This window comes from Asticcacaulis sp. (assembly GCF_051954415.1).
Taxonomy (GTDB): domain Bacteria; phylum Pseudomonadota; class Alphaproteobacteria; order Caulobacterales; family Caulobacteraceae; genus Asticcacaulis.
The window spans coordinates 1-57,671 of sequence record NZ_JBQCHT010000012.1 but is presented as its reverse complement, the minus strand read 5'-3'; the positions used below and the strand labels follow the sequence as shown (position 1 = coordinate 57,671).

Annotated in this window: 46 protein-coding genes (1 of these 46 running past the window's edge); 19 read left to right on the top strand and 27 right to left on the bottom strand. The window is 61.2% G+C overall.

Features of this window, described 5'->3' with window-relative positions:
* Positions 1-155, bottom strand: partial view of a glycine betaine ABC transporter substrate-binding protein gene (locus ACTHND_RS04095; RefSeq protein ID WP_440176042.1) — the 5' portion only. The gene continues 1,717 nt to the left of window position 1, outside the view; 155 of the gene's 1,872 nt are visible here — the first part of the coding sequence; its start codon is at positions 153-155; the stop codon falls past the left edge of the window.
* Positions 156-973: 818 nt separating this feature from the next.
* Here ACTHND_RS04095 and ACTHND_RS04090 point away from each other — a divergent pair.
* From ACTHND_RS04090 to ACTHND_RS04065, 6 genes are all read left to right on the top strand, one after another.
* A complete protein-coding gene (locus ACTHND_RS04090; protein WP_440176041.1) occupies positions 974-1,714 on the top strand; it encodes a sigma-70 family RNA polymerase sigma factor in 741 nt (246 codons plus the stop codon).
* A gap of 4 nt (positions 1,715-1,718) precedes the next feature.
* Positions 1,719-3,113, top strand: coding sequence for a coiled-coil domain-containing protein (locus ACTHND_RS04085; protein ID WP_440176040.1), 1,395 nt, complete (start codon positions 1,719-1,721; stop codon positions 3,111-3,113).
* Between the two features lie 189 nt (positions 3,114-3,302).
* On the top strand, positions 3,303-4,262 hold the full coding sequence (locus ACTHND_RS04080; RefSeq protein ID WP_440176039.1) for a hypothetical protein: 960 nt from the start codon (positions 3,303-3,305) through the stop codon (positions 4,260-4,262).
* An 82-nt stretch (positions 4,263-4,344) separates the two neighbouring features.
* On the top strand, positions 4,345-4,737 hold the full coding sequence (locus tag ACTHND_RS04075; protein ID WP_440176038.1) for a hypothetical protein: 393 nt from the start codon (positions 4,345-4,347) through the stop codon (positions 4,735-4,737).
* A gap of 14 nt (positions 4,738-4,751) precedes the next feature.
* The gene (locus ACTHND_RS04070) at positions 4,752-5,474 is read left to right on the top strand and encodes a C39 family peptidase (RefSeq protein WP_440176037.1); all 723 of its coding nucleotides are present in this window, start codon (positions 4,752-4,754) and stop codon (positions 5,472-5,474) included.
* 8 nt (positions 5,475-5,482) lie between these two features.
* Positions 5,483-6,043 (top strand): hypothetical protein, encoded by a 561-nt coding sequence (locus tag ACTHND_RS04065; RefSeq protein ID WP_440176036.1) that lies wholly within the window; start codon positions 5,483-5,485, stop codon positions 6,041-6,043.
* Here the strand turns inward: ACTHND_RS04065 and ACTHND_RS04060 are convergent.
* Both ACTHND_RS04060 and ACTHND_RS04055 read right to left on the bottom strand, forming a co-directional pair.
* Complete coding sequence (locus ACTHND_RS04060) at positions 6,037-7,155, bottom strand: M14 family metallopeptidase (protein WP_440176035.1); 1,119 nt, start codon at positions 7,153-7,155, stop codon at positions 6,037-6,039. The genes ACTHND_RS04065 and ACTHND_RS04060 overlap by 7 nt on opposite strands.
* Positions 7,156-7,235: 80 nt before the next feature.
* Positions 7,236-9,503: an alpha/beta hydrolase family protein gene (locus tag ACTHND_RS04055; RefSeq protein ID WP_440176033.1), complete on the bottom strand. Its 2,268-nt coding sequence runs from the start codon at positions 9,501-9,503 to the stop codon at positions 7,236-7,238.
* A gap of 205 nt (positions 9,504-9,708) precedes the next feature.
* On the opposite strand from ACTHND_RS04055, the gene ACTHND_RS04050 reads away from it, so the two are divergent.
* From ACTHND_RS04050 to ACTHND_RS04030, 5 genes are all read left to right on the top strand, one after another.
* A complete protein-coding gene (locus ACTHND_RS04050; protein ID WP_440176032.1) occupies positions 9,709-10,713 on the top strand; it encodes a LacI family DNA-binding transcriptional regulator in 1,005 nt (334 codons plus the stop codon).
* 134 nt (positions 10,714-10,847) lie between these two features.
* Positions 10,848-11,252 (top strand): c-type cytochrome, encoded by a 405-nt coding sequence (locus ACTHND_RS04045; protein ID WP_440176031.1) that lies wholly within the window; start codon positions 10,848-10,850, stop codon positions 11,250-11,252.
* A 47-nt stretch (positions 11,253-11,299) separates the two neighbouring features.
* Positions 11,300-12,106 (top strand): 3-keto-disaccharide hydrolase, encoded by an 807-nt coding sequence (locus ACTHND_RS04040; RefSeq protein ID WP_440176029.1) that lies wholly within the window; start codon positions 11,300-11,302, stop codon positions 12,104-12,106.
* Between the two features lie 12 nt (positions 12,107-12,118).
* Complete coding sequence (locus ACTHND_RS04035) at positions 12,119-12,691, top strand: gluconate 2-dehydrogenase subunit 3 family protein (protein ID WP_440176027.1); 573 nt, start codon at positions 12,119-12,121, stop codon at positions 12,689-12,691.
* 9 nt (positions 12,692-12,700) lie between these two features.
* Positions 12,701-14,392, top strand: a complete 1,692-nt coding sequence (locus tag ACTHND_RS04030; protein ID WP_440176025.1) for a GMC oxidoreductase — start codon at positions 12,701-12,703, stop codon at positions 14,390-14,392.
* Positions 14,393-14,768: 376 nt separating this feature from the next.
* Here the strand turns inward: ACTHND_RS04030 and ACTHND_RS04025 are convergent, their stop codons facing one another.
* From ACTHND_RS04025 to ACTHND_RS03995, 7 genes are all read right to left on the bottom strand, one after another.
* A complete protein-coding gene (locus ACTHND_RS04025; protein ID WP_440176024.1) occupies positions 14,769-15,755 on the bottom strand; it encodes an alpha/beta hydrolase in 987 nt (328 codons plus the stop codon).
* A gap of 1 nt (position 15,756) precedes the next feature.
* On the bottom strand, positions 15,757-16,809 hold the full coding sequence (locus ACTHND_RS04020) for a sugar phosphate isomerase/epimerase family protein (RefSeq protein WP_440176023.1): 1,053 nt from the start codon (positions 16,807-16,809) through the stop codon (positions 15,757-15,759).
* Positions 16,806-17,894 (bottom strand): Gfo/Idh/MocA family protein, encoded by a 1,089-nt coding sequence (locus ACTHND_RS04015; RefSeq protein WP_440176022.1) that lies wholly within the window; start codon positions 17,892-17,894, stop codon positions 16,806-16,808. The genes ACTHND_RS04020 and ACTHND_RS04015 overlap by 4 nt, the downstream gene beginning before the upstream one ends.
* Positions 17,895-17,944: 50 nt before the next feature.
* Complete coding sequence (locus ACTHND_RS04010; protein WP_440176021.1) at positions 17,945-19,459, bottom strand: MFS transporter; 1,515 nt, start codon at positions 19,457-19,459, stop codon at positions 17,945-17,947.
* Between the two features lie 135 nt (positions 19,460-19,594).
* Positions 19,595-21,832 (bottom strand): TonB-dependent receptor domain-containing protein, encoded by a 2,238-nt coding sequence (locus ACTHND_RS04005; protein ID WP_440176020.1) that lies wholly within the window; start codon positions 21,830-21,832, stop codon positions 19,595-19,597.
* Between the two features lie 172 nt (positions 21,833-22,004).
* Entirely contained in the window at positions 22,005-23,579 is a 1,575-nt protein-coding gene (locus tag ACTHND_RS04000) for a carboxylesterase/lipase family protein (protein ID WP_440176019.1), read from the bottom strand.
* 59 nt (positions 23,580-23,638) lie between these two features.
* Positions 23,639-24,085 (bottom strand): MarR family winged helix-turn-helix transcriptional regulator, encoded by a 447-nt coding sequence (locus ACTHND_RS03995; RefSeq protein WP_440176018.1) that lies wholly within the window; start codon positions 24,083-24,085, stop codon positions 23,639-23,641.
* Between the two features lie 93 nt (positions 24,086-24,178).
* Here ACTHND_RS03995 and ACTHND_RS03990 point away from each other — a divergent pair, with 93 nt between their 5' ends.
* The gene (locus ACTHND_RS03990) at positions 24,179-24,583 is read left to right on the top strand and encodes a nuclear transport factor 2 family protein (RefSeq protein ID WP_440176287.1); all 405 of its coding nucleotides are present in this window, start codon (positions 24,179-24,181) and stop codon (positions 24,581-24,583) included.
* Positions 24,584-24,794: 211 nt separating this feature from the next.
* Here the strand turns inward: ACTHND_RS03990 and ACTHND_RS03985 are convergent, their stop codons facing one another.
* From ACTHND_RS03985 to ppc, 11 genes are all read right to left on the bottom strand, one after another.
* Positions 24,795-26,459 (bottom strand): sodium:solute symporter family transporter, encoded by a 1,665-nt coding sequence (locus tag ACTHND_RS03985; protein ID WP_440176017.1) that lies wholly within the window; start codon positions 26,457-26,459, stop codon positions 24,795-24,797.
* A 226-nt stretch (positions 26,460-26,685) separates the two neighbouring features.
* Complete coding sequence (locus ACTHND_RS03980) at positions 26,686-29,262, bottom strand: glycoside hydrolase family 3 protein (protein ID WP_440176285.1); 2,577 nt, start codon at positions 29,260-29,262, stop codon at positions 26,686-26,688.
* A gap of 677 nt (positions 29,263-29,939) precedes the next feature.
* The gene (locus tag ACTHND_RS03975) at positions 29,940-31,001 is read right to left on the bottom strand and encodes a LacI family DNA-binding transcriptional regulator (RefSeq protein ID WP_440176282.1); all 1,062 of its coding nucleotides are present in this window, start codon (positions 30,999-31,001) and stop codon (positions 29,940-29,942) included.
* Between the two features lie 240 nt (positions 31,002-31,241).
* A complete protein-coding gene (locus ACTHND_RS03970; protein ID WP_440176016.1) occupies positions 31,242-31,874 on the bottom strand; it encodes a bifunctional 4-hydroxy-2-oxoglutarate aldolase/2-dehydro-3-deoxy-phosphogluconate aldolase in 633 nt (210 codons plus the stop codon).
* Positions 31,875-32,048: 174 nt separating this feature from the next.
* Positions 32,049-33,065, bottom strand: coding sequence for a glucokinase (locus tag ACTHND_RS03965; protein WP_440176014.1), 1,017 nt, complete (start codon positions 33,063-33,065; stop codon positions 32,049-32,051).
* A gap of 4 nt (positions 33,066-33,069) precedes the next feature.
* The gene (gene edd / locus ACTHND_RS03960; protein ID WP_440176012.1) at positions 33,070-34,884 is read right to left on the bottom strand and encodes a phosphogluconate dehydratase; all 1,815 of its coding nucleotides are present in this window, start codon (positions 34,882-34,884) and stop codon (positions 33,070-33,072) included.
* A gap of 12 nt (positions 34,885-34,896) precedes the next feature.
* A complete protein-coding gene (gene pgl / locus ACTHND_RS03955; protein WP_440176010.1) occupies positions 34,897-35,688 on the bottom strand; it encodes a 6-phosphogluconolactonase in 792 nt (263 codons plus the stop codon).
* Positions 35,681-37,171, bottom strand: a complete 1,491-nt coding sequence (zwf, locus tag ACTHND_RS03950; protein ID WP_440176008.1) for a glucose-6-phosphate dehydrogenase — start codon at positions 37,169-37,171, stop codon at positions 35,681-35,683. Before zwf ends, pgl begins: the two co-directional genes overlap by 8 nt.
* A gap of 186 nt (positions 37,172-37,357) precedes the next feature.
* Positions 37,358-37,696, bottom strand: a complete 339-nt coding sequence (mazF, locus tag ACTHND_RS03945; protein ID WP_440176006.1) for an endoribonuclease MazF — start codon at positions 37,694-37,696, stop codon at positions 37,358-37,360.
* Positions 37,693-37,938 (bottom strand): AbrB/MazE/SpoVT family DNA-binding domain-containing protein, encoded by a 246-nt coding sequence (locus ACTHND_RS03940; protein ID WP_440176005.1) that lies wholly within the window; start codon positions 37,936-37,938, stop codon positions 37,693-37,695. Before ACTHND_RS03940 ends, mazF begins: the two co-directional genes overlap by 4 nt.
* A gap of 155 nt (positions 37,939-38,093) precedes the next feature.
* Complete coding sequence (gene ppc / locus ACTHND_RS03935; RefSeq protein ID WP_440176004.1) at positions 38,094-40,787, bottom strand: phosphoenolpyruvate carboxylase; 2,694 nt, start codon at positions 40,785-40,787, stop codon at positions 38,094-38,096.
* Positions 40,788-41,197: 410 nt separating this feature from the next.
* Here ppc and ACTHND_RS03930 point away from each other — a divergent pair, with 410 nt between their 5' ends.
* From ACTHND_RS03930 to greA, 6 genes are all read left to right on the top strand, one after another.
* A complete protein-coding gene (locus ACTHND_RS03930; RefSeq protein ID WP_440176002.1) occupies positions 41,198-41,761 on the top strand; it encodes a hypothetical protein in 564 nt (187 codons plus the stop codon).
* A 96-nt stretch (positions 41,762-41,857) separates the two neighbouring features.
* Entirely contained in the window at positions 41,858-44,488 is a 2,631-nt protein-coding gene (gene pepN / locus ACTHND_RS03925; protein WP_440176001.1) for an aminopeptidase N, read from the top strand.
* Between the two features lie 109 nt (positions 44,489-44,597).
* A complete protein-coding gene (locus ACTHND_RS03920) occupies positions 44,598-45,170 on the top strand; it encodes a response regulator (protein ID WP_440176000.1) in 573 nt (190 codons plus the stop codon).
* A gap of 153 nt (positions 45,171-45,323) precedes the next feature.
* Positions 45,324-47,957, top strand: a complete 2,634-nt coding sequence (locus ACTHND_RS03915; RefSeq protein ID WP_440175999.1) for a PAS domain-containing sensor histidine kinase — start codon at positions 45,324-45,326, stop codon at positions 47,955-47,957.
* 39 nt (positions 47,958-47,996) lie between these two features.
* Entirely contained in the window at positions 47,997-48,383 is a 387-nt protein-coding gene (locus ACTHND_RS03910) for a hypothetical protein (RefSeq protein ID WP_440175998.1), read from the top strand.
* 4 nt (positions 48,384-48,387) lie between these two features.
* A complete protein-coding gene (gene greA / locus ACTHND_RS03905; RefSeq protein ID WP_440175997.1) occupies positions 48,388-48,867 on the top strand; it encodes a transcription elongation factor GreA in 480 nt (159 codons plus the stop codon).
* Between the two features lie 5 nt (positions 48,868-48,872).
* Here the strand turns inward: greA and ACTHND_RS03900 are convergent, their stop codons facing one another.
* The 4 genes from ACTHND_RS03900 to ACTHND_RS03885 all read right to left on the bottom strand — a co-directional run bounded on the left by ACTHND_RS03900 (position 48,873) and on the right by ACTHND_RS03885 (position 53,587).
* Positions 48,873-49,397: a periplasmic heavy metal sensor gene (locus tag ACTHND_RS03900; protein WP_440175996.1), complete on the bottom strand. Its 525-nt coding sequence runs from the start codon at positions 49,395-49,397 to the stop codon at positions 48,873-48,875.
* A gap of 2 nt (positions 49,398-49,399) precedes the next feature.
* Positions 49,400-49,855, bottom strand: coding sequence for a hypothetical protein (locus tag ACTHND_RS03895; protein WP_440175994.1), 456 nt, complete (start codon positions 49,853-49,855; stop codon positions 49,400-49,402).
* Positions 49,852-50,541: an RNA polymerase sigma factor gene (locus ACTHND_RS03890; RefSeq protein WP_440175993.1), complete on the bottom strand. Its 690-nt coding sequence runs from the start codon at positions 50,539-50,541 to the stop codon at positions 49,852-49,854. Before ACTHND_RS03890 ends, ACTHND_RS03895 begins: the two co-directional genes overlap by 4 nt.
* Before the next feature lie 94 nt (positions 50,542-50,635).
* A complete protein-coding gene (locus tag ACTHND_RS03885) occupies positions 50,636-53,587 on the bottom strand; it encodes a bifunctional [glutamine synthetase] adenylyltransferase/[glutamine synthetase]-adenylyl-L-tyrosine phosphorylase (protein WP_440175992.1) in 2,952 nt (983 codons plus the stop codon).
* 424 nt (positions 53,588-54,011) lie between these two features.
* On the opposite strand from ACTHND_RS03885, the gene ACTHND_RS03880 reads away from it, so the two are divergent.
* Positions 54,012-54,866: a PhzF family phenazine biosynthesis protein gene (locus ACTHND_RS03880; protein WP_440175991.1), complete on the top strand. Its 855-nt coding sequence runs from the start codon at positions 54,012-54,014 to the stop codon at positions 54,864-54,866.
* A 230-nt stretch (positions 54,867-55,096) separates the two neighbouring features.
* Here ACTHND_RS03880 and ACTHND_RS03875 read toward each other — a convergent pair whose 3' ends face one another.
* Together ACTHND_RS03875 and ACTHND_RS03870 are read right to left on the bottom strand one after the other, a co-directional pair.
* Complete coding sequence (locus tag ACTHND_RS03875) at positions 55,097-56,614, bottom strand: sensor histidine kinase (protein ID WP_440175990.1); 1,518 nt, start codon at positions 56,612-56,614, stop codon at positions 55,097-55,099.
* A gap of 159 nt (positions 56,615-56,773) precedes the next feature.
* Positions 56,774-57,445: a response regulator transcription factor gene (locus ACTHND_RS03870; protein ID WP_440175988.1), complete on the bottom strand. Its 672-nt coding sequence runs from the start codon at positions 57,443-57,445 to the stop codon at positions 56,774-56,776.
* Between the last annotated feature and the right edge of the window lie 226 nt (positions 57,446-57,671).

The following is a 57,671-nucleotide window of genomic DNA, read 5'->3' as shown; positions in this document are numbered from 1 at the left end:
CGCTCGATGATCTCCTGCATGACGGCAGTAATGAACTCGCCGCTTTCCCAGTTTACCCCGGCGAATCGCACGCGGTCGGTAACGGGGCACTCCGCTTTCGCCAGGGCCGGACCTGACAGGCCGGTAAAAAGCAAGACCAGGACACATGCCCACATATGGGCCGCCGCTGTTGCATTCCGGGACACAAAACGTCTCAAGACCCGCTCCTGCCTGCCACGCGGACGCAAATTTACCGCCAAAACACTCAATCAGAGGCGTTATATATGCGCAATCACGTTTTTGTTTTTTCCCGACTTCCCCAGAATGGCGACTATTTTTTGACGCCGCCCCATTGTGATCACGATTTCAGCTTCCCGCGGTATCAACCACATCGATGTAGACGCAAGGCCGGCGACCAGCGCCCCTGAACGCCGAAACAATCGCGGCAACAAGCATATATAATCAAAAAAAGTGATATTGTATTTGAAATATATTTTATTATAAATTTATAATACTTTAGCACATTATTTTTTTATGCCATTTTAATTATTTTTATTTGGAAATAATTTTAATTTATAATAACAACTATCAAAATGAAATTAAACGCACCCTGTGGGATATGCCGCTAAAAGGAAGCCCTTCCCAACCAAAATCCCGCCTTGGCACAAAATACCCCATTTGATTGAATTTGTGATAAAATAAAGTGACTTCCGCTTGTAAAGAAACTGCGTTATATTAAGGTGTGTTAACTTATTCCGAGGCGGCGCCCTCCTCTTTGACCGCCGCGGAGCATACCGGACTCACAGTCGCGTCACGTTATACTTAGTAAAACAGTATCGCATACATGAAGTTTACCCAATTTAAGTAAATATTCGACCCAGCTTAAATCCATTTGTATGGGCTGAACCGAATATAATCACCCGGCGATCGACATCCTGGGCAGGTATTTTGTGCGCGTAATAATCCCAAAAAGCAGGAAGACGCGGGAAGAACAATGAGAGTCGATGTTAATGACTGGCGCCAGAACAGGGACCAGGCCGATAAGCCGACGCGTGACGCGGCATCCATCGCCCTTTCAGGCAACGCGCCGCAAATGACGACACATGACTCGCCCGGCAGCCAGACTTCACCAGATAGCTTCCGTGACGCAATGATCGCCCTGATCCCGGCCCTGCGCATCCAGGCCGCCACGCGCGTCAGATCACGCAGCGAAGCCGACGACCTGGTACAGGAGACGCTCACGCGCGCCTGGTGTTACCGCGCCAGCTTCCAGGAAGGCAGCAATCTCAAGGCGTGGCTCTACAAGATCATGCAGAACTGCTTCTACCACGATTTGTCGCGGCAGCGCGATACGGTGGCGGATGTAGAGGGGCGCTGGGCCGCCATGTTGAGCGTCGCCCCCTCGCAGGAATGGCGCCTGCAATATAACGACATGCTGTCCGCGCTCGATCATCTGCCACCCGACGCCCGTGCCGCGCTCGTGCTGATCGGCGCCTCGGGATGTTCGTATGAAGAGGCTGCCGAACTGGCAAATTGCCCCGTCGGCACCTTAAAAAGCCGCGTCAACCGGGCGCGGGAAAAGCTGGCCAGCCTGATCGATAACGGTGTCGATACCCATCAGACACGGCTTGCCGGAACGCCGCCCACACCCCCAGCGCCCACACCTCCGCCCCCCATGCACAGGCCATTTCGGGCGCAGGCAGTCGACCCGAATCTGCAGCCTTCCGGGGAGTAGGCACATGCGACACGCCCAAAGACACGCGCCGCCCTTAAACGTCGGTTTGCTTGCCCTGATGGCCGGCGCCGGCCTGCTCGTTATGGCCCGCCCGGCCCTGGCCGCCGACCAGGCCACAGACCAGCGCCTGGCTGAGATCAAACAGGCTCTGCAAGTTCAGGAAAGCCGACTGAACACACAAGAACAACAGTTGGCCGACCAGCAGAAAACGCTGGCCACCCAACAGGCGGAAATCGACAGGCTGCGGACGGAGCGCGATGGCTTGCTGGCCGATATCCGGGCCGGCCGCAGCGATGCCCCGGCGGGGAGCGATACGGCCGTGCCCTATGCCAGCCTTTCGCCAAATCCCAGTTCCACTCCCGGCGCCCTCTCCGGTTCGGATGCCTCCACATCCGGCGCGCCAGCCATGACCGTGTCCCAGGTCGAACCCATGCGGCCTGATCCCTTGCCGCAACAGCCGGTCGGGGCCGCACCGCCGCCCAAAAAGGTCGAGGAGGTCGCCGCCCTGCCGGAACATGTCGGGGTTCTCACCCCGAAAGGCAAACTCGTCTTCACGCCGTCGCTGGATTATGTCCGGTCCAGTTCCAACCGCCTGGTCTTCCGCGGTGTCGAAATCGTCCCTGGCATCCAGGTGGGTGTGATCGAAGCCAATGACGCCGACCGTGATTCGGCGGTCGCCACCGTTGCCATGCGCTATGGCCTGACCAGCCGGCTGGAGGTGGAAGCACGCATCCCCTATGTTTATCGCCATGACCGCGTCACCACGCTGGCGCAGCGTGACGAAACCATCAACCGCACCACCGAACTCGATGGCCAGCAGATCGGCGATGTCGAATTCTCAGCGCGCTACCAGCTTAATGAGGTCCGCCCCGGCCGCGCCATATTCGTCGCCAATGCGCGCATCAAGCCCCCTACCGGCCTCAGCCCCTACGATGTCGGCTATGATCAGTTCGGCGTCGCCACCAGCCTGGCCACCGGGTCCGGGTTCTGGGCGATCGAGGGCGGCATCACCATGCTTTACCCCAGCGATCCGGGCGTCATTTTCGGCAGCCTGAGCTACCTGCACAATGTACCGCGCGACATCAACAAGGAAATCGGCGGCGCCATGGTTGGCCGCGTCGAGCCAGGTGACGCCATCAGCGCCAGCCTGGGTTTCGGCCTCGCACTCAATCCGCGCTTCTCCGTGTCGTTCGGCTACAGCCACAGCTTCATCTTCCCGACGAAAACCCAGATTGGCACCACCATTCAGCAGTCCAACAGTCTTCAGGTCGGCTCCCTTCTGATGGGCTGGTCCTACCGCGTGAATGATCGGATGACCCTGACCAATAATTTTGAGTTCGGGGTCACCAGCGATGCGCCCGATATGCGCATGGTCGTCGCAGCACCCATGAGTTTTTAAGGGCGCTAATACTGATTTGAGCCAAAAGGCAAATCAATATTTTGCGATTATTGGACACACCTATGTATCTGGTTAATAAGGAAAAATAAATACGCAAAGCGGTACTTTTCGAGGGAACTTTTCCGGCTCGGCCCGATTTAATGACCTGAAGGACGGTCCTTCAGAATTCATGAATTCGAGGTTCACCAAATGACCAGCAAAAGCATCAAATTACTTGCGTCCGCTTCCGCCATGGCCCTTGGCCTGATGATGGCCGGCGCTGCTTACGCGCAAATCCACAATGAAGCAGACGACGGCTCGACGGGCACGCTCAATGCCTATAACGACAACTCGCTCGATAATGTCGGCAATGCCACTGCCACCGATTCCGGCAACACGACCACCAACACCGACGCTTCCAATCAGGGCAATGACAACTCGACCAACTCTGCCACACTTGGTGTGTCGGTTGCCGATTCGGGCAATACGACCACCAACACGGACAATTCCAACAATGCCGTAACCGACAATTCCAATAACTCGGTTACTGATAATTCGAACAATTCGACCAACACGGCCGATTCCGGCAACGACAATTCAATCAATACGAATGTCGCCGACTCCGGCAACGACAACTCGAACAACTCGGTCAATACGGCCGATTCCGGAAATGACAATTCCAACAGCTCGACCAATACGGCCGATTCCGGCAATACCACGAACAATACCGATAACTCGAACAACTCGACCAATACCAGCCTTGCCGACTCGGGCAACGACAATTCGAATAACTCGACGAATACGGCCGACTCCGGCAATGATAATTCCAATAATTCGACAAACACCAGCGTTGCCGATTCCTACAACGCGGACAGCTCGGGCTCTGGCAATGTCACCGATTCGAACAACACGGACAGCTCTACAAATGTCGCCTATATCAGCCTGACCAATCAGGATCTGTCGGCCAGCGTGACCGGCTCCAGCGTCAGCCTGAGTGCGGCCGATCAGGACCAGGAGGGTAACCTCACAACCGGTAATATCGTGGCACGCGGCGGTTCATACGCCAACTTCTCAGGCGTCCAGACTGCCAGCTCGAATACCGGCATCGGCTCCATCAACCAGGCCGCCACGGCCCTGTCAGCGAACGCCAATATCAGCTTCGGTCAATAGGCTGAGCGCCGGGCACGACAACACCGTGCCCGGCTCTACTTTCCGCGTGTCTCAAAGTCCGCTTTCAGAAAGTGTACCAGCCATGTCCGCCAAATATCTGCTTCCCACCTGCCTTGCCATGCTTGTCCTGACGGCGGCCCTGCCACCGACTGCGGCGCTTGCCCAGGCGGCGCCGGTTACCCCCCTGTTGGTTAGCCCGCCGGACGCCGATACCCCCACACCGCTCGCGCCTGATGAGCTGGACGGCATCAGCGCCGAAGGGGCCGTCACCAATGTCATCACCAACCAGGATCTGAGTGCCACCAACAGCGGCAACACCATTGTCGCCGGCACGGTCCAGAACGGCGACATCAATTTCTCCGGCAATGCGCTGACCGGCTTCAGCGGTGTCGGCAACTTTGTTACCAACACCGGCAATAACAACAATCTGCAAGGCAGTATCAGCGTTGTCGTGACCGGCGCACCGCTCCCCTAGTAAAGTCTTTCACCATGAAGCCCCTGCCCCTCATCACCACCTGCCTTGCCCTGGTTTCGGGTGCGCCGCATCTCGCGCACGCCCAGGCCATGCTGACCGATGGCGGCATGATGTTCTCGGTGCCCGTCACCAGCATGAAGGACATTCCCTTCCGCACCGTTGTGCGCCAGCAATATGACTATAGCTGCGGCTCGGCCGCCCTGGCCACCCTGCTGCACTATCATTACAACATGCCGGTGACCGAGGCCGAGGTCTTCAAGGCCATGTATGCCAAAGGTGATCAGGAAAAAATTCGCAAGGTCGGCTTCTCCCTGCTCGATATCAAAAACTATCTCGCCGCGCGTGGCTTCGAAGCCGATGGCTACAAGCTGACCTTCGACCAGCTCGTGAAGATCAACCGGCCCGCCATTGCCGTGGTGACCGCCGGCGCCTACCGCCATTTCGTCGTCGTCAAGGGCGCGCGCAACGGCAAGGTTCTGATCGGCGATCCGGCCGGCGGCCTGCGCACCTACAGCAATGCCGAATTTTCACAGATATGGAATGGCGTCATCTTCGCCATCCATGCCTCATCCGCCGCCAAGGTGCCCTATAACCGTGATGAGGAATGGAGCCCCTGGGCGCTGGCGCCGCTGGGCCAACCACTGGGCGACGCCTCCCTGTCAAGTTTCACCCGCGAACTGCCGCCGATCTATCAGATATCGACCATGATTAACGGCAACTCGCCCACCACACCCTGAGCAGAGTCATGACCCGCGTTCTTCTTCTCAGTCTCGTCTTCGTCCTTCTGGCCGCGCCCGCCGTGGCGCAGGAAACCGTCGTGCCGGCACAAGACCTGACCGCCAGCGTGGCGCCTTTAAGCCCGGAAGAACTGAAAGAACAGGTCGGCGGCCTGCGCACCCCCACAGGCATCGAATTCGGCCTGGGCGCCATCATCACCACCTATGTCGATGGCCAGCAGGCCCTGCAATCGCACCTGACCTGGACGGACCAGGGGGTAGTCGAGACCACGGATGGCGGCGGGTCACTCGCCGGCGCCGCCGGCGCAGGCATCAATCTCGGCGGCTCCGTACCAGGGCTCTATCTGCCCGGCGAAAATGGCGGCACCGTCGTTCTGCATGATCTGGGCGACGGTCGCATCGGCAGCGTCGTCCTCAATACCGCCGACAACCGCGACATCCGCCAGGAAACGGTCATCAATCTCGATATTCCGCAGTTACAACAACTCCAGCAGGACTATGCCGGCCAGAAGTTCCAGATGAACCTTCAGGATGCCGTGTCGCGGGCGCTGGAAAACGCTAATCACTGAAACTGGTCAATCATATCGGCCAGCGCCCTGAGGCAGGTTTCGCCCAGCGCCCGTGACCGGTCGATTGACCACGCCCGCACCGGCTCCGGCGCATCGTCGTGATCCTTGAACGGCATTTCCAGCGTCATGGCGATGGCCTTGAAGCGCTCGGCCACGGCATTGGTCGAAATCGCCAGGTTGGCGGCGCCCGGCGCCTGAATATCGTAGCCGAACCTGGTCTGGAAGTCCGGCGTGCGCGCCAGCAGGCGATCGAGATAGGCCTGATATAGCGCGCCTCGTGCGTCAGTCCATGACGGCGTGCCCTCGAAACCGGCCATAAAGACATGCGGAATTGCCTCATCGCCATGCACATCGATGGCGAAATCGACGCCGCTCTCCGTCATGGCCTGCAAAACGTACAGGATCTCCGGGCTGCGTTCCATCGTCGGCCCGGCCCATTCGCGGTTGAGATCGACGCCCGCGGCATTGGTGCGCAGATGCCCGCGCGCGCTGCCATCCGGATTCATATTGAGCACGATGTAAAAGGTGGCCGCTTCGCGCAAGCTCATCGCCGCCGGATCATTACCGGTCAGGAAGGCGACGGCGCCCTCCATCCACCACTCAGCCATGGTTTCGCCGGGATGCTGGCGTGCATAGAGCCAGACCTTGGCCGCGCCATTGCCGAGCGTAAAGAGATCGAGGTCGCGGCCATCAAGCGTCTGGCCCAGTACACGATGCGTCATGCCCGGCAGGGCCTTCGTCTTTTCTACGAAGGCGTGATGGCGCTGGCTGTCGAAGGGCGCGAAATAGGCAAACCACACCGTATCACCGGCGGGTTTGTGCCGGATCGTCAGGACGCCATTTTCATAACTTGTGTCGGTACAGAGCCAGTCGGTATTATCAGAACTGACGCGGGCGCGGTAGTTTTCCCAGCCGCCCGGATAGGCCGAGCCGTCGGCATTGGTGATCCGCAGGGTCAGGTCCATCCCGACCGCGCCATCGACGCGGAAATAGAACCACTGGTAATAATGCGAGCCGTTATCCGGCCGGATCGCCAGATCCCACTGTCCGCCTTCCCCACCCAAAACCTCGATATTGCCGCCATCGAAATCGGCTGAGAACGTGACTGACATAAAACCTCCGGTGCGCAAGACTGTTTCCCGCGTATCTATCCGAATTCAAAGCGTAACGCTCATCACTTTTCCCGCGATATTCAATTCGGATTATAGATTTTCAGGAAATCCACCACAGCCTGAGCCGTCGCCAGCCGGGACTCCTCGGTTGTCAGTTCATGATCACTGCCCGGCAGTTCGGCATAGGTTACCGCCTTGCCGGCGGCCTGAAGCGCATCCCGCATCTGCCGGCTCTGGCGCACGGGCACCGCGCGATCATCGGCCTGATGCACCAGCAGGACCGGCGCCTTGATTTCGTTCACCTGGTTGCGTGGCGACAGAGCGCTCCAGCCGGAGGAATCACCCAGATAGCCGGTAACGATCGATACGGATCCGGGATCGGGCGAGAAGGCGCGCGGCCATTCGGGGTCCGCCGTCAGGCTGGCGATCTGGTCGGGGTCCGGCACGGGACGCTTGCTCTTCACCCAGCCTACATAATCGCCGATATCGGAAATGCCGCCGAGCGAAGCCGCGCAGCGCCAGGTCTCCGGCGTCGTGGCACCTTCCAGCGCCGCGTAACCGCCATAACCATTGCCGATGATACAGACCCGCGCCGGATCGGCCAGACCCTGGCCGACCAGATAACGCACGCCATCGGCCAGGTCGGACTGCATCCGTCGCCCCCACTGGCCTTTGCCCGCCGCCATGAAAGCCGGTCCCGCGCCATCCGACCCGCGATAATTGGGCTGCAGCACCAGATAGCCGCGCGAAGCCAGCACCTGGGCCAGCCAGTCAAACCCGCGACTGTCATGCGCCTGCGGCCCGTCATGCGGCAGGACGATCAGCGGCAGTCGCTTCGGCTCCGGTTTCGGCGGCAGGGTCAGCAAGGCGCCAATTTGCAGACCGTCGCTTGCCTTGTAACTGACGCTCTTTTGCGAGGCGACCCATTCTGATGGCACTTCCGGGTGGATATCACCGATTTCCAGCGTCTTGCCAGTCGTGAAATCGATGAAATGATAGGCGCCCGGCTCCTCGCCGCCCTGGGCGAAGATGATCATGCGGTGCGGATCGCGCGCCGTGGAAACCACCTTGACCGCCTGTCCCGGCGCCGCGTCCTGCGCCTTCCGGTAAAGCTGGCTCATAAGCGGATCAGTCAGGCTGTATTCCGGGGCCTCGCCGGTCTGGACAAAGCCCGCCAGGCGTCCGGTTTCGGGATTAAAGATCGGCCGGTCGCGCGTCGCGTCGCCCGGTTCCAGCGGCGCCGACAGCTTGCCGTCCGCCGTCAGTTCGTAATAATGGAAGCGCCGGTCGGCGCCGCTGGTCCCCGGTTCGGCATCGAAGATCACGATCGACTGGCCGTCACGGCCCAGCCCGGCCATGAAGGGCGCGAAGGTGGTCGCGCGCGTGTCTATCTTTCGCGTCAGCGCCGGCTTCCACTTGCCATCGACCTTGCGCTCGCCATCCACCTTGCGCTCGATGGTGAATTGTTCCCTGGTAAAATTATAGACCGACCGGGCAACGATATTGCCTTGCCTGTCGAGCAGCCAGTCATCGACATAACGATGCTCCCGGTCCAGATCGCCACCGCCATCATCAACCAGCTTGCCCAGCCCGGTTTGCGGATCGCTGCGCCACAGGTAGACGCGCTGGGTTGGCTGTCCGCCCACCGATTGTTGTCGCAATTCGAGATAGGGCCCGATTAGTTGCACCTTGCCGTCCGACACGACAGGTTCCGGTGTGCCGAGGGCCAGATTGGCGTATTCGCTCAGACGCGCGCCCAGATCCGTGCCGGCACGTTCGGACACATTCACCGAGGTCACGGCGGTCTGGGCACGGATACCATAATAGACGCAGCCCGGTGTTTTCAGCGATTCCATCAGTGAGAGCTGTGCCATGGCCTCGGCCGCGCTGCCTTCCTTGGTCGTATCGGTTTCCGGCCGATTGATATGGCTGGACGCTGCGTCACGGCTGGATTGCACCGCGCCTTCACAGGTGCCGCGCAGACCGGTGCGCGTGGTCGAGGTCAGCACATGATCGTCATCCGCCCAGGAAATAGCGGAAATATCGCCGGGATTGAGCTTTACGATCCGCTTGGTCCCATCAGCCACGCGATAGGTTACCAGTGCGCGGTAGCCTTCAAGCCAGGTCACGAAGGCAATCTGCGCTCCGTCCGGGGACAGGGCCGCCTGCTCGATGCGCGGGCGCTTGATGAAGATATCGATCGGCGGCGGCGCATCAGCCGGGCGCGGCCGTAAAGCCCCCTTGACCACCACCTCCGTGGTCGCCTGTGCGCAGGCGTTTTCCATGCCGAAAAGCATGGCGGCCAGGCTTATTCCCGCTGCCGCTACTGCCAGGTGAATGCGTGACATCTCAACCCCCTCATTTATGCCCTTTTGCGCTCTGCGGCGTCATGGCGGACATTTAGGGCACTACAGCGCGAATCCATCCGGTATGCAAGGCGATATGACGCCCTGACGTTTAATGCGAGTGCCGGCGTGCCGTTCAGCATTTTTCTTGGCAACGCAACGCATAAGGCCGTATTGAAGACGCAACAGAATCTTTTCAGGGCTGAATATGTCGACCATTAGCGACGTCGCCAGGCTGGCCGGCGTCTCCACCGCCACGGTGTCCCGCGTGCTCAATGATTACGCCCACGTTTCTCCGGCGGTGCTGGAAAAGGTGATGGGCGCGATCGACCAACTGGGCTACGAGCCGAACCAGATGGCCAAGTCGCTGCGCACGCTCAAGACCTCGCGTCTGATCGTTACCGTGCCCAATATCGCCAATGCCTTCTTCGCCCATATCATCCGCGGAGTCGAGGAAGCGGCGCTGGCTGCCGGCTATACGGTCCTGCTCGGCGATGTCGGGTTTGGCGACAGCGAAGACGCCTATGCCGCCCTGCTGCGCCGCAAGGAGGCTGACGGCATGATCTTCCTCGGCCATACCCTGCCCGCCTCACTCAACGACCTGGTGGCGAAGAAGGGCGCGGCGGCGCCGATTGTCAATGGCTGCGAATTCAGCGATTCCTTAAGCGTCTCCTCGGTCCATATCGATAACGCCCTGGCCGCCCGCCAGGTCATGGATCATCTCTATGGCCTTGACCACCGCCGCATCGGCGTCATCACCGGCGACCTGCGCAGCCCGATCAGCCGCGACCGCCTGCAAGGCGTCACCGCCAGCGCCGACCAGCACGGCCGCAGCAATGACCTGACCATCCTGACCGGCGATTATTCCATCGAATGCGGCGCCGAGATGACCCGGCAGTTGCTGGCCCAGGCCAAACGCCCGTCAGCCCTCTTCTGCTTCAGCGACGACATGGCCTTCGGCGCGCTCCACGCCATCCGCGCCGCTGGCCTGACCTGCCCGGCGGATATCTCCGTGGCCGGTTTCGACGATGTGCACCTGTCGCGGTTTTCCGCGCCATCGCTCACCACCGTGCGCCAGCCCATGCACGAAATCGGTCGCAAGACGGTGGAATTGCTGCTCGGCATTATCGATGGCGGGACCACCGAACGCGTCAATATCACGCTCGATCATGAACTGGTGATCCGCGAAAGCACCGCCGCACCGGAGGCTTAAACGCAGCCCGAAACCTGCGAACGATTCTCTTGGCTTGACGCTATTGTAATCGATTTCAAGTCGTGTTACCCATTTTGAAAAATGCGGATCGTGCGCCATGATCGCTCGTCCCGAACAGGTCGCAGGAGCCTTCAGTGCCGATATTTGCCCGTCGTCTTTTCTTTTCCGTAATCCTTGCCGCCACGCCCGCTTTCGCCGCCCAGGCCGCCCCCGCGATTGACGCCGCCCAGCTTTCCGCCGGCGAAAAAGTCTTCGCCCAGTGCAAGGCGTGCCATGCGATCGAAAAAGGCAAGGCCGATGGCGTGGGCCCCAATCTTTACGGCGTCTATGGCAGCAAGGCCGGCGCCCATTCCGCCACTTTCAAATATTCCGCCGCCATGAAGGCATCCGGGCAGACCTGGAATGACGCCACGCTGAACAGTTTCCTGCTGGCACCGATGAAGGCCGTACCGGGCACGAAAATGACCTATGGCGGCGTCAAGGACGACGCCAAACGCGCCGCCCTGGTCTATTATCTCAAGATCAAGTCGGCGGAATAAAACGACGCAGAGTCTGAACACAGACCTGGCAATACGGGATGGAAACGATGAAGCATTTGAGTCTGATGACTCTCGGAGTCTGTCTACTGTTCAGTTCGCCGGTTTTCGCCGGTGATCTCGGCTTTACCGACACCCCCATGCTGCCGGGCGGCAAGTGGCACGTCCATGATCCGGCGCGACCGCACCCTGCCATCGTCACGCCCGGAAAGACGGCCAGAGAGGCACCTTCCGACGCTATCGTCCTGTTCGACGGCACCTCGCTCGACGCCTTCGTCACCGCCGACGGCGAGCCGGCGGACTGGAGCCTGGCCAACGGCAGCATGACCGTGCCGCACCGCGAAGGGCCGCATGGTGACGGCAGCCTGACCACGAAACAGGCGTTCGGCGACATCCAGTTGCATATCGAATTCCGCGAACCCGCCGATGTCACCGGCACCTCGCAGGCGCGCGGCAATTCCGGCGTCATCCTGATGGGCCAGTATGAAATTCAGGTGCTGGATTCCTATGATAATCCCACCTATGCCGATGGCCAGGCGTCGGCCGTCTATGCCTGGAAGCCGCCGCTGGTGAATGCCGCGCGCAAACCCGGTGAATGGCAGACCTACGACATCATCTTCGAGCGTCCGCATTTCGATGCCGCCGGCAAGGTGCTGAAACCCGCCTATGTCACCGTACTGCATAATGGCGTGCTGACGCAGAATCACCAGGACATCCTCGGCAAGACCGACTGGCGGACCCTGGCCACCTACCATCCGCACGCCGACGCCCTGCCCTTCACCTTGCAGGATCACGGCAGCGCGGTGTCCTACCGCAATATCTGGGTGCGCAAACTGGCGCCCCAAGAAAGCGAATAAGGAGGAATAAGCATGGCCCACGACCATTCCCATATCGACAGGCGCAGCCTTTTGACCGGCATCCTCGCCATGGTCGGTGGCGCGGCCGTGGCCCCCATCGCCCGCGCCATGCAGGCCGGCATGGACCCCGGCTTCAAATCCACTGCCCCCTATATGACCCCGGATCAGCGCGCACTTACCGCCGCCGTTTCCGAGCGCATTATCCCCACCACCGATACACCGGGCGCCATCGCCGCCGAAGTGCCGGCCTTTATCGAGATGATGCTGTCGGAATGGTACTGGCCAGGCGAGCGCGACATGGTCATGGGCGGGCTTGCCGCCATGGACGCCTATGCGCGGAAAACCCATAGTAAAGCCTTTGCCACCACCAAGCCGGAACAACAGGATGCCATACTGACCCTGGCCATGAACCAGACGCTTCCCGATGCCCCAGCGGACAGTTTCGAGCATCTGCGGCAACTGGTTATCTTCGGCTATTACAGCTCCGAGATCGGCTGCACGGTCGAGCGCGTCTATCTGCCGGTGCCAGGCCGTTACGACGGCGCCTATCCCTATGCCGAAGTCAACCGCGTCTTCTCGTCTTAAGGGCCAGCCATGTCAGATTATGAATTCGATGCCATCGTCATCGGCTCCGGGGTTTCCGGCGGCTGGGCCGCCAAGGAACTGACCGAAAAAGGCATGAAGGTTCTGATGCTCGATCGCGGCCGCATGGTCGAGCACAGCGCCGACTACACCTATGAAGGCACCGGCCCGTGGGAACAGCCCTATCGCGGCCAGACCCCGCCGGCCCTGCTGGAGGACGATTACTACGCCGCGCGCTACGGCGGCGCCGGTCAAACGGCGGTGAAAGGCTTCATGAACAATGACCGCCTGAACCCCTATGCCATAAAGGACGGCCCGGAGTTCCGCTGGGTGCGGCCGGGTATTGTCGGCGGCAAGTCGATCACCTGGGGGCGCGTGTCCCTGCGGTTCGGCCCGCAGGATTTCGAGGCCAATGGCAGGGACGGCCACGGCAATGACTGGCCCATCCGTTACGATGACATCGCGCCGTGGTATTCCTATGTCGAAAAATACGCCGGCATCGCCGGATCGAAAGAGGGCCTGCCTCATCTGCCCGACGGCGAGTTCCAGCCGCCGCACCCGATGAATGTCGCCGAAACCTGGCTGAAGGACCGGCTGGAAAAAGCCATGCCCGACCGCAAGGTCATATCGATCCGCACGGCCAACATGACCGAGGACAAGCCGGAACAGGGCCGGTCGCGCTGCCAGAGCCGGTCGCAGTGCAATCGCGGCTGTTCGTTCGGGGCCTATTTCTCGACCCAGGCCGTGACACTTCCCGCTGCGCGCGCCACCAATCGGCTGACCCTTCTGTCCGACCAGGTGGTGACCTCGCTGGAATACGACCCGAAGACGAAGCGCGTCACCGGCGTCCGCACCATAGACGCAAATACACAAGCGGCCCATACCTATCGTTCACGCATCGTCTTCCTGTGCGCCTCGGCCATGGCGTCGAACCAGATCCTGCTCAATTCAAAACTGCCGGGCAGCGACCGCAGCTTCGCCGACTCAAGCGGGAAACTGGGGCGCTACATCATGGACCACCCCATGCTGACCCTGTTTTCCGGCAACCTGCCCGAAGGCACCCATGCCGATGTGATCGAATATGGCCGCAAGCCCGCCGGCATCTATATTCCGCGCTTCCGCAATCTCGACGGCCAGGACGCCGATGCCGACTTCCTGCGCGGCTATGGCTGCCAGGGCGGCGGCAGTCGTGGTGTCTCCAGCGCGGTCGGTTTCGGGGCATCGATGAAGGCGGGCCTGCGTAAATACGGCCTGTGGTCGGTGGGCTTCAATGTCTTCGGCGAGTGCCTGCCCTATCTCGACAATACGATCACCCTTCACCCGACCAAGGTCGACCGCTTCGGCGTGCCTCAGGCCCTGTTCAATGTCACCTACCGCGACAATGAAAAGAAGATGATGGCCGATGGCGTCCGCCAGGGCCGGGCCATGATGGAGGCCGCCGGCCTGATCAATATTTCGGCGGAGGAAAAGCCGCACATTCCCGGTGACTCGATCCACGAAATGGGCGGCGCCTGCATGGGCAAGGATCCGCGCACCTCAGTCACCAATGCCTGGAACCAGTTGCATGACGCGCCCAATGTCTTCGTCACAGATGGCGCCGCCATGGCCTCGACCTCCTGCGTCAACCCGTCCCTGACCTTCATGGCTTTCACCGCCCGCGCGGCGGATCATGCCGTGAAGCAGGTGAAGGCGGGCGTGATCTGATGACTTTGCGCGGCGCATCCGATCCCCTCAAGGAGGCGCCGCCGCAAACCGTAACATCCCCTCCTGTGTTACGGTCCAAACCCTGGGCGCCGCCAATGGTGCTCAGGGTTCTTTTTGAGGAAACGCCCGGTAGCTTGGTGGCAAATAGTGAAGATCAAGGAAAACCGCAGATTACGCAGATTGCGCAGATTTTTCAGCGTGCAACTGTTAGCTTTCGAGCACGGATGTGGTCGTAAATGCTTGGCGCTTCGCGCCGAAAACAGTCGGCTTTCAAGTACAGAAAGGTACAGGTCATGCGCTGAAAAATCTGCGCAATCTGCGGATAACCCGACTCCTGTAAAAAACGATGTAAAGTCGGCTCCTGAGGCCGCTCTCCCTATCCCATCAGCCCCTGGCTGCGGGCGAAATTGACCAGCAGTTGCGGCCAGATGTGATAGGGGCGATCAGGATCAGCCTTCATGCCAAACCCATGCCCGCCGCTGGCGAACAGATGAGTCTCGACCGTGATTCCCTTGGCTTTCAGTGCATCCCTCATGACGATCGAATTGGCCACCGGCACGGTCGTGTCATCCTCGGCCTGGGTCAGGAACATCGGCGGGGTCTGCGCATCGACATTGTGGTCCGGCGCATAGCGGGCGATCTGTTCGGCAGTCGCCGGCGCACCGAAGAGCGATGGCGCGGTGCCTTCGTAGGCAATGGCGGGATCAAGCGAAATGACGGGGTAGATCGGCGCGGCGATCAGCGGGCGGGCGTCTAACTGATCAGCCGCATCGACCGGCGCATAGAGCGCCTGCGCATGACGGGTAGCCAGCGAGGCAGTCACGAAGCCGCCGGCGCTGAATCCGGCCACGCCGACACGCTTCGGATCGATCTTATACTGCGCCGCATTCTGGCGGATCAGGCGCATGGCGCGCTGGGCGTCGATCGTGCCGACATCGGCGGCATTCTGCCAGCCATCATTGGCCAGCCGGTAGAACAGGACGAAACAGGTGATGCCCTGTGTGTTGAGATAGTCGGCCAGTTGATAGCCTTCGTGGTCGAAATAATTCCACCAGAAGCCGCCGCCGGGAATGATCAGCATGGCGCCGCCATTGGGGTTCTCGGCCGGAAAGACCGCCATGCGGGGCTTCGATATGCCCTGAACGCGGCGGAACTTGATCGCCGGATCGGTCGAGGTCTCCTCGACATGCTCCTTCATGTCCGGATGCAACTGGCCGGGCGCGCCTTTCGGCCACAGATCGATCGTGCCCGCAGGCGTGGGCCAGCCGGCCACGACTTTTGCGGTATCAGGGGCAGCGGTCTGGGCCATGGCCCCTCCGGCGGTCAAAACGAGCGGGGCCAGCAAGAGCGAACGACGATCCATTTCAAAGTCCCATCAAATTACGAAGTGACTCTTTCGATACGCCGCTACCGGCGAAGTCGTCAAACGCCTTTTCGGTGACGCGGATGATATGGTCGCGGATAAAGGGCGCGCCTTCGCGGGCGCCGTCTTCCGGATGCTTCAGGCAGCACTCCCATTCCAGCACCGCCCAGCCGTCGTAATCGTACTGCGCCAGCTTCGAGAAAATGCCCTTGAAGTCGACCTGGCCATCGCCCAGAGACCGGAAGCGGCCCGGCCGGTCGACCCAGCCCTGATAGCCGCCATAGACGCCGGACCGGCCGCTGGGATTGAACTCGGCGTCCTTGACATGGAACATCTTTATCCGCTCGTGGTAGATGTCGATATAGCTGAGATAATCAAGCTGTTGCAGCACGAAATGGCTGGGATCGAACAGGATATTGGCGCGATTGTGACCGCCCACCTCATCGAGGAAGCGCTCGAAGGTGGCACCATCGTGCAGGTCTTCGCCGGGGTGGATTTCATAGCAGCAATCGACGCCAGCCTCCTCAAAGGCATTCAAAATCGGCAGCCAGCGCCGGCCCAGTTCCGCGAAAGCTTCCTCGACCAGCCCCGCCGGGCGTTGCGGCCACGGATAGACATACGGCCAGGCCAGCGCGCCGGAGAAGGTGGCGTGCGCCTTGAGCCCCAGGCGCTGCGAGGCTTTCGCCCCCAGCTTGACCTGCTCCACCGCCCACGCCTGCCGCGCCTTCGGCCTGCCATGCAGGCTGAGCGGCGCGAAACCATCGAACAGGGTGTCATAGGCCGGATGGACGGCGACCAGTTGGCCTTGCAGATGGGTGGATAGCTCGGTGACGACCAGACCGTATTGCGCCAGCATCCCGCTGATCTCATCGGCATAGGTCTGGCTTTGGGCGCACTTTTCCAGATCGAAAATCGCCGGCGAAGAGGTCGGGATTTGCAGCCCCTTGTAGCCAAGGCCCGCCGCCCACTGTGCCATGCCTTCCAGTGTGTTGAAGGGGGCCTTGTCGCCGAGGAACTGCGCCAGAAAAATACCGGGGCCTTTGAGTGTCTTCACAGCAGTGTCTCCCAGCTTTTGTTGCGGCTCGATCGAATGGCCGTCTCGATAAAGGCCATGCCGCGCACGCCATCGTCTATGCCCGGCACCAGTGATGGCGCACCGGTCGATATCTCGTCGGCGAAATCGCGGTAAAGCGTGGCGAAGGCTTCGAGATAGCCTTCCGGATGACCGGCCGGCACACGTGCGCCGTAGGTCAGATAAGGTGTGCCGGCGTGCAGGACCTGTGTGGGTGCATCATGCCCGTTGATCGTCAGGGTGTTGGGCTGTTCCTGGCTCCAGTCGATGCCGCCCGTTTCGCCATAGACGCGCAGACGCAGGCCATTGCGGTCACCGGCGGCGATCTGCGACGACACCAGCACGCCGCGCACACCATTCTCATAGCGCAGCAGCACATTGCAGTCGTCATCGAGCGTTCGGCCGGGCACCACGATGCCGAGGTCGGCGCAAAGGCTTTCGACCTTCGCCCCGCTGACAAATTCGCTGAGATGAAAGGCGTGAACGCCGATATCGGCGATGCAGCCGCCAAGGCCCGATTGCGCCGGATCGGCCCGCCAGTCGGCTTGCTTGTTGTGCAGTTCCTGCGACAGCCAGCCCTGGCTGTACTCGACCACGATCTTGCGCACCTTGCCGATCCGCCCTTCGGCGATCAGTTTCCGCGCCTCACGCACCAGCGGATAGCCGCTATAGGTATAGGTCAGGCCGTAAGCCTTGCCACTGGTGCGCACGATGTCGCGCAGGCGCAGGGTTTCTTCGAGGTTCAGTGTCGCCGGCTTATCGCACAGTACATTGAAACCGGCTTGCAGCGCGGCTTTGGCGATCGGGAAATGGGTGTCATTGGGCGTGACAATGGCGATCAGGTCGAGCCGCCCCTTTTCCTGAGCCAGCATCTCCTGCCACGAGGCGTAAACACGGTCTGCCGACAGGCCGTAGCCCTCGCCCGCCGCGGCATTCTTTCCGGCATCGCGGCTGAAGGCGCCGGCGCTCAAGGTGAACCGGTCATCCAGCCGCGCCGCGATTCCGTGAACGGGGCCAATAAATGCGCCCGGTCCACCGCCCACCATGCCTAGTCTTAGCTTTGTCATATCTTCTCTTTTATATTTCCCCCTTTCCCCTCATGAGGGAGAGGGGATTATTAGTGCATCTCACCAATCACCACCGGCTTATATCCCCCCTTGCGGCGGAACCACAGGATCAGCCCCAGGAAGATCAGGCAGGTGATGACCGGCAAGAGGGCCACCTCCTTCAGGGCGTCTTTCTTGGCGCTGCCGGAAAGTCCCTCCAGCACAGCCTTGTCGGCATCCGAAGCCACCGCCACCTTCGCCTCATCCAGCGCCTTGTAGCGACCGAACACACTGACCCTTTCCGTCAGGTACTGTTCGGAAAGCGTGGTCTGGTGCGTGGCGTCATGCAGCCTCAGCCCGTCACGGGTCGAATTATCCTGCGCCGCGCCCAGCAGCACCGAGCCGACAATGCCCGCCGCCAGCATACCGCCGCCGGCCAGCATATTCAGCGTCACCGCGCCCCCCTTGGGGAACTGCTCGGAGGCCACGCCCAGAGCCGTACCCCAGAAGAAGCTCTTGCCGATGCCGTAGAAAGTCGCCGCGGCCAGGATGGCCAGGCCGGTGGCCCCCGACATCAGGAACAGGCCCGCTGCCGCAAGCGCCGAGGCCATGGCCAGCACGCCCAGCGGATTGAGCCACTTGATCAGCGTGCCGGCGAAGATCCGGATGACGAAAACCAGCGCCGAGGTATAGATCAGCACCCAGCCGGCGGCGAGGCCGAGCCTGTTCATTTCCGGCGTCATCAGCGACGAAATCCAGCTATCCGTCGAAAGTTCGGTGACCGCCAGGGGCATCATCACCAGCACCAGCAGGATGAACAGCGGCCGCCCCGGCGAACGGGCGAAAAAGGCATAGATCAGGGCCAGAACCGCCGCCGTACCGAACGACACCACCGGCGACAGGGCGAAGACACGCCCGACTTCGAGCATGATCAGGGCCGCCAGGATAAAGGCCGAGATGAACCCCGCCTCGCCCAGCATGGTGCGGTAGGAGACACCCGACGCGACGCGCTCGGAGACCGGGAATTTGCGACCAATCAGCAGCACCGTATAGACCAGCACCGGAATGATCATCAGCCCGACCTTCATTCTCCAGTCAAAGCCGCCGAGGCTGTCCAGCCCCATGGCCAGCAGCCCGCCCAGGATCATGCCGCCGGGCCAGGCGGCGTGCAGGCGATTGAGCCATTTCGATTTGTCATGTGCAAACAGGGTAGCGATCAGCGGATTGGCGGCGGCCTCCACCGCGCCATTGCCGAGCGCCATGATGAAGGTGCCGGCATAGAGCGACCAATAGCCGGTGGCGGTAAAAAGCAGGCCCAGCCCCATGATATGGCAAAGCGCGGCGAACCACAGGGTCACCCGGAAACCGATGCGGTCGATGAACAGCGACATCAGCACGATGGTGATGGAAAACGGCCACAGGCCGACGCCGAGCAGTTCGCCCTTCTGCGTTTCGGTCAGGGTAAAATCGATGCCCCAGTTATCGATGACCAGCGCACGCAGAATGAAGCAGAAGGAGGTGGCGGTAATGGCGGCAAAGGCGGTGGTGAAGAGCCAGCCCTGACCTTTCCGGGTGATCATATCCATGACAAATTCCCTGCATTTCGGGCCATCACGGATAGAGCCCCCCGTCCGGCCGTTTTTTGATCGTCCGAAAGGTGTAATCGATTACAGAAAAAATGCAAAGAAAAAGGCAGAACCTAGCGGTTCCGCCCTTGTTTCCTACATCGGGCCGCCACCGCCGCCCGGAGGGCCGCCCCACCCGCCGGGGCCACGCCGGCCATTCCATTGCCCTTCGCCATCCTTGTTGCTGCTGGCGCCACCAAGCGTATAGCTGAGGCCGACCATGATGACCTGGCCCTGCAGACTGCGCGAAGATTCGCTGTAGATGGTATCGGTATCGACGATCGTCTTGAATTTCGCCGTGCGGAACGGATCCTGCACCGTGACGACCAGCGCCGCCTTCGGCGTCACCTGGTGACGATAGGACAGATTGCCCATGCCGAAAGGCGCGCGATAGCCCTGGCCGGTCAGTTGCTTGCCGCGGGCGAAATAGCTCAACTGGAAGCGATCCTTGGCTGTGGCCGTATAATCGAAGCTGATACGCCCGCTCAAGGTCGTGGCTTCGGTATCGCGGGTCTGCGAAGCCGCGTCCAGCTTGGTATAGGCCAGGTTGCCGTTCAGACGCAGGGAGAGCTTCTGCGTCAGCTTGCCATCGAAATTGCCTTCCAGTCCGCCCGACTGGCTGTCGCCGAAATTGCGCTTGGTGGTCAGCAGCACCTGGGGCGCATCGGGATCGGTCTGCGGCAGGTAGTAGCTGTAATCGGTGATTTCGTTATCGGTCTTCCGGTAATAGGCACGGATCTGGTAATTGATCTTGCCTGCGCTCTTTTCGTAACCGGCCTCGAACGAATCCGTCTCTTCCGGCTTTAGGTCGGGATTACCCTGGCTGACATTCTGTTCGTCACGATAGGTCCGGAAGGGGTTCAGATCCTGGGCCTGCGGGCGACGCAGGCGGTGCGAATAGGAAAAGCGCAGCTTGGTGCTGTCATTCAGGGCATAGGTCGCAAAGGCGCTGGGGCTGATCTTGGTATAGTTGATGTGGCTGGCCGTATCGTCCGTCGTTATATCCGGATTGCCATAGTTTTCGGTATTGAGATCGAGCGCCTCGGCGCGCAGGCCGCCCTGAACCGTCCACTTTTCGCCGATCGGCTGCTGCCAGGTGATATAGGCCGCACTCAGGGTCTGGTCATAGGCAAAATCATTGGTCAGCAGGGCGGCATTCTTGCCCGTGGCGAAGTTGCTGAAGCTGTTATTGTCCTGGGTGATCTGGATGCCGGTGGTCATCTGAGCGTCACCGAAGGGCCGGACATAATCGACGCTGAAGACGGCATTGTGGAAGTCGCTTTGGGCGATGCGCTTATCGATATCCGTTGTGCCGTCGCTGTTGGCGTTCGTGGCATCCGTCGTTGTATTGCCGACGGAACGACCAAAGCGCAGGTCGGTCTTCAGGCTTTCGCCGGCCTGCTTGCCGGTGTGGTTCCAGTTCAGGTCGAAGCTGAAATCATCATGCGGACCGGTATTGTGCGAGGTCCGCGTATAGCCCCCCTGATAGGCGCCATCGGCCCCGTAATTGGCATAGGTTTCCTGACTGTCATTGTCCATCTCCCGGCGTGACCAGGCAACCTGGGAACCGATCGAGTCGTTTTCACCCAGATTGTAGTCGATCCCGGCATTGGCCGAGACATTGTCCATCTTGCCTTCGGCGGCGCCCGACTGTTCGGTGGTCGTATCACTCATCAGATTTTGCGAGACCGAGCCGGAGCGGTTCGGGCGCTGGTCATGGCGGATACTCAGACCGCCGCTGATCGTGTATTTACCGGTATTGCGCGCGCCATTGAGCGAGGCATTGTAACGCCCATCACCGATATTGGCATTGATCGCGCCGCTGGTGCCGGGCTTGCGGTTCTTGCGCATCACCAGATTGATGATGCCGCCGGAACCTTCCGAGGAAAAAGCCGCGCCGGGATTAGTCATGACCTCAATGGAATCGATATCGCCCGACGACATGGATTGCAGCGCGCCGGCGCGGTTATCGCCCTGCATCATCACCGACGGCTTGCCATCGACATAGACCTGGACGCTGGAATTGCCGCGCAGGGTGACATTGCCGGTGGGGTCGACATTGACCGACGGCACCTTGTTCAGGGCATCCGCCGCCGTACCGGTCTGGCTGTCGATGTCCTTGGTATTGTCATAGACCTGGCGGTCGATCTTGTTCTGCGCCTTCTTGCCCTCGACGGTTACGGTGGTTGTCGGCGCCTCATCCGGCTTTGCCACCGCATCAGGCGCGGCCTGAGGCGGCGCTGCCTCCTGCGCCATCACCGGCAAGGCCCCGGCCACACAGCCGCAAAGGATCAGGCCATAAAGGCCCGTAGTCATGAATTGGGTCGAACGCATTATGCCGCCTGAAATTTGTATAATCCTCGTCCCTCCCGCATAACGGGTGAAAGCGACCGTTAAAGGGCGGAACTGTTTCTGTAACGCAAAATGTCTGACATTCCGTCGAATGAAAAACATCTGCCTGCGTGGGATATATAGGGGCAGCCTCTGAACCGGACCTGAACGACTGTCAGGGCGCCGTTGCCGCTGTCACGTCCAGCCGCGCCTTCCACGGATCGGGAATAGCCGCCGGCGTGCCATCCGGCGCGAAGTTCATCAACACATCGGCCTTCGGATCATATTGCGGCCATTCCGGCAGGCCGGCGCCATTGGGATTGCCGTTTTTGGCGAAATTGGCCCAGTAGCTGTTGGTCTGATCGGCGATCTTCTCATCCGCCGCCGTGAGCTTATCGCCATACTTGGCCCTGACCGTATCCATGACATAGGGAATTTCCGTGGCGTGGGGCGTGCCGGTCTTCCATTCCGCCTTCATCGAATCGGCCACATAGGCGTAGCGGTATTCATAGCTCGGCACCCCTTGTGTTGCCAATACGGAGGCCACGAAGCGCGCCGGCTCGATCATCATCCGGTCCATGCCCATGAAGTAGCGGATGACCTCGACCGGGAAGTTGCCCATCGGGTCATAGGCCGCCTTGGCCTCGTCGATATGGCTGCCGAAAGGCGCGAAGGCCGCCTCCTTGGTCTGGGCGAAGTTGAAACCGATATCGGCCGAATTGGCGCCGATCATCAGCGGCACCTTGTTATAGCGGCCGGCCAGATAGGCCGACTGCGGGTCTTCGACGACGATCCTGCCGTCGACCATCGGCCCACCATAAGTATCGCTCGTCATATTGGCCAGGTTGAGCTTGTCGACGATCGTCTCCGCCGGCAGGGCACGCAGTTTCGCCAGAGCCGCGGCGTCCGTGCCCTCGATGCCGTTCTTTTTCGCCAGCGCCACGCCGAGCGTTTCCGACGACGGCACATTGGGCAGGTCTTCGTGCAAACGGCGCTCGCCCATCAGATTACCGCGTCCGCCGCCGGACTGGATGATCGCCCTGGCAAACAAACCTTTCGTCAGGGGCGAGGTCATCAACATATGGACGCTGCCGCCGCCGGCCGATTCGCCGAAAATGGTGACATTGGCCGGATCGCCGCCAAAGGCCGCGATATTGGCCTGCACCCATTTCAGCGCTGCGATCTGATCCATATAGCCGTAATTGCCGAGCAGCCCGCCGTCTTTGTTTTCAGCCGTCAGGGCCGGATGCCCGAAGAAGCCGAATCGTCCCAGTCGGTAATTGAAACTGACCATGATGACGCCCTTTTTCGCAAAGGCTGAGCCGTCATAGACCGCCGGTGACGAGCCACCATTGACGAAGCCGCCACCATAGATCCACACCATCACCGGCAGTTTCTTGTCTGCCACATGCGCCGGGCGCCAGACATTGAGCACCAGGCAGTCTTCTGAAGGCGCGGTGCCGAGCGGCGCCGCATCGCCGCCAAACGGTTCCTGCATACAGTCATGGCCGTAATGATCGGCTTTCAAGGTGGTCGTCCAGTGCGCCGCCGGCTGCGGCGCCCGCCAGCGCAGATCGCCCACCGGCGGGGCGGCAAAGGGAATGCCCTTGAAGCTTTCGACACCATCGGCCGTCATGCCCGATACCGGCCCGCTGGCGGTTTTCACCGGTGTCTGAGCCAGGGCCGGAAACGCAACAATAGCCGACAGAATTGCCGCGCTCATCAGCGCGCCACGCATAACAGACACCATAACAGCCTCCCTCGGCTTTATTTGTTGAGCGGTAGCTTACGCCCGCAAACGGCAGGGGGTCAATCGGCGATTGCCGCCGCCAGTTCGCCAAGAATGGTCCGCAACTGCGCCATCCTTTCCGTGCCGATCCGCGCCGCGCATTGCGCCTCCAGATCGAAGCTAAGCGCCACCAAGGCATCCCACACCTGGCGGCCGCGCGTCGTCAGGATGACCAGCTTGGCGCGGGCATCGGTCGGGTCCGGCGCAATGGTGACATAACCGAGATCAGCCAGGTTGCCCGCCAGATAGGCCATGCTCTGCTTGGTCATTTCGGCCAGTTCGGCCAGGTCCGATACGCGCGACCCTTCCGGCCGGATATAGCGAAACACACTGGAATGGGCCGGGCGAATATCGCCGAAACCGCGCGCCGCCAGTCCGGCATAGACCTTGACCTGCAAGACCTCATAGGGCTTGCGCAACAGGGAGCCCAGGGTGACGCGGGCTTCGGATATGGTGGTGTTACTCATTTTTTTGTTCTGCCACATTGACAGTCTATCTGTCCATATGTATTTAGACAGTCGATCTGTCTAAACGATGTTATTTGAAGGAGACTAGCCGTGATGAATCCCACCGCCGCTGAAATCAACCTGGCCGTTGTCGATGCCCATATGAAGGGCGAGGCCACCGATCCGGCCTCGATCATGAACCTCTATGCCGAGGGCATTGTGCTCGACATGCCAAGCCGCGACATGCGGCTGGATACGCTGCAAGCCATCGAGGCCAACTACCGCGCCCTGTTCGGTTCGATCGAACTGCTGTCCATGCAGCCGCTTGATCGCTTCGCCACGCACGATCGCGTGGTCGATGACTGCATCGTCCAGTTCAAGGTCACCGGCAAGGGCTATGCCAAGCTGCCCTTCCCCATCGGCGCTGTTATCGAACTGCGCCTGCTGCATGTGTTCCAGATGCAGGATGGCAAGATCGCCCGCGAGACCGTCTTCGAATCGTGGAAGCCGATCCAGTAAACAAAAAAGGCGGCGAAGGTTTCCCCTCGCCACCTGTTTTTATTTCTACGAACGGAAGATGAAGCGCTGTGATGAGTCGAAAACCGTTAGCTGGCGAGAAGCGGAGCGCAGCGTACTTGAGTACGTGAGCACCGCATCGCCAGTATCGTGAAAACGATACGTAAGAACGTATCTTGGCAGATGACGGTTTGCAGACCGCCACAGCGCTTCGTCACCAGAAGTACCAGTAAAGGCCGACCAGGATCACAATCACGCCGATCGCCAGGGCGTTGACCACCGGGGTTGTCTTGAAGCTGACGCCTTCCAGCGTGAGCGTCGAGACCTCCCGCTTGTTCGGCACCACCAGCGAGACGGCGACGCACAGGCCAAGCGCGATCCAGAAGACCCAGCCGACGCGGTTCATGAACGGCATGTCCGGCAAGGTGGTCGCCATGAAGCTGTTGCTGAAACCGAGGAAATCCGGATGTGTATGCAGGTATGACGCCACATAGAAGAAGCACGACATCAGGAAGCCGCCGGCCACGGCCGCGAAGGCGCCTGCCGTCGAGCAGCGTTTCCAGAACATGCCGAGCGCGAAGATGACCACGATGCCCGGCGTGAAAAAGCCGGTGAAATCCTGGATATACTGGAAGGCCTGGTCGAAGGAACCGACCAGCGGCTTGGCGACGATGACCGCGATGATCACCGAAACGACCGCCGCGACACGGCCCACCATAACCAGGGTCTTTTCATCGAGGTCACGCTTGAGCGGCGCCACGATATCGATGGTGAAGATGGTGGCGATCGAGTTGATCTTCGAGGCCGTCGACGAGATGACGGCAAACGTAAGCGCCACAAAGACGAGGCCGAGCAGGCCGGTCGGCAGCAGGGTCATCATCTGCGGATAGGCCTGGTCGGGCTTCGGCAGCCCCGGCGCCAGGATCAGGGCGGCCATCCCCGGCACGACCACAATCAGCGGCATCAGCAGCTTGAGATAGGCGGCAAAGGCGATGCCTTTCTGGGCTTCCGGCAGCGACTTGGCGGCCAGGGCGCGCTGGATGATGTACTGGTTGAAACCCCAGTAGGAGATGTTCATGATCCACATGCCGCCAACCAGCACGGCGATACCCGGCAGATCCTTGTAATGCTCGGACGACTTGTCGAGGATCATGTGGAAGTGGTCGGGGAAGTTTGCCCGCAGCTTGTTGAAACCATCGACAAAGCCGGTGATATTGGCCTCGCCGCCGATCTTTGAAAGCGTCAGGCCGGCGATGATCAGGCCGCCCAGCACCAGAAGCGTCACCTGGACGATGTCGGTCAAAGCCACGGCCTTCAGCCCACCGGATAACTGATACAGCAGGGCAAAGGTGCCAAGCGCGATCAGCACGGTCAGGGTATCGAGGCCGGTCACGGTGGTCACCGCCGTGCCCCCCAGCCACAGGATCGAGGTCAGGTTGACGAAAACATAGAGGATCAGCCAGAAAACCGCCATCAGATACTTCACCGACGGGCCGAAGCGGGTCTGCAGGAAGCCCGGCATGGTCTGGATGCCGTTGCGCAGGAAGACCGGCAGGAAGTATTTCCCGACTATGATCAGGGTGATGGCCGCCATCCATTCATAGGAGGCGATGGCCAGACCGATCTTGTAGCCCGATCCCGACATGCCGATGATCTGCTCGGCGGAGATGTTGGCGGCAATCAGCGAGGCGCCGATGGCCCACCACGGCAGGGTATTGCCGGCCAGGAAGTAGCCGTTCGAGGTGACCGCCTCGCCCGCCTTGCGGCGCGAGACGACCTGGGCCAGGACGAAGATGGAGACGGCGTAAAAGAGCACGATCCAGATATCGAGACTCTTCAGAAAGCTGCTCGCCGGCAGCAGTGAAGCTAAATCAGGCATGTTTCCCCTCTTGGGCGCGTCGGATAACGCCCGTGATTTATATTATCATACAATTGGCACAGCTTTTAGGCTGAATCAATCCCGAAATCCCAACAGGTGAAACGGCGACGATTGAACTCGCCGCTCTGTTCTTAAAATCCTCTCCTCTTGGAGGGGAGGTGGCTTCGATACCGAAGGCATCGAAGACGGAGGGGTAACAGCCGCCGGCCATTACCCTCCTCTTTCCCTACTTCGCCGGACACACGGCGTCGCCCTCGTCCGAAGCCAGCTTGATCTCGCTGTAGCTGATCGACAGGGGCGTCGTCGTCGCCAGCGAGAACGGCACGCCGACCTGCGACACGTCAAGCCCGGCCGCCTGATAGCAGTCCAGCTTGACCTTCAGCGTGGCCCACTGGCCGACCGGCGCTTTCAGTTCCGGACCGATATCGAGCGAGGTATAGGTCTTCTCGTCCTTGCCCATGGTCAGCATGACCGGGCCGGAGACCGCGGAATCGAGGCGATAGGTGACGGCCAGCGCCATCTTGCCCGTGGTCTGGCGGCTGAGATCGACCGGCGAGCCGAAAATGGCCACCGCGCCAATGCCATTGCCCTTGAAGATCACCGAGCGACCGGATTCCTGCTTGTCGGCGTCCACCGTCGTCTGGGCGACATTGCCGCCGGCGCTTTCCACCGAAGCGCCGCTGATCATGGTAATGCCCTGAGCGTCCATCACCGCCGATTGCCACGGCGCCTTTACGCGGCCGGCAGCGAAATAGGTATCGACATTGACCACGGCTTCATTGCGCAGGCCGGAATCTTCCGACAGTTGCGGCACGTCGCCGATATCCGCGTAGGTCAGACCATAGCCATAGGGGAAAAGCGGATCATAGCCCACCGTGCCGATATTGAGCGGCCCTTGATTGGCGGTCTTTGGCCACGAGAAGGTCAGCTTGCCCTTGAAATCGTAACGCGGCTGCTTGTTGAGGTCGCCCACGATGACATCAGCGATGCCGCCGCCTTCGGTGCCCGGCAGCCAGGCCTCGACAAAGGCGTCCGACGCATTGATTTCCGGGTTGGTCCACAGGGGGCGGCCCGACAGGAAGACGGTGACCACCTTGATGCCGGCCGATTTCAGCTTGTGGATCATCTCCAGGTCGCTGCGGTCGCCGGTCTGGTAGTCGAGATTGGTGCGGTCGCCCTGGAATTCAGCGTAAGGATCTTCACCGATGACTACCACGGCCACGTCGGGCTTTTCCTTGTAGAAGCCGTTGTCGCTGAGCGTGGCGACGCCCCCGGCCTGCTTCACCGCCTCGGCAATGCCCTCATAGATGGTCTCGCCATTCGGGAAGTCGGCGCGGCTGTTGCCGGTGCCCTGCCAGGTGATGGTCCAGCCGCCCGACTGCTTGCCGATATCGTTGGCGCCCGAACCGGTGACGAGGATGCGCGCGCCCGGATCGAGCGGCAGGGTGTGGTTCTCGTTCTTGATCAGCACCAGGGATTCGCGCACCGCCTGACGCGCCAGGGCGCGGTGCTCGGGCGAACCCAACTGGTCCCACTTGCCCGAAAGCGGCCGGTCAAGCGGCGCGCCCAGCGTAAACAGCCCGCCCTTGATCTTGGCGCGCAGGATGCGACGCACGGCGTCATCGAGACGCGACATCGGAATGGTGCCGGCCTTCACATCGGCCAGGGTATTTTCATACATCGGCTTCCACGAATCCGGCGCCATGAACATGTCGACCCCGGCATTCATCGCCTCCGGGCAATCGTCCTTGGCGCAGCTTTCCAACTGGCGGTGGGCGTCCCAATCGGTGATGGTGAAGCCGTCGAAGTGCATCCGTTGCTTCAGCGCGCCGATGATCAGGCGCTTGTTGCCGGCCATCTTCTGGCCGTTCCAGGATGAAAAAGAGATCATGACCGACAGCGCGCCGGCCTCGATGGCCGGCGGGTAACCGGCACCGTGGATGCGCGCCAGATCGGCCTCGCTCATCTCGGCATCGCCCTGGTCCTTGCCGTCCTTCGTGCCGCCATCGCCCAGGAAGTGCTTGGCGGTGGACATGATGTGGCCTGGCTTGATGCCGTCCATGCCGCCGCGCACGCCCTGCAGACCGTCAACCATGCGGCCGGCATAGGCCGCCACGTCGGCCGGGTTTTCCGAGTAGGATTCGTAGGAACGCCCCCAGCGCTTGTCACGCGCCACAGCGACCGTCGGGGCGAAGGTCCAGTCCACACCGGCGGCGGCCATTTCGGCGGCGGTGGCGGCGCCGATCTTTTCGATCAGGTCCGGATCATGGGTGGCGCCCAGGCCGACATTGTGCGGGAAGATGGTGGCGCCGACGAGATTGGAATGGCCGTGCACCGCATCGATGCCAAACAGCAGCGGAATCGGCGCCTTGGTGGGGCGATCGAGCGCCGCGCGCCAGTAATCATCAGCCAGTTTCAGCCACTGGTCCGGCGTGGCGCGTTCATTGCCGCCGGGCGCGGAATTGCCGCCGGCCAGGATGGAGCCCAGCGGATAGGTCTTGAGGTCTTCCGGCTTGATATAGGCGATATCGGCCTGGATGGTCTGGCCGACTTTTTCCTCCAGCGTCATCTGGCTCATGATCTCGGTGATCTTCGCCTCGGTGGCGGGATCGACCAGGCCGGCCGGGGCCAGCTTCGGCCAGGCGGGATCGACCGCAATGACGGCGGGCGCCTTGGCCACGACCTTTTTCTTTACGCTCTTCTTCTTGACGGTTTTATGCGCGGCGGCTTTCGCCTTGGCCTGCGCCATATCCGCCGCACCAAAACCGAATGTACACAACACACCGATTGCTGCGCCGATCATAAGGGCGGGCCTGAGCGAGGATTTATGAGACAATGGAGTGCTCCTTGGGTCGTTCTTCCACAACATTTTTTCTTTGACCTGTAGCACGGCCGCACGGTCTGAAAAAGCCGCCCGTTATCGCCCACCTGTCACTGCTTTTGCCGGCCCGTTTTGCTGCCTGTGACGACCGGACCTGCCCGATTTAATGACAGCGCTATCAAGCCCCGTCAAGTCACCATCCCTTTTGACGCGAACGGTTGCGGCGCAATATATCCGGCGTTTTACGTCAAAAAACATATTTGCTTTCATTATTTATTTGACAGCGTTGTCAGATTTGCTATGACTATCTCACCCTGTTTTCCCGCTCTGTGAATTTTTCTGGAATTTTCGGATCGGGATCTGTGTTTAAAACCATTATGCGGCCCGGTTTCTTTCCCTTTTTCATAGCCGTTTCGCTGTCGTGGTTTTAAAGCGCCTTCTTAAATGTGGCATTATTTGGAAGGCACTGGCCTTTAGTCCCGATGAACCTTTTGGTTCATCGGGTTTTTTTTGATTTAGACCTCAAAGAAAGCAAGAAACCCCACCACCAACGCGCAAGAGCGCGTCGGTCCCCCTACCTGACAAGCGGGGAGGGGGACCGAGCCAACTCATAAGTTGACGCGCAACAAATGGCTCGTGGTGGTGGGGTTTCTTACTTTCTAAACCGCCTTCGCCGACTCGCGCATCACCAGTTCAAATGGCAATTCCCGACGCGTATCGCTGAAATTCGGCGCGTCTTCATCGGCCGAGGCGCGTGACAGCAGCATATCGGCCGCCGCATAGGCCAGGTCGGTCACCGGCTGACGGATCGTGGTCAGGTGCGGCCAGATGATCATCGAACCCGGCGTATCGTCGAAGCCAACCACCGATACCTGATCGGGCACCCGAACGCCTGTCTGCTGGGCATAGGCCATGACGCCAAAGGCCATTTCGTCATTGGAGGCGAAAATGGCGGTCGGCAAATTGCCGGCGTCCATGAACAGCGCCTTGGCCGCTTCCAGCCCCGAAGCGAAGCTGTTGAAGCCTTGCGCGATGCGGCGCGAATGCGGTTCCGCCCCCGCCTCGTGCATGGCCTTGATGAAGCCGTCATAGCGCCGGTGCGAAGATCCGTGTTCCGGGTGACCGCGCACGAAACCGATATCCCTGTGTCCGCGCGCCAGCAGAAACTGCGTCATTTCGTAGGCGGCCTGGGTGTCGTCCATCTCCACGAGGGCCGAGCGACCAGGAAAGAGCGAGGGCGAGACGCGCACATAGGGCACGCCGGCCGCTTCCACGGCATCCAGCACCACAGCCATATCGCAGAGCGGCGGCGTCAGGATCACGCCATCGAGGCGGATAGTGGCCAGCAGCGAAGCGATCGCCCGGCCGATATCCGGCGCCAGGCTGTCCTGCGGCTCGCTGAGCACATGGTAACCGCTCTGGCGGCAGCGTTCGATCACGCCCTGCTGGAGGTCGATGACATAGCTGGATGACGGGTTATCGTACAAAAGCCCTATCAGGAAGCTGCGCGAACCGGCCAGCGAACGGGCCAGCAGGTTCGGCCTGTAATGCAGGCGGGCGGCGGCTTCCTTCACCTTGGTGCGGGTTTCCTCACGCACGTTCGGCTCATCGTTCATCACCCGCGAAACGGTCTTGATCGATACGCCGGCCAGCCGCGCCACGTCATTGATGGTGGAAACCGCGCTGGAAACGGACGGCTCTTTTGCGGCAGGCGCCTTGATCTGGGTCACTCGAATCCGAGCCTTGTTTATTATATTGGTCTTATCAGCTTGCGTCTGTCATGACAGCTTTGTCAATGGATAAGACCTGAGTGTTTTCAACACTCAGGTCTTATCCATTTTCCCTTTTGGCGCTGCCGTGCAAGCTTGCCTCGCCCATTGCGAAGCCCTACCGTTTCGCTGTTTGAGGGCAAGGCTCGGACGGGCGCTTGCCCTTACCAAATCTCATGAAGAGATTTGGAGTTATTTCTTGCCAAACGTCGCCACGGCTTCCGCGGCGAGACGGGTGATCTCAGCCCAATTGCCGTCATTCATCGCCTTGGCCGGCGCGACCCACGAACCGCCGACGCACAGCACATTATCGAGCGCCAGGAAATCGGCGGCGTTTTTCGCGTCGATACCGCCGGTCGGGCAGAACTTGACCTGCGGCAGCGGGCCGCCGATGCTTTTCAGATAAGGCACGCCACCGGCCGGTACGGCCGGGAAGAATTTCAGATGGGTGAAGCCCCACTCCAGCGCCTTCATCACTTCCGAAGAGGTGGCCACGCCCGGCAGCAGCGGCAAAACCTCCTGATGCGCCAGGGTCTTGGTCAGGCCCGGCGAAACCAGAAATTTCGCACCGGCCTTCTCGGCCTTCTCGGCATCCTTCGGCGTCAGCACCGTACCGGCGCCGACCACGGCCTCCGGACGCTCCTTCGAGATCAGCTTGATGGCGTCCAGCGCGCAATCGGTGCGCAGGGTGATTTCCAGCGCCCGGATGCCGCCGGCTATAAGTGCATCGGCCAGGGGCAGGGCCTGGTCGAGCGACGGGATGACCATCACCGGCAGCACCGGGCCCATGGTCATGAATTTTTCTACATCGGGATGCGTGGACATGGGTGTTTCCTTTATTCTGGGAAAGCAAGATACCCCACCACCATTCGCTGCGCTCATGGTCCCCCTCCCCGGCAAGCCGGGGAGGTACAAGCGCTTTCTTATACCTCCCCACCTGTGGTGGGGAGGGGGACCGCGCCTGAAAGGCGTGGTGGTGGGGTTTCTTACTTACTACTCTTAAGCCGTAATCTGCACATCCGTCAGCGCATTCGCCGAACCGAGCAGCGCCGCATACGGATGGATGATGATGCGCGACGGAATAGCCGCCACCATACCCGCCAGCGGCGCCTTGGCCTCCATGCGGGCGCGGAAGCGCAGTTCGTCAATATGCTTGATCAGGCGCGGCGCAATGCCGCCGGCAATGAACATGCCCGAGGTCGCACCATGCGCCAGGGCCAGGTCACCGCACACCGAAGCCATGATGTCGAGGAAGGCTTCCACCGTGTAGCGCGATCCGGTGGCGTCCTCGCCTTCCAGGTGAGTGATCTGCGCCGGCGTCAGGTCTTCGGCCAGTTCGCCGCGGATCGAGGAAATCGCCTGGTAAAGATTGACCAGGCCCGGCCCGGACAGCAGCATCTCGACCGTCACGCGGCCATGCTTCTTGCGCAGGAACCGCAGGATTTCACTCTCATAATCATTGACCGGCGCGAAGGAAATATGGCCGCTTTCGGTCGACAGGCAGTAGGGGCCAAACTCGCCACCCACCAGCACCGAAGCACCGAAACCAGTGCCCGCACCCATCACGGCATGGACATCGCCAAAGCCCGACTTTACCGGGCCAATGCACTTTGTGTCGCCCTCTTCGAGATGCGGCAGGGCAAAGGCCAGGCCGGCATAGTCGTTGATCAGTTTGGCGCGGCGTGCGCCGGTCGCTTTCGCCAGCAGTCCCTCCTCGACTTCCCAGTCGAGATTGGTGAACTTGATATGGCCGTTCTTCACCGGTCCGGCCACGGCCACGCAGGCATAGTCCAGCTCCGGCTTGCCGCCGATCATGTCGAAATAGGCGGCCAGCGCCTTGTAGACGTCCTTGTGCTCCGCCGTTTCCAGCGATTTGAAGCTGGTCAGGCTGGTCTTGCCTTCCCGACGCTCCGCAATGGCGAAGCGGGCATTGGTGCCGCCGATATCCCCCACCAGCCCACGCAGCGGGCGATTGAAGGAGGTGGTGACCGAACTGGCCTCGAAATGCTTTGTCATATAGTTACCAAAAAACGGCGCCACCCTGGTCGGCCGGTCCTACCGAACGACGCATGTGCGCAAAAAGTTCCCGTCCCATGCCGTCGGCTTCTGGTGGCCGATCAGCATTTGTTCTTTGTGAAAACTCGGCGGCATCTCCGAGGAAGTCTATGGTGCCGGCCACGCAATCGACACGCAGCACGTCCCCGTTCTTGAGTTTCGCAATCGGTCCGCCGTCAACCGCTTCCGGCGTCAAGTGGATAACGGCAGGCACCTTTCCCGATGCCCCCGACATGCGGCCGTCAGAGACCAAAGCGACCTTGCGCCCCGCGTCGAGTATGCTGGAAAGCGACGGCGTCAGGCTGTGCAGTTCCGGCATTCCGTTGGCTTTTGGCCCCTGGAAGCGGACGACGCAAATGAAATCGCCTTCCGGCAGTTGTTTGGCCTTGAAGGCCGCCAGGAAATCATCCTGGTCGTCGAACACCACGCATGGCGCTTCAACGATCTGGTGCTCAAGTTTGACGGCCGAAACCTTGGCGATCGAGGTGCCGAGATTACCCTTGACCTCACGAAGCCCGCCTTCCGGCGAGAACGGATTGGAAGCCGGGCGCAGGATGTTTTCGTCAAGGCTGTGTTCGGGCGCATCGCGCCAGACAACCTCGCCGTCCTGCAGCACGGGTTCCTTGGCATAGTCCGCCATGCCCTGCCCCCAAATGGTCTGGACATCGGCGTGCATCAGGCCGGCGTTCAGCAGTTCCCTGATAACAAAGCCCATGCCGCCGGCGGCGTGGAAATGGTTCACATCGGCCGATCCATTCGGATAGACGCGCGCCAGCAGCGGCACCACGGACGAGATCTTGTCCATGTCTTCCCAGGTCAGGATCACGCCGGCGGCGCGGGCCATGGCCGGCAGGTGCAGGGCGTGGTTGGTTGAACCGCCGGTCGCCATCAGGCCGATCACGCCGTTGACGATGGCCTTCGCGTCGATGACATCGGCCAGGCGATGCGGATTTTTGGAGTTTTCAGCGGTCTTCGCCGCACGCTCGACGGCGCACTGCGTCAGGGCGTCGCGCAGCGGCGTGTTCGGATGGACGAAGGCGGCGCCCGGCACATGCAAGCCCATCATTTCCATCAGCATCTGATTGGAATTGGCGGTGCCGTAGAAGGTGCAGGTGCCGGCGGAGTGATACGAGGCCATTTCAGCGGCCAGAAGCGCATCGCGGCCGACCTCGCCCAGCGCATAGCGGGTGCGGACCTTGGCCTTTTCCGGGTTCGGCAGGCCGGAACCCATCGGGCCGGATGGCACGAAGATGATCGGCAGATGGGCAAACGACAGGGCGCCGATCACCAGGCCCGGCACGATCTTGTCGCAGATACCCAGCATCAGCGCGGCATCGAAGGCATCGTGGCTCAAGGATACGGCCGTCGACATGGCGATGACATCGCGCGAAAATAGGCTGAGCTCCATGCCCGGACGGCCTTGCGTCACGCCATCGCACATGGCCGGCACGCCGCCGGCAACCTGCGTGGTGGCGCCGAACTGGCGCGCCATGACACGGAGTTTTTCGGGGTAGTCGTGATAGGGCTGGTGCGCCGACAGCATGTCGTTATAGGCGGTGACGATGCCGATATTGGGCACGGAATCGAGCGCCTGCTGCAACTTGTCATTGTCCGAAGAGGCAGCGACGACGTGGGCATAGTTGGCGCACGAAAGCTTCTTGCGGCGCGGCTCATTCGCCTTGTAGCGGTCGGCGCGCGCCATGAATTGCTTACGCAAATCCTTCGAGCGCTCGATGATGCGCGCGGTGACTTCGGCAATTACGGGATGCAACTGTGTCATAATATTAGTCCTCTAGCCCGCCCAAACAAATTCGACGTCGGTCGGACATTGCGCGATAAACGCGCCGATCGGCGAGGTATAGGGGTCGGTGTCCTCGGTCGCGCTTTTGAGCGCATCGAGCTTGGCTTGACCGGTGATGTAGAAAAGAATGCGGCGCGAATTATTGATTGCCGGCACGCTCAGCGTAATGCGTGGCAATTTCGGCTCGGAACCATCCGTATGCGGCAGAACCGGCAGCACCAGGCGCTCGGTAGTATAGACCTCGGCATTGATGGGATTATGCGGGAAGATCGAGGCATAGTGCGCATCCGGCCCCATGCCCATCAGGGCGAAATCGAAGCGAGGCGCCTCGCCGCCATTCAGATCGCGCAGGGTCTTTTCCGCCTTTTCGGCGCAAGAGTCCTGATCATCGATATCCTGGATCAGGGTCAGGAACGCCATGCCCGAATGATCCTTATCGGCCAGGACCGGCGCCAGAGCATCGCGCATCATGCGGGTGTTCGAGGCCGCATCATCGACCGGCACAAAACGTTCGTCGACCTGGGCCAGGGTCACCTTCGACCAGTCCAGTTCAGCATGGATCAGGTGCTGGTAGATCGGCTTCGGCGTGGTGCCGCCGCAACCGATCCAGACGGCCTTGGTGCGCGCATCAATAGCCTGGCGCAGGCTGTCGGCTATGGCATCGGCGATATAGGTGCCGGCGCGCTGCGTATTGGCGAAGCAATGCACGGTCACGGTCTTGCCATGGGCATTCCACGTTAATACGTCTTCCGAGACGTTGAGCTTGTGCGCGGCCTCAGTCATTCCACATGCGTCCGTTGTCGCGTTCGATCAGGCTGAAGGCGCTGACCGGACCGAAAGTGCCGGCCGGGTACTTCTGCGGCTTCATGTCCTTCTCGTGCCACGCCTTGATGATGCCATCCACCCAGGTCCAGGCGGCCTCGACCTCATCACGGCGCACGAACTGGGCATTATTGCCATTGAGGGCATCGAGGATCAGGCGCTCATAGGCGATACGGCGGCGCGGCGGCTTGCCGTCCTTGCTGTCGTCGAACGCCTTGATCAGCGACAGGCTGAGATCGAGCGGCTGGAGATGGACACCTTCCGAGGTCAGGCCCGGCGCCTTGTTCATCAGGGTCAGCGAAATGTCTTCTTCCGGCTGGAGGCGGATCAGCAGGCGGTTGGCCTGAGCCTCCGGGCCGAAGATCGAATGCGGCAGCGGCTTGAACTGGATGACGATTTCCGTGGTGCGCGACGGCAGGCACTTGCCCGTGCGCATATAGATCGGCGTGCCGGCCCAGCGCCAGTTGGCGATCTCCGCCTTGATGGCGACGAAGGTCTCGGTATTGGACGGCGAACCCTTTTCCGCCTCGTAACCGGCCACCGGATGGCCGTCGGCGAAACCGGGACCATACTGGCCGCGCGCCGTGTTGGTCAGCACGTTTTCAGCGGTGATGGCCTTCAGCGAACGCAGCACCTTTACCTTTTCATCGCGCAGGGCGTCCGAGGTCAGGGCCGAGGGCGGTTCCATAGCCAGCAGGCAGAGCAGTTGCAGCAGGTGGTTCTGCAACATGTCGCGGATTGCGCCGTATTCATCGTAATAGCCGAGGCGATCCGCCACGCCGACCGTTTCCGCAATGGTGATCTGGATGTGGTCGATCGACTGCGAATTCCACAGTGGCTCGAACACCATATTGCCGAAGCGCAGGGCGATCAGGTTCTGAACCGTTTCCTTGCCCAGATAGTGATCGATGCGGAAGGTACGGTCTTCGGCGAAGGCATGGGCGACGGAATCGTTGATCACCTTCGAAGTGGCCAGGTCGCGGCCGATCGGCTTCTCAATGATGACGCGATTGGGCGCCTTGTTCAGGCCGGCGCGTTCGATGTGCTCGCAAATCGGCTTGAACAGCGACGGCGATACCGACAGGAAGAAAACGATATCGAGGTGCTCCACGTCGCCCAATTCGGCCTTCAGCTTCGAGCCCCAGTCGTCATGGGCGGCGTCGAGCGCGACGTGGACGATGCGCTTGCGGAACCGACTGAGCGCTTCCGGCGTCGTCCACTGGCCAAAACGGCTGGTGACGGCATTGCCGATGCGGTCGACACAGACCTCGGTGCCGCAGTCTTCGCGGGCGACGGAAATAATGCGCAGATTGTCAGCGAGAAAGCCTTCCTGGTCGAGCATGGCCAGCGACGGCCACAACATGCGCATTGCGAGATCGCCCGTGCCCCCGACAAGGACAAAAACCTGTTGGCGCGCGCCATTACTTCCAGAAGATGCCGACATGAGACCTTTTCGTTCCGAACCTGTGACCCGCCCTGTGTGCCCAGGGCTTTAGTCATGACAGCGTTGTCATAACCCCTGTTTTCCGGCAGGTCAACAATGAATGTCAGCGGGCGTCACAAATGCCGCGCCCGCAGCCGTCATATAGGCCATGCGGCCCCAAGGATACAAGCTGGAAAGACGCCTAAATCAGACACTTCGCCCAATCAGCGCCTTGGCCAGCTTGCGGACACGGATCAGTTCTTCGCGCGTCACGCCGCCTTTTTTCTGCGCCTTTCGCACACGCCAGTCGAGGCTCTTGATCTGATCGGCCAGAACCGCGCTGGCCACGTCTCCACCCAATACCACTTCCCAGGGATGCCCCTTGATCTTCGTCGTAATCGGACAACACAGCATCAGGCTCTGGCGATCGTTGTAGATGCGCGGGCTCAGGACCACGGCCGGCCGGTGGCCAGCCTGCTCATGCCCGGCCTGCGGATCGAATTCCAGCCAAACGATATCGCCCTCATCGGGCACATAATCGCTCATAGAGCTTCATTGCCCTGGGGCGCACCGAAATCGGCCTCGGTCTGAATGACGTCCGGCGTCAGGCGGCTGAGCAAGTCTTCCAGATCGGCCTCATCTTCAACTGTGGCAGGCTCAATAACCAGCCGGCCCTCTTCCAGCCGCATATCCACGGTATCGGCGGCCTTCAGATTCAGCGCCGATAAATAGGCACTGGGAATACGCACCGAGGTGCTGTTCCCCCATTTCGCCAGCGCGACCTTCATACCCGCCTCCGTTGATCCAATGTAGATACATTAACCGAAACGGCCGAGGGAATCAATACGGCGGTCACCCCGTATTTCTAAGCGCGCTTGCAATGCCATTGCCGCGCTCAAGCAGCGAAGCGGTAGCGCAGCGTAAAAACGGTCAATGGCTTACATCACCCCGTATTGCGCAGCGCAGACGCAATGCCATTGACCGTCAGTTGCATGGCCAGTTGCACCAGCTTGTGCCGGTTGCCGTGGCGACGAATGCCCAGCAGGTAGACCTGCAAACGATTGAGCGAACCCAGCAGCGGATTGGCGCGTTCGATCTGGTTGCGCAGGCGCTCATGGGTCGAGAGCAGATAGGGCGCGCCGCGCAGGCGCAGGATCAGCGCCACCGTATCATCGAACTCGAATTTTATCTTCGCATAGATGCGCGCCGCCTCTTCCGGTTCACCGGCCAGGCCCGCATAAAGCCCGGCGATCTCCATGTCGGTCTTGGCCAGGGCCATTTCCATATTGGCGATGAAGACCTCGAAGAAGTCCCACTGCATCATTTCCTTCAGCACGTCGTCGCTGATCGCCAGTTCGCGCACCGCCGCGGCGAAACCATACCAGCCCGGCAGCATGAAACGCGTCTGCGACCAGGCGAAGACCCACGGAATGGCGCGCAGGTCCTCGATCTTGCCCGACGCCGTGCGCGAAGCCGGACGCGAGCCGATCTTGAGATTGCTCACCTCGTCCACCGGCGTCACCGTGCGGAAGAAGTTGAGGAAGTGCGGATCGTCATAAACCAGGCCACGATAGGCATCAAAGGCGGCCGCATGAACCTGGTCCATCAGAGGCGTGAACTTTTCCTCCAGCTTCGCATCGGCCGTATGGGCCGCCGTCTTCGGCCCACGCTTCGGCACCGTCGCCAGGAAGGTGGCGGCCGCGAAGCTGTCGAGCGTCTTGTGGGCGGTGACGACATTGCCGAACTTGCGCGCGATCATCTCGCCCTGTTCGGTGACGCGGATCTGCCCGCCGACCGTGCCTTCGGGCTGGGCCAGAATCGCCGCGAAGGCCGGACCGCCGCCGCGCCCGACGCTGCCGCCGCGGCCATGGAACAGGCGCAACTGCACGCCGGCCTTGTCGCATACCGCCTTGATCGCCTTCGACGCCTTGTGCAGCGACCAGCGCGAAGAGGTATAGCCACCGTCCTTATTCGAGTCGGAATAGCCGAGCATGACTTCCTGCAGCGCCGGGCGGCCCATCAGCGAACGGACGGCGAAATTGCCGAGCCACTTCTTCATGATTTCCGGCGCCGCCTCCAGATCGCCGATCGTCTCGAACAGGGGCGAAATCTTCATCATGCAGTGCGGCTGCGGCCCGCCGCGCACCAAACCAGCCTGTTTCAGCAGCACCAGCGGCTCCAGAATATCGGAAACCGAACCGGCCTTGGAAATGACATAGGCGCCAAATGCCTCCGGCCCGAAAGTTTTCACGATCTCCGCCGCGGCATCGACAATGCGCAGTTCCTTGCGGGTTTCATCGGAATAGCTGGCATAGTCCCAGCGCAGAATCCGGTCATTGGCCAGTTCGGCGAAGAGCAGCGAACAGCGCTCGCTTTCCGACATGCCGAGATAATCGACCAGTTCCGACGACTGGGTAAACAGGTCGGCGATGACGCGCTCATGCACATCGGAATTCTGCCGCAGGTCGAGCGCCAGCAGGTGGAAGCCGCAGGAGCGGGCAATGCGGATCAGGGTCTTCAGCGTGGCGCCGATCATGCGGCGGCCGCCATTACTGGCCAGGGAATTGCGGATCACGCGCATGTCGAACAGGAAGGCGGCGCAGCTTTCATAGGCCGGCGCCGCGACCGAGGTATCGCCGGCGCGGCTGCCCACTGATTCACCCAGGATTTCCGCTCGCGTCCGCAGCAGGCGCTGCCGGATATGGGCGATGGCGCGGCGGTAGGGCTCATCAACGCGGTGGATATCGGTATTGAGCGACTTGCGCGCCAGTTCCTGCAACGCATCGCTGACCGGCGTCACCTCGTCCGACATGGTCAGTTCGGTATCCAGCTTGTCGAGGTGGACCAGGTAGAAATCAAAGGCCACGCGCGCCTGCTCACGATAGGCATAGCGCAGGGTCACCTCATCGACATGCGGATGGCCGTCGCGGTCGCCGCCGATCCACGAACCGAGCTTGAGCACGTCCGGCAGCGGTCCCTCGTGCGGGATGTCGCGGCCCCATTCGGTATAGAGCGTCACCAGGGCCGGCAAGACCGAGCGCTTGACCGCGCCGATCAGATTGTTGATCTCGTCGCGCACCGTGATGCGCTCCGGCCGGTTGAGGCGCGTGTTCCACAGCAGCGCCACGGCGCGATAGAGATCATCCCCCACCTGCTTCTTCTCACCCGGATTGGCAGCCTTTTCATAGGCTTGCAGCAGGGTGGCGATTTCCGTTTCGCGCTCCACGATCGAAGCGCGGCGCATCTCGGTCGGGTGGGCGGTAAAGACCGGCGAGGCCAGGATGCTGCTGAGCGTGGCGTCGATCTCGGCCCTGTCCAGACCAGATTGCCGGGCCGAGGCCACGGCATTGGCCAGGCTGATCGGCTGCATGGAGCCGTCGGCGCTCTCGAAACTGTCGATCTTGCCGAGCTGGCCCACGTCCTCGGAGATGACCGACAGCATGGACAGACACGTCATGATACGGGCGATATGCGCGGCTTCTGATTCACTCAAGGCACTGAAATCGAAAGTCTTGTCCTTCAGCGCCTCGACTTTGTCCATGACCTCGGCCTTGCCGAATTCGTGGACGGCTTCGCTGAGAAAGCCGTCGAGCAGCGTGATGTGTTGCCTGACGTGATTGAGGACGGTATCGGTCATGTTTCAGTGTTCCAGGGTGCCCGTTAGGCTCGCACAGGTCACACTTTTCGTCACAAAAACATAGACTTGCAGTCAGGTTTGTTCCGACGACGCATGATCAGATGTCAAGCCGGTTTATTGTTTTATACCTTCTGATTAGGCGCGATTTTTGTGCATCGCAAGATAACAAATTTCGACGTAAAACGGGTCATATTGATAGTATGAATGAATCCAAGACCTTGAATATTATTGTCTGATTTAATATTTTTTCATTCCAGAACGCATGGCGCATAAAGTTTCATTAGAAACAACGCCTTGACCATGCGCCCGCCACTGCGAAGCGGCATAATAACACCGCCCGCCATTTGTTAAGACTTTTCCTGTAAAACAGACGTCCATAACAAGCTTAAGAATAAGCAAGAGGGTGTCCCATGGCCAAAGCGACCTTTCATCGCCACCAAAGAGTCTATGTCGAACCGGTCGGTACCTGGGCGGTGATCGACAAGGTCAATCCCGTCTGGGTCAAGGGGTTCGACGAGCCGGTGCGCGTCACCTATGACTGCGGCCTGGGCCGTGATTTCGCCGCCGAGGAACTGACGCCCGAAAGCGCCACCGACAAAAGCGGCCAGGACCAGCACCTGTCGCACTGGCGCCTGATGCGCGCCCGCAACAAGTGGCAGACGCCGGAAGAAAGCCGCAATCACCCCTTCCCCGGCACCTATCCGATCGTCGTCACCGATGAAAATGACTGGGGCGGCTGGCGCGTGCCCGGCGCCGAATACGAGCGTGACCCGGCCCTGATCGAGATGCAGGCCCGCCTGATCGCCGCCGCGCCGCACCTGCTCAAGCTGGTCAAGGATCTGCGTGACTATGCGCGCAATAACAGCGAACTCGACGACGACCTGATCGCTCTGGCCAAACGCGCCGACCAGTTGCGCCAGCACGTCGAAACCGACGTGACCGATGTGCCGAAAGCCACACGCCAGACGGGATAACCGGCCGGTTCATTTACTAAAATCCGCATTGTATCGCTTGAGCTTCTCTGAAAAGAGTCCCATGTGGACTGAGACTTCAAGCGAGACAGAACGAATATGCGCACCGATACGCCCCAGCCGATCAAACTCAGCGACTACAAGGCTCCCGATTTCCTGATCCCGGCCACGGAACTGGCGTTCGATCTTGCGCCCGAAGCCACACGCGTCAAGGCCCGCCTGACGATCAAAAGGCAGGGTGCGGCCGATGCCCCCCTGGTCCTGATGGGCGAACGCCTCAAGCTGATCAGCGTGTCTCTGAATGGCCAACCGGTCGACTACACCACCACCGACGAAACCCTGACCATCAACAATATCCCCGACCAGTTCGTGCTCGAAACCGAGGTCGAGATCGATCCGCTGAACAACAAGACACTGGAGGGGCTGTACATGTCCTCCGGCCGCTACTGCACCCAGTGCGAAGCGGAAGGTTTCCGCAAGATCACCTATTATCTCGACCGCCCCGACAGCCTGTCGAAATACCGCGTCCGCATCGAGGCGCCGAAGGCCGGCTTCCCGCACCTGCTTTCTAATGGCAATCTGTTGGAAAAGGGCGACCTGCCAGACAACAAACACTATGCCCTGTGGGAAGACCCGTTCTTCAAGCCATGCTACCTGTTTGCCCTCGTCGCCGGCGAGCTGGACGTGCTGGAAGACTCGACCGTCACCATGTCCGGCCGCACGGTCGAGCTGAAAATCTATGTCGATACCGGGATGCGCGACCGCGCCGCCTATGCCATGGACGCCCTCAAGCGCTCGATGAAATGGGACGAGGAGGTCTATGGCCGCGAATACGATCTCGACCTGTTCATGATCGTCGCCGTGCGCGATTTCAATTTCGGCGCAATGGAAAACAAGGGCCTGAACGTCTTCAACGCCTCGCTGCTGCTGGCCGACCCGACCACCGCCACTGACGCCGATTATGAACGCATCGAAAGCGTTATCGCCCACGAATATTTCCATAACTGGTCGGGCAACCGCGTCACCTGCCGCGACTGGTTCCAGCTCTGCCTCAAGGAAGGCCTGACCGTTTTCCGCGACCAGGGCTTTTCGGCCGACATGCGCGGCCATGCCGTGGCGCGCATCAAGGACGTCAAGGCCCTGCGCGCCCGCCAGTTCCCGGAAGATTCCGGCCCGCTGGCCCACAGCGTGCGGCCGTCGTCCTATGTCAAGATCGATAACTTCTACACCGCCACCATCTATGAAAAGGGTGCGGAAATTGTCGGGATGCTGAAAGCCCTGGCCGGTCCGGCGGTCTATCGCCAGGCGCTCGACCACTATTTCGAGCACAATGACGGCACGGCCGCCACGCTGGAGGACTTCCTCGCCAGCTTCCACGCCGTCACCGCCGATAATGCGCAACTGCGCGCCGACCTCAGCGCCATGATCGACTGGTACACCCAGGCCGGCACGCCGCAGGTCCGCATCTCCCAGCACTATGACGCCGCCGCCAAAACCCTGACCCTGACCTGCCTCCAGGTCACGGCGCCGACCCCCGGCCAGCCGGAAAAGAAGTCCCTGCCCATCCCGATCCGCCTGGCTGTGCTCGATGAAGACGGCGCACCCCAGGCGCCCTTCAACACACCGGACAACGACTCCTGGCTGTTCATCCTGCGCGACGCCCAGGCGGAGATGGTGATCCGCAACATCGAAAAGCCGCCGGTGCTTTCGGCCCTGCGCCATTTCTCGGCGCCCGTCACCCTGCATCTCGACGAGCCGCAATCTCATGCCTTCGCGCGTTTCAAAGGCGACAGCGATCCGTTCAACCGCTGGGAGGCGGCGCAAGGGCTGGCCAAGGCCATCATGCTCGACGAAATCCCCGATGAAGCTCTGGTTGATGCCTTTGCGCAGGGGCTGGAAGCCACCTTGCGCGACGACCGCCTGGATGACGCCTTCAAGGCCCTGATCATGGGCCTGCCCACCGAGGCCGACCTGGCGCAGAGCCAGTCTCCCATCGATCCGGCCTTCCTGCACCATAACCGCAAGCGCTTCAAATCGGCGCTGTCGCTGCGCCTGCATGATACCTTGCGCGACCTGTACAACGCCCTGCCGGTGGCCAATACCTTCAGCCCCGATGCCGCCTCGGCCGGCAACCGCGCGCTGCGCAATGCCCTGCTCGATCTGCTGCTGGCCGGCTTTAACGCGAGCCCGAATCCCGGTGAACTGACCCTCCTGGCCGAAGCCCATTTCAAGGCCGCCACCAACATGACCGATATGATCGGCGGCCTGATCGCGCTTACCCATGTGCAGGGCGCCCCCTATCAGGAGGCGCTCGATGCCTTCTATGCCCGCTTCAGACATGAGCCGCTGGTCATCGACAAATGGTTCTCGCTGCAGGCGGCGGCGCCGCATCCGGACACCCTGGCGCGCGTGCAGGCCCTCAGCCATCACCCCGATTTCGATGCCAGGACACCCAATCGCTGGCGTGCCCTGGTGCAGGGCTTCGCCAATAACCAGAGCGTCTTCCATGCCCCCGATGGCGGCGGCTATGCCTTCCTCGTCGAGCAGATTCTGGCCGTCGACGCCTTCAACCCGATGACGGCGGCGCGTCTGGTCGAACCGCTCAGCCGCTACCGCTTCTACGCGCAGCCCTACAGCGATAATATGCGCCAGGCCCTGCAAATGATTACCGCCGCACCAAAACTGTCGAAAAACGTCCTCGAATTGGCCACCAAGGCGCTGGCCGACTAAAATCAGACTTATAGCTAACGGCTATTAACCACTCTTAAGCATTGCTTACCTAGAATGCGCAAAAGAGACGCGGATGGCGTCGCCTTGCGCATGGTTTTGGGAGAGACGATTGGCGAGCCTCGAACGGGTCCGGTTCCTGGTGGTGGACGATAACGCCCACATGATCAATATCGTCAAAACCCTGCTGCGCGGTTTTGGCGTCACCCAGATATTCGAGGCGCGCGACGCCACCGAAGCCTTTCACCGCCTGAAACACGACGCCATCGATATCTGCATCACCGATTACCAGATGGAGGTGCTGGACGGGGTCGAGTTCGTCAAGCTGGTGCGCAATTCCTCCGACAGCCCGAACCGCTATGTGCCGATTATCATGCTGACGGCCCATTCGGAGCGGTCCAAGGTGATCGCCGCGCGCGACGCCGGCACCAATGAATTCTGCTGCAAGCCGGTGACCGCCATCGAACTGCGCCGCAAGATCGTGGCCATCGTCGATTATCCGCGCCCCTATATCAAGACCGCCACCGGCAACTATTTCGGCCCCGACCGCCGCCGCAAACAGGATCCGAAATACCATGGCGAAGAACGCCGCGAAGGCTGGAGCGAGGATCATCGTCCGCCCACGGGCCGCAAGCGCAGCGCCTCGGCCGGCAGCGGCACCTTTGACGAAGACGAGGCCAGTTAAGCCCCTCAGCCGCTCTGAGAATTATTTAAGTTTATAAAACCTTAAGACTCTCGACAATAGGTTAACGGCGCGTTTACCCTGATCGCATACGCCGAATCAGGGCGCAACCTTATCTGACCGGGCTCATCAGGGCCAAACTGTACAGGACTGCCCGTGGCGGAGACGCATCAAAACCTGCGCACCCGAAGTCTGGCCGGCGGGCGGACAGCGAAGGCAGCGCCCGAAAAGGCGCCGGGCAAGGACGAGGCGAAATCCACTGACGGCCGCTCCCCCTTATCGCGCCTGATCGTCTCTCCCGTATCCCCCACCATGCCGCTGTGGATCCGGATCGGCGCGCTTCTCCTCACGCTCGGCCTCGTCATCTTCATGGCCCTGTCGACCCTGCAACTGGGCAACAGCCTCTCGGCCGGCAAGGATGCCGAGGGCCAGGCCCTGCTGACCGCCACCCGGCTCGATTCCGCCCGCCTCGATGGCCGCCTCGGCACGGCCCGTCTGGCGCTGGAAGCGGCGCAGGCCCAACTGGGCCAGACACCAGACGCACCGCTCACCGCCGCCGAACTGGCCCTGAAGCTGGGCCGCGACACCCTCACCAGCACGGCGCTGGTCAATACCACTGGTGGCGAGGTGGTCGCCCGGTCCGGCAGCGAAGATGTCGACCTGATGATCGAGGCGGCGCAAAAGGCCCATGCCCCCTTCGCCATCGTCACGGCCGGCTCAAAACTCAGCCGCACGGACCACACCTACGCCGTGCTGAAAGGCGCAGGCGGCGCCCCTGACCTGGTGGCGCGGCTCGCAGACGGCCTGCTGCCGGCGCCGGATGGCAAGGGCGGCTTAAGCGCGCTTGTCGGCCCTGACGGACTGATCGTCGCCGCTTCCAGCGATGTCTTCGTCGGCAAGGACCTCAAGACCGCCCTCGCCGTCTCCTACAGCCAGGTGCGGGCGCGGGCCGATTCCGGCCACCTCATCCAGGGCGCCCTGACCGAGGGCGGCTTCGTCAAGATCGCATCGGTGGCGCAGGCGGACCTCAGCACTGCCGACGCCCTGCGCAGCGCCGACACAAGCCCGCTGATCCTGCTCCGTGCCACGCCCACGCCGCGCTTTTTCTCCGCATCGCAAAGCCTGCTGAAAGCCGTGACCTTCGTGGGCGGTCCCTTGCTGATCGGCGCGCTGTTCGGCCTCCTGCTGTTCTTCCAGGCGCGCAAGAACCGCGAGGACGCCCGGCTGTTCCAGGCCAGCGAGCAGCGCTACCGCCTGGCGGTCGAATCGGCGCGCTGCGGCATCTTCGACTGGGATATCGACCAGAACCTGATCTATATGTCCGATGTCACCGGCGTCATGCTCGGCTGGGGCGGCGGCGGCGTCGCCTCCACGAACGAGGTGCTCGAACGCATCGCCCCCGAACAGCGCGCCGACGTCATCCGGGCGTTGGAAACCGCTCGCTCCACCGGCGCGCTCGATGTGTCCTTCCGCGTCCCTTCGGCTACCGGCCAGGCCCTGTGGGTCGATGCCCGCGGCCAGTCGGTCGGCGAACGCACGGCTGGCGGCTTCACGCGGCTATCAGGCGTGGCGCTCGATGTCAGCCAGGAACGCATCGCCCAGATCCGTGCCCAGCGCGCCGAAACCCGCCTGCGCGACGCCATCAATTCGGTGTCGGACGCCTTCGTGCTGTGGGATCGCCACAACCGTCTCCTGATGTGGAACGCGACCTTCGGCGAGACCTTCAATATCGACGCGCGCTTCCTCAAGCCCGGCACGCCGCGCCACCTGATCGACCAGGTGATGCAGATCGCCATCCGCCGCCAGCAGCCAACCCAGGATGCGCGCGAAGGCGTTTTCGAGGCCGAACTGAACAATGGCCGGTGGATTCAGGTATCGGAAAGCCGCACGGCCGAAGGCGGTTATGTCGTCACCGGCGCCGATATCACCGCCGTCAAGGTGCAGGAAGAAAAGAGCCGCGAAAACGAGGAAGCCCTGCAGGGGTTGGTGGAAAAGCTGGAGCAGAGCCGCCAGCAGCAGACGGTCCTGGCGCGCAAGTACGAGATCGCCAAGATCCGCGCCGAGGCCGCCAACCACGCCAAGAGCGAGTTCCTGGCCAATATGTCGCATGAGCTGCGCACGCCGCTCAATGCCATCAACGGCTTCTCGGAAATCATGTCGTCGGAAATGTTCGGCCCGCTCGGACATCCGCGCTACAAGGAATATGCCGTCGATATCCTGGGCTCCGGCCAGCACCTGCTGTCACTGATCAACGACATTCTCGACATGTCCAAGATCGAAGCCGGCAAGCTGAACCTGCGCTTCGAGCCGGTGGCCATAGACGAGGTGGTCGAGGACACCCTGCGCCTGGTGCGGCAAAAGGCGGAACGCGCCGGCCTGAAGCTGCGCGTCCACCTGCCGCAACTGCCGGAAATATCAGCCGATTTCCGCGCCCTGAAGCAGATCCTGCTCAACCTGCTGACCAATTCGGTGAAATTCACCCCGACCGGCGGCACCCTGACCATCTCGGCCATCGCCACTGACACCAATGTCCATATCACGGTGGCCGATACCGGCATCGGCATCGCCCGGAAGGACATGGAACGCCTGGCCAAGCCGTTCGAGCAGATCGAGAACCAGTTCTCCAAGACCCGCGAAGGCACCGGCCTGGGTCTGGCGCTCACCAAGTCGCTCATCGAGATGCACAATGGCCGTTTCGAGGTCGACAGCGTCCTCGGCGAAGGCACGACCTGCACCGTGATCTTGCCGATCGCCCAGACCGCCACGCAAATCGGCGACCAGGCGGCTTAATGACGGTTTGGTTGGGAACCATCCGAAGAGGGACTGTAGATGCCACCGAAAATCATCCTATCGATGATGACCAATATGGTAATCTTCGTGATTATTTCAGCTTTTCACTACTTTGTCGCCGTACACGGTATCTGGATGCTGGTAAGCGGACACGCCTCTCTCCTCGTGGTTTTTGCTTTTGTCTCAATCGCAATGCTTAAATATACAGAAAAGAAGAAGCTGAGGCCTGTTTTCGAATTATCAACGGCTGAAAATGCGGTCATCGGCCTCAGCTTGTTAGCATTTGTGATATTATTTGCGCCGGCAGCATATTCCGATCCCGACCGAACCAGAAGGATAATTCTGCTTTCGGCATTCGAAGTGTTAATGCTTGTATCTGGGGTTTACTACTATTGGCGCTACTTGAATGTAATTAAACGAAATTAGTAACATGAGCGTAGCCTTTACCAGGGACGAAGACCATGAAGCCGCGGCGGCCAACCTGCCCGACCGGCCGGTTTCACCCCACCCCAATCTCGTCACGCCCGAAGGGCTGGCGCAACTGGAAGCCGCCTTCGCCGAAGCCAAGGCCGCCTATACCGCCGCGCAAGCCTCCGGCCTGATCAATGAAGACCGCACCGCCATGGCGCGCGCCACACGCGACCTGCGTTACTATACCGCCCGCCTCGGTTCCGCCCAGCGCATCGATCCGGTCATAGCGCCGGAACGGGTGGTTTTCGGCTGCACGATCACCATCCTGCGGGATAATGACCGGGAACAGACCTTCCGGATCGTGGGAGAAGACGAAGCCGATCCGGCAAAGGGCAGCGTGTCCTGGGTTTCGCCGCTGGCCCGCGCCCTGCTCGGCAAGGAAGTCGGCGACGAGGTCCAGGTCGGCGGCGCCGGCGTGGAGATTATGTCGATACGCTGATCCGCCTATTTCGGTGCGGGCGCATCCACCTTTACCGGCGGCTTGTCGTCCTTGGCGATAAAGCGATCGAAACGGCCGCTGGCGCGCAGCAACGTGGTCAGCATGAAGGTACGTTCGCGCACTGGCAGATCCTTCATGTTGAGGATCAGGGCGTTTTCGATCTTGCCGCGGGCATCGTTTTCAGCGCTGCGGGCCTGTTCCGACAGCATGGCAATCTGCGCCGCGTCATACGGTTCCTGCGATACCAGCACACGCGCCTGGGCCCGCAGGGCCCGCGCCTTGGCCATGTCTGTCTCACCGCTTAATGCCGCGGCCTTGGTCAGCAGGTAGATATGATGTCGCTCCTCGCGCGTCGTGCCGGCGGTGGCATCGCGCCACGCCTTCTGCATGGCCAGCGGGCGCTGGAAATCACGCAGATGGTGCTTGACCACGAAGCCAGCACCCACGGCGGCGCCGATCAGGAAGATATTGATGACCAGCGAGATCGCCAGAATCCATTTCAGGCGCGTGTCCGTCAGCCAGGCATTCATGCTCAGTCTCCCCCGTCGATCATCGCCACCTGCTCCAGCACGCTGGTGACGCGCAGGTCGCTCAGGCCCATCAGGCTGAGATTAACCCCCAGCACAGCACCGGCCAGACAGGCCGCAGCCGCGATGCTCACGCCCCAGATAACAGAGCGCGAAACGGGTGCCGGACGCGGGCGTAACGGAAAGGCAACAACCTTATTCACTGGCGTAAACTCGACCGCGAAACGCTCCATCGCCGCCTCGAACACGGGCTGGTCCGCCTCCACGCGACCGTGTTCGAAGGTACGCAGGGTGTCCATAATATCATCCAGCGCCCGCGCTTCGGCCAGCCAGGCCGCCGCTTCCGCGTGCGCCTCGACACAGGCCAGCGCTGCCTCGCGCTCCGCCTCAGGCCAGTGCGCCGCATGGGCGCCATAGGCATCAATAATCGCTTTCAGTCGTTCCAAACGCATGTCACTCATCTTCTCGCTCCCGTGCTCTTCGGGATTACAGACGTCTCGCTCATCAGGGTGCGCAGAGTACGCCTGGCCCGCGCCAGCAGGCTTTCCAGCGCCTCTATGCTCACCCCCATGACCGCCGCCGCCTCAATATTGGACATCTCCTGGAAATAGTTCAGGGTGATGGCCGTCCGCTGTCTTTCGGGCAGTTGCGCCAGGGCCTTTTGCAGGGCCTGCGCGGTCTGCGCCTGCTCCAGTTGCACCGATGGCCCCGCCGCGTCATCGATAATCTCGACATCGTCGGCATTGACGCTGTCACGGCGACGGCGCAGGCGATCATAACAGAGGTTGAGCGCCACGCGGTGCATCCAGGTGTCGATGCGCGCCTTGCCCGGCACCCAGGTCGCCGCCTGTTTCCAGGTCCGCACCAGGGTTTCCTGCGCCACGTCTTCCGCTTCGGCCGGATCGTTCAGCATCCGCCGGCCCAGCGACAAAAGCCTGGGCAGCTTGCGCGAGACAAGCGCCGACACCGCCGCCATGTCGCCGCGTGCGATCCGCTCCAGCAGAACCTCGTCAGGGTCTGTCGTCACCTGTTTCCCCGGCAGCGTATCGACCTGAGCCGACACAAGATGTATCCGATTCTGTTGCAGATTTTCCTTCACCCCGGCATGACCAAAGTCACGGGGCTTATGAAAGAGGCTCTGCGCCATCAATTACGGTCCTTAACAAGATAAATGAAACCAGAACAGATATCCGCCGTCATCTTGCTCATTACAACGTTGTAATGATAATTATCCGTCGCTTTTAATTCTCGTTGGGCCTAACGATCTTTTCAAAAGCCACCCTGGCGCGCTTGCGGATATCGCGCAGCTTCTTCTCCAGCGTATCGAGCCTGCGGGTATGGACGGCCCTGGCAAGCTTCCTCTGAAAAGCCTCCGGCTCGTTGCGCGGATCGTCCTGAGCGGTAAGAGATACCCGCATGACCTGCGCCAGCGCCTGCTGCACCTTCCAGGCCACGCTGAGTGCCTCGATCTCGGCCGCCGGCGCCAGCCCGGCACGCGACATGGCCGAAAGCGCCGCCAGAGTGCCGACGCGCAAAGGGCCGCCGGCCTCGCCATGGACCAGTTGCAGGTATTGCGCCGCGAACTCGGCATCGACCTGGCCGCCGATCGACAGCTTGAAATCCCAGAACGTCTTGGCCGGACGTTCCTTTTCCATCAGGGCGCGCATGGCCAGCACATCGAGCGCTGTCCGGGCCACCGAGCGCTGGCGGCGCAGGATGGTCTCGACCTTCAGCCGCACCAGATCGGCGAAATCAGCCGAGGTCGACCAGACGATCCGCGCCCGCGTCAGGGCCTGGAATTCCCAGGTATCGGCGTCCTTGTCGTAATAGTTCTCGAAAGCCGCCAGCGACACCGCTACCGGCCCCTTGGCGCCGGTGGGCCGCAGCTTCATGTCGATTTCGTAGAGCGTACCTTCGTGCGTCGGTGCCGAAAGGGCCGAAATCAACCTCTGGGTAAACCGGCCGAACCAGGTTTCCGGCGCCCAGTTCTTGACCGTGGAGGCCGAAGACGGGTCGTCTGGCAGGTAGACCGCCATCAGGTCGAGGTCCGAGGTCGCCGTCATCTCCTGAGACCCGAGCTTGCCGAGCGCCAGGATCGCCACCTGACCGTTCAGCTTTCCGGCCTGACGCACCATGTCTTCCAGCGCCAGCGGCGCCAGATGATGGATGCAGGCGTCCGCCAGGCGGGCATAGGCCGCGCCCGCCGCTTCGGTGCTCAGCCGGCCTGAAAGTATCTGCATCCCGATACGGAACTGCTGTTCGCGGCCGATGCGGCGCAGGGCGTTCATCACCGCTTCGAGGTCAGGCGGCACACGCTCGACCTCGCGCCGCACCAGTTCGTCCAGTTCCTCGCCCAGCGGATCAAAGAAGCCGGCATCGAGCATGGCGTCGAACGAGGTCGGGTGGCGCGCCAGCATCTGGGCCAGGCGCGGCGAGAAGCCCATGATCTCGACAATGGTATGGAACAGCTTCGGATTGGCCAGGAAGAGAGATTGTATCTGCACCCCGGCATTCAACGTCACGAAGAAGGAGGCAAAGCGCGTAAAGGCGATGGAGGGCGTCCCGGTCTCGTTCAGCGCTTCCAGCAGGCGCGGCACAAGGCGGGTGAACAGTTCGCGGCCGCGCTCCGAGCGCGTGGCCGGAATGCGGCCGTGGTGCCAGGAGCGGATGGTGGCCGCCACCTGCTCCGGATGATCGAAGCCCATCCGCGCCAGGGTCTTGATCGTTTCCGGATCGTCGTCCACGCCGGTAAAAACCAGCGAACCGAAGGAGGAGGACAGCGATTCCGCCTCGGAAAACAGTTCGCCATAGTGCGAATTGACCAGGCGCAGGGTGCGCGATACCGCCAGATCAAACCGCGACAGATTGGAGAAGCCGGAAAGCGCCGCGACACGCATCCGGTCGTCGTCATTTTCCGGCAGGTCGTGGGTCTGCTCGTCATGGATCATCTGGACGCGATGTTCCCAGTCGCGCAGGCGGATATAGGCTTGCTTCAGTTCCTTGGCGACGGCCGGCGCCAGATGTCCGGCGCGGCGCAGGGCATCGAGCGCGTCGAGCGTCCGCTTGGAGCGCAGGGAGGGGTCTCGGCCGCCAAGGATCAACTGCTGGGTCTGGGCGAAGAACTCGATTTCGCGGATGCCGCCGGCGCCGAGCTTCAGGTTCGCCCCCGCCGCCTCCAGCCGCTCATCGACCTTGTAGACGTGGATCTGCCGCTTGATCGAATGGACGTCGGCAATGGCGGGATAGTCGAGGCTGCGCCGCCAGATAAAGGGCGACAGGTCGTTCATGAACGCCTTGGCTTCCACCATGTCGCCGGCCACGGCCCGTGCCTTGATGAAGGCGGCGCGCTCCCAATTCTGCCCGACTGACTCATAGTAATGCAGCGCGAAAGGCACGCTGACCACGGTGGGGGTGGATGACGGATCAGGCCGCAGGCGCAGGTCAACGCGGAAGACATAGCCGTCGCCGGTGCGCTCGGAAAGCAGGGTCGAGACGCCGCGCGCCACCCGGTCGGCAAAGGTCTGGGGATCGACCTGGGCATTGACCGGCAGGCGGTCCAGGTCGCAGAAAAAGGTGATGTCGATATCGGAGGAATAGTTCAGTTCGCCGGCGCCGTGCTTGCCCATGGCTAGCACGAAGAGGCCCGGCAGGATGCCGCGCTCTTCGCTTTCGGCGATCCGGCTGTCATCTATCCGGCCCTTGTCGCGCTCCTCACGCACCACCAGGGCCAAGGCGGCCTCGGTCACGGCGTCGGCGAAGCGCGTCAGGGCGGCCGTAACGTGATCAAGCCCCCAGACATCGCCGAGATCGGCCAGGGCGGTCAGCAGGTGTGTATCGGCCTTGAGATGACGCAGGATTTTCTTGGCGGCAGGGATATCGAGCGTCTCGACCGTGGCGGCCTGGTCCTTCAGCGCCTCCGTGGCGAGCAATATGGCTTTGAGGCGGGCTTCCGGCGCCGATATCAGGGTCTCGCGCAGGCGCTGCGGATCGCGGCGCATGATCCCGGCCAGATAGGGCGAGGCCGAGACCACAGGCCGCAGAGCGCTTTCCGCCTGTTGCAGCACGTCGCGCCAGCCTTCCGCCGTGGCCACCTCGTACAGGGTCTCGAAGACATAATCCGCCGCGCCCGCGTTCAGAACCGGCCCGCAGGGGTGCAGGCGGTCGACCAGAGAAGAGAATAAAACATCTGCCATGAGGTAAGCGGTACAGGTCCCTGCGTCTATTGTCCTGCATGTTTAACCCTGAATCGCCGAAACACCAAACTTTCCAAGACCTTTGACCAACATGTTTTTGAGATTGGAGACAATTTAAACCGGCCACATGATTGTTATCGATAAGAAGATCACGGACAGGCACAGAACAAAGACGGAAAGACACGGAAGGTTCACGCGGCAATACCTGCGCGAAGCGCCCTCATATCATCCTGTTTTCACAGATGTCGTTTGCCGCCCTTTGGGCCTCATGATATCCGCGCGCTCATATTTCCGTGTCCTTCCGTCTTTTTCCGTGCCTGTCCGTGATCCACTTCTGATCCGACGCAACCAGGCCATATCCAAGGCTGGCCATCCGCCTCGTCATGCCATATCAATCGCTCACAAATCCTCCGGAGTTCAAACCATGAGAGCCTATAAAGTTGTCGATGCCTTCAGCGATCGGCCGTTTCTCGGCAATCCCGTCGCGGTTATTCTGGACGCGGAGGGTCTGGACACCGCCGCCATGCAGGCCATCGCCCGCTGGACCAACCTCTCGGAAACCACCTTCCTCCTGCCGGCCAGGCACCCCGATGCCGATTACACCTTGCGCATCTTCACGCCCTTGAGCGAACTGCCTTTCGCCGGCCACCCCACGCTCGGCAGTGCCCATGCCATTATCGAGGCTGGTCGTCACACGCCGAAAAACGGCGTCCTGGTGCAGGAATGCGGCGTCGGTCTGATCCGGATCGAGGTGACGGATCGTCTCATCACCCTCGCCCTGCCATCTGCGCGAATAGACACGCTTTCAGACGATGAGGTCGCGGAACTGGAAGCCGTTCTCGGCGCGCCGGTCGTGCGGGAAAGCGCGCCGGCCCTGGTCAATGTCGGCCCGACCTGGATCGTGGCCCAGATGACGGATGCGGCGGCCGTACTCGCTCTCAAACCCGATTTCGCCCGTTCGGCCGTATTCGAGCGCCGACTGAACGCGACCGGCATCACCGTTTTCGGCAGATATCCCGATAGCAGCACGATCGAGGTCCGCTCCTTCGCCCCCTCCGACGGCATAGACGAAGACCCGGTGTGCGGCAGCGGCAATGGCAGCGTGGCCGCCTTCCGGATCGCCCGCGGCCTGATCCCGCCGGTGGCGACCGCCTATGCGGCCACGCAAGGCCGCTGCATTGGCCGCGACGGGCACATACAGATTTCGGTCGATGAGGCTGGCCAGATTTATGTCGGCGGCGCGTGCGTCACCTGCGTGGATGGCTTTTTGGCGTCTTAAGGATAAGGAAGAGGAATCCACAGATAAGCCAGATAAGCACAGATGATTTGAGGCAGATTGAGTTCAGGCGCGCAATGAGACGCTCTCTTATGCGCCTACGGCGCATTCGTGATATAACCGCCAAGGCAGGTCATGTGCACTGACCATCTGAGCTTATCTGGCTTATCTGTGGATTCCTTCCCTTTCTAAAATCTGTGCAATCTGCGCAATCTGTGGATGACCTCTTGAAATTACCCCTGCACCGGCGGCAGAACCAGAGCCGTGCGCAGGCCCGGTCCCTGGCCGTCGAACACGCCCGGTCCTTCGGCCACTTCCAGCCGCCCCTTGTGCGCCACGGCCACGGCTTCGACCATGGAAAGCCCCAGCCCCACGCCCGGCAGCGTCCGTGAATTTTCCAGCCGCACGAAACGCTCGGCGATGCGCCGGCGATCCTTTTCCGGCACGCCCGGACCGGTATCGGTAATCGAGAACTCGATCTCGCGCTGTGAGGTATGCCGCATCCGGAAGGTCACGCCGCCGGGCACCGGCGTATATTTGATGGCGTTATCGAGCAGGTTGGACAGCGCCTGCGCCAGGAAGTCACGGTTGCCATAGGCGCGCACGCCCTTCTCGATCTCGGCCTCGAACTCCAGCCCCTTGTCCGCGGCCACGGCCTCGAACAGTTCGGCCATATCCTCGGCCAGTTCGCTGGCGGAAAACAGCACCTGGTCCGGCGCCTGGCCTTGCGCCTGCAAACGCGACATCGAAAACACCGTCTGGAAGGTGCGCAGCAATTGCCCGGTTTCTTCCAATGCGCCGGCCAGGGCGTCATGGGCCTGGGACGGGTCTTTATCCACTTCCAGCAGCGACACCTCCAGCTTGGTGCGCAGGCGCGACAGCGGCGAGCGCAGATCGTGCGCAATGGCATCGCCAGCATATTTCAGATTGCCCATGGTCTTTTCCATGCGGTCCAGCGTCTGATTGATACGCAAGCTGAGCGCGTCGAACTCATCTCCTGAATCGCGCACTGATATCCGCGCCTTAAGATCACCTTCCTGCACCCGCTCCAGCACGGAGGTCACCCGCGCCACCGAACGCGTGACCTCCTGGTTGATCAGGGTGCCGGCGAAGAGGCCGAGGATCACCACCAGCAGGCCGCCGCCGGCCACCGCCTTGATTTCCTGCTGGAAGCCGTGATCGGCCCACGACATATCCATGGCGACATAGATGTAGAAATTATCATCCAGCCGCACCACGCGCCCCTGGAACCGGCAGCAGTTCGGATCATTGGGCGATGGCGAGGTGAAATTGATCGAGGCCACCGGATTATCGGCGCTGACCTGCTTCAGCCCCTCGCGGATCACCGTATCGGGCAGGCTCTTGCCTTCCATGCGGGCGCGGCCGTTCTGCGCCAGCACCTGGCCCGAATTGTCAAAAGCGCCCTTGGCGAAGACCCATTCGACGGCATCGTCCCCCAGAATCTTCGCCACCACCGCCGCATGACCGTCACGCGCGTCGGTTTCCTTAAGGCTCTTGATACGGGCATCGATCGAGACATTGCCCCAGGCGCGCGATTCCGTCGAGGTGGCGAGGTAGATGTAACCAAAGACCAACGCCGCCACAAAGACATAGACGCACAGGAAAACCAGCGTCAGCCGGAAGGGGGTCTGCCGGAAGAAGTTCGGCCGCAGGATGGCGAGCGCATCCACGCGCCGCCACACGGCGTCGATCATTTGCTTGCGGGTTTCGGACGAAGAGCTGTCAGTCATAATCGATCCTTGTACCTGCCAGGGCAGGCACGATACTCTCCTCCCCATTGCTTTAATGGGGAGGTGTCAGCGCTCAGCCCGCAGGGCTGATGTCGCTGACGGAGGGGCGCCCCTCCGGCGCTGCGCGCCACCTCCCCGCTTCGCAGGAAGGAGAAAAAGCTACGCCTTCAACTGATAACCTTCACCTCTGACCGTATGCAGCATCGGGCGGTCGAAATCCTTGTCCAGCTTGGAGCGCAGGCGCGAGATATGCACGTCAATGACATTGGTCTGCGGGTCGAAATGATAGGCCCAGACCTTTTCCAGCAGCATGGTGCGGGTCACGCTCTGGCCGACATGGCGCATCAGGAATTCCAGCAACTGGAACTCGCGCGGCTGCAGATCGATGATCTTGGTCTGACGCTTCACCACGCGTGAAATCAGGTTCATCTCCAGGTCACCAACACGCAGGATAGTCTCGACCTGGTCTTTGTCCTTGCGGCGGCCCAGCGCCTCAACGCGCGCCACCAGTTCGGTCAGGGCATAGGGCTTGACGAGATAATCATCGGCGCCGGCACGCAGGCCCGACACGCGGTCTTCCAGTTCGCCGAGCGCCGAGAGGAACAGCACCGGCACGTCAACACCATCGGCCCGCAGGGTTTGCAGCATGGTCACCCCATCCATCACCGGCATCATGCGGTCTAGGATGATGACATCGGGCACCTCGGCCTTGATGGCGTCCAGGCCTTGCGCGCCGTCACCGGCCAGGCGGGCCTCGATGCCGGCCTCCTTCAGGCCCTTCTGCATGTTTTGCGCAGCTTCAACATCATCTTCGACAATCAGGACGTTCATTATCGGCTCTCGCTTATTCAGATACGAAAAAGGGTCATAACATGCGTTACGACCCTTTTCCTCTTAAAAATTGGCAATTAAGTGCCTGAAATCTCCTCCCTAGCGAAGCTGGGGAGGTGGCATTTGCGCAGTAAATGACGGAGGGGCGCCCCGCCGGCGCTGCGCGCCACCACCCCCATGTCATGGGGAGGCGAAAAATAACATATTCGCGGCATAGTCCGTGAGC

Excerpts from the sequence above, each read along its gene's own strand:
- ACTHND_RS03930 (WP_440176002.1), top strand. The coding sequence starts at position 41,198 with ATGGCCAAAGCGACCTTTCATCGCCACCAAAGAGTCTATGTCGAACCG.
- mazF (WP_440176006.1), bottom strand. The coding sequence starts at position 37,696 with ATGAGCGATTATGTGCCCGATGAGGGCGATATCGTTTGGCTGGAATTC.
- ACTHND_RS04025 (WP_440176024.1), bottom strand. The coding sequence starts at position 15,755 with ATGGATCGTCGTTCGCTCTTGCTGGCCCCGCTCGTTTTGACCGCCGGA.
- ACTHND_RS03870 (WP_440175988.1), bottom strand. The coding sequence starts at position 57,445 with ATGAACGTCCTGATTGTCGAAGATGATGTTGAAGCTGCGCAAAACATG.
- ACTHND_RS03980 (WP_440176285.1), bottom strand. The coding sequence starts at position 29,262 with ATGATCGGCGCAGCAATCGGTGTGTTGTGTACATTCGGTTTTGGTGCG.
- ACTHND_RS03990 (WP_440176287.1), top strand. The coding sequence starts at position 24,179 with ATGAATCCCACCGCCGCTGAAATCAACCTGGCCGTTGTCGATGCCCAT.
- ACTHND_RS03895 (WP_440175994.1), bottom strand. The coding sequence starts at position 49,855 with ATGAGTGACATGCGTTTGGAACGACTGAAAGCGATTATTGATGCCTAT.
- ACTHND_RS04085 (WP_440176040.1), top strand. The coding sequence starts at position 1,719 with ATGCGACACGCCCAAAGACACGCGCCGCCCTTAAACGTCGGTTTGCTT.
- ACTHND_RS04040 (WP_440176029.1), top strand. The coding sequence starts at position 11,300 with ATGAAGCATTTGAGTCTGATGACTCTCGGAGTCTGTCTACTGTTCAGT.
- ACTHND_RS04090 (WP_440176041.1), top strand. The coding sequence starts at position 974 with ATGAGAGTCGATGTTAATGACTGGCGCCAGAACAGGGACCAGGCCGAT.
- ACTHND_RS04060 (WP_440176035.1), bottom strand. The coding sequence starts at position 7,155 with ATGTCAGTCACGTTCTCAGCCGATTTCGATGGCGGCAATATCGAGGTT.
- ACTHND_RS03970 (WP_440176016.1), bottom strand. The coding sequence starts at position 31,874 with ATGTCCACGCATCCCGATGTAGAAAAATTCATGACCATGGGCCCGGTG.
- ACTHND_RS04065 (WP_440176036.1), top strand. The coding sequence starts at position 5,483 with ATGACCCGCGTTCTTCTTCTCAGTCTCGTCTTCGTCCTTCTGGCCGCG.
- ACTHND_RS04050 (WP_440176032.1), top strand. The coding sequence starts at position 9,709 with ATGTCGACCATTAGCGACGTCGCCAGGCTGGCCGGCGTCTCCACCGCC.
- ACTHND_RS03995 (WP_440176018.1), bottom strand. The coding sequence starts at position 24,085 with ATGAGTAACACCACCATATCCGAAGCCCGCGTCACCCTGGGCTCCCTG.
- ACTHND_RS03910 (WP_440175998.1), top strand. The coding sequence starts at position 47,997 with ATGCCACCGAAAATCATCCTATCGATGATGACCAATATGGTAATCTTC.
- ACTHND_RS04075 (WP_440176038.1), top strand. The coding sequence starts at position 4,345 with ATGTCCGCCAAATATCTGCTTCCCACCTGCCTTGCCATGCTTGTCCTG.
- ACTHND_RS03875 (WP_440175990.1), bottom strand. The coding sequence starts at position 56,614 with ATGACTGACAGCTCTTCGTCCGAAACCCGCAAGCAAATGATCGACGCC.
- ACTHND_RS04070 (WP_440176037.1), top strand. The coding sequence starts at position 4,752 with ATGAAGCCCCTGCCCCTCATCACCACCTGCCTTGCCCTGGTTTCGGGT.
- ACTHND_RS03880 (WP_440175991.1), top strand. The coding sequence starts at position 54,012 with ATGAGAGCCTATAAAGTTGTCGATGCCTTCAGCGATCGGCCGTTTCTC.
- ppc (WP_440176004.1), bottom strand. The coding sequence starts at position 40,787 with ATGACCGATACCGTCCTCAATCACGTCAGGCAACACATCACGCTGCTC.
- pepN (WP_440176001.1), top strand. The coding sequence starts at position 41,858 with ATGCGCACCGATACGCCCCAGCCGATCAAACTCAGCGACTACAAGGCT.
- ACTHND_RS03965 (WP_440176014.1), bottom strand. The coding sequence starts at position 33,065 with ATGACAAAGCATTTCGAGGCCAGTTCGGTCACCACCTCCTTCAATCGC.
- ACTHND_RS04005 (WP_440176020.1), bottom strand. The coding sequence starts at position 21,832 with ATGCGTTCGACCCAATTCATGACTACGGGCCTTTATGGCCTGATCCTT.
- ACTHND_RS04030 (WP_440176025.1), top strand. The coding sequence starts at position 12,701 with ATGTCAGATTATGAATTCGATGCCATCGTCATCGGCTCCGGGGTTTCC.
- pgl (WP_440176010.1), bottom strand. The coding sequence starts at position 35,688 with ATGACTGAGGCCGCGCACAAGCTCAACGTCTCGGAAGACGTATTAACG.
- zwf (WP_440176008.1), bottom strand. The coding sequence starts at position 37,171 with ATGTCGGCATCTTCTGGAAGTAATGGCGCGCGCCAACAGGTTTTTGTC.
- ACTHND_RS03940 (WP_440176005.1), bottom strand. The coding sequence starts at position 37,938 with ATGAAGGTCGCGCTGGCGAAATGGGGGAACAGCACCTCGGTGCGTATT.
- ACTHND_RS03890 (WP_440175993.1), bottom strand. The coding sequence starts at position 50,541 with ATGGCGCAGAGCCTCTTTCATAAGCCCCGTGACTTTGGTCATGCCGGG.
- ACTHND_RS04055 (WP_440176033.1), bottom strand. The coding sequence starts at position 9,503 with ATGTCACGCATTCACCTGGCAGTAGCGGCAGCGGGAATAAGCCTGGCC.
- edd (WP_440176012.1), bottom strand. The coding sequence starts at position 34,884 with ATGACACAGTTGCATCCCGTAATTGCCGAAGTCACCGCGCGCATCATC.
- ACTHND_RS03900 (WP_440175996.1), bottom strand. The coding sequence starts at position 49,397 with ATGAATGCCTGGCTGACGGACACGCGCCTGAAATGGATTCTGGCGATC.
- ACTHND_RS03985 (WP_440176017.1), bottom strand. The coding sequence starts at position 26,459 with ATGCCTGATTTAGCTTCACTGCTGCCGGCGAGCAGCTTTCTGAAGAGT.
- ACTHND_RS03885 (WP_440175992.1), bottom strand. The coding sequence starts at position 53,587 with ATGGCAGATGTTTTATTCTCTTCTCTGGTCGACCGCCTGCACCCCTGC.
- ACTHND_RS04035 (WP_440176027.1), top strand. The coding sequence starts at position 12,119 with ATGGCCCACGACCATTCCCATATCGACAGGCGCAGCCTTTTGACCGGC.
- ACTHND_RS04000 (WP_440176019.1), bottom strand. The coding sequence starts at position 23,579 with ATGGTGTCTGTTATGCGTGGCGCGCTGATGAGCGCGGCAATTCTGTCG.
- ACTHND_RS04015 (WP_440176022.1), bottom strand. The coding sequence starts at position 17,894 with ATGACAAAGCTAAGACTAGGCATGGTGGGCGGTGGACCGGGCGCATTT.
- greA (WP_440175997.1), top strand. The coding sequence starts at position 48,388 with ATGAGCGTAGCCTTTACCAGGGACGAAGACCATGAAGCCGCGGCGGCC.
- ACTHND_RS04010 (WP_440176021.1), bottom strand. The coding sequence starts at position 19,459 with ATGGATATGATCACCCGGAAAGGTCAGGGCTGGCTCTTCACCACCGCC.
- ACTHND_RS04080 (WP_440176039.1), top strand. The coding sequence starts at position 3,303 with ATGACCAGCAAAAGCATCAAATTACTTGCGTCCGCTTCCGCCATGGCC.